Origin of the sequence: Streptomyces sp. NPDC096040 (assembly GCF_040303265.1) — a bacterium.
Classification (GTDB): Bacteria; Actinomycetota; Actinomycetes; order Streptomycetales; family Streptomycetaceae; genus Streptomyces.
The window spans coordinates 209411-265521 of the sequence record NZ_JBEOTA010000010.1 but is presented as its reverse complement, the minus strand read 5'-3'; the positions used below and the strand labels follow the sequence as shown (position 1 = coordinate 265521).

The window sequence follows — 56111 nt, the reverse complement described above, 5'->3', positions numbered from 1 at the left end:
CCCTGGCCACCGACGAGGCCAACAGCAGCTTCATGGGCGCCTACTACACCCGGCGGATCGCCGCCGACGGAACGCCGATCGCGCCGACCTGGCGGAAGTGGGACGGTCTCGGGGTGGGCCCGTACGCCACCGGGGACGGCCGCGCGGTGACCTTCACCGCCGACGCCGACCCCGTCGGCTCGTACCTCCAGTCCCTCGACAAGAACGACGATGCCGGCTTCTTCTATCTGCCCTCGGCCTCCGGAACCCTCCTCGACGTCACCGGCCGCTACGCGATCGTCAACGGTTCCTCCCCCGCCAAGCAGTACGTCGGCGACCTCGGCGTCTACACCGACGTGCAGCCCGTTCTCACCCGCTCCGTCACTGCCGCCTCCGTCTGGGGGACCAGCCTGTGGACGCCGGGTTCCGGCACCGGTGTCGTCACCGCGAAGGACCTGAAGACCGGCAAGACCACCGACACCGTCAGCACCGGCGCACCTTGCGTCCCCAAGGAACTCCAGGCGGTGGGCCGTTGGATCTACTGGTCCTGCGGCCCGACCGCGACGGCCGGCGTCTGGGACCGTACGGCGAAGAAGAACATCCCCGTCCCGTCCGGGCAGGCGCTGCTCGGCGACGGTTACCTCGTCCGGCACGACACCTCGGCCGGGGCGCTCCTCCTCACCGCCTTCGCCGACGGCACCGCGACCACCCACAAGATCGGCGACCTGGCGGCGGGCACCTCCGGTCTGCGCGGGGTGACCTGGACCGTGGACAAGTTCGGCGGTCCCGCGGCCTACGTCGACGCGGACAAGCGGATCCATCTCGTGCCCAGCGGGGTCGCCACCGGGCGGCTCGCCGTCGTCGAGTCCGAGGCGACCGACAACGCGGGGGAGAGCAGCGCGGTCGCCGGCCCCTGGTGGCAGTGGCGCGGACTGCTCTCCAAGGCCGCCGCCTCCTGGACGGCCACGCTCACCAGCAAGGCCACCGGCGCCGTGGTCCGTACGTTCTCCGGCGGAGAGGTGGACGGCACCCTGACCACACGGTGGGACACGCGCGACGCCAAGGGCGCGCTCGTCCCCAACGGTACGTACACCTTCAGGCTGACGGCCCCGCCCGCCGACGGTTCCGGACCGGCGCTGACGGTGTCCCAGACGGTGAAGGTGTCCGACGGAACCGCGGTACGCCACGACTTCACCAACAGCGGCACCTGGGCGCCGGACGGGACCGGCGACGCCCTGACCCTCAGCTCGTCCGGCGTCATCAGCTACCGGCCGGGCAACGCGACGGGCGCCTTCGGTAAGAGCATGCCGGCCTCGGGCTGGCCCTCCTCCGTGACACTGGTCCCGTTCGGCGACCTCAACGGCGACCGCCGCAACGACATCCTCGTCCGGTTCAGCAGTGGTGAACTGCGGGTGTACCGGACCATGCGCGGGCAGGCCTTCCTCACGAGCACCCCGCACACCTCGCTCGGCAAGGGCTGGAACCCGTACAACGTGCTGACCTCGCCCGGGGACGTCAGCGGCGACGGCCGCCCGGACCTCATCGCCCGCAACTCCTCCACGGGAGCCGTCTACCTCTACAAGGGGACGAGTTCCGGGAAGCTCTCGGCTCGCGTGAAGCTCTACGACAACTGGAAGACGTACAAGAAGATCGTGGGCGTCGGCGACCTCGACGGCGACGGCGTCGGGGACCTGATCGCCCAGGACAAGTCCAACAACCTGTACCGGTATTCCGGCACGGGCAAGGGCACCTTCAAGGCGCGCGTGAAGCTGTTCTCAGCCTGGGGAGGTTCCTACAACGCCATCGTCGGCGTCGGCGACATCACCGGCGACGGCAAGACGGACATCATCTCCCGCGACACCTCCGGCAACCTGTGGCGCAACAGCGGGAACGGTAAGGGGTCGTTCGGCCCCCGCACGAAGATCGCCTCGGGGTGGCAGGCGTACAAGGGCGTGTTCTGACGGCCCGGCGCAGCGCCCGCGGGCCCGGCGGATCTTCGATTCGACGCCGCCGGGCCGCTGAAGACGCGGAACTCGCGGCGTATCAGGCCCGCTGTGTGGCATCCGCCAAGCCCTCGTGCCCCCCGCGTGCCCATTGCACGCGTGCTCGGTAGTCCGGAAGCGGGTGGAGAATCCTCGCCAATGCATAAACCCCAGGCCGCTGACCTGGGGTTTCATTGTGGAGCGGGTGACGAGAATCGAACTCGCGCTCTCAGCTTGGGAAGCTGATGTTCTACCATTAAACTACACCCGCGTAAGACGCCGACCGGGTCGGTGTCCGAACGCCCGCTCACTGTACCTCATCGTGGACCGCCGGCGCTCAGACCGTGGGGTTCGCGTGCGTTTCAGGGGTGGGTCAGGGGTGGGATCCGGGTGCGGGCGGCCGGAGTTGGGGCGTACGGTGGAGACGTGGGAGAGGGGCCGGGTGAGCCGGAGTGCCGCCTGGAGAGCCGTCTCTTTGATCCCGTAATGTGGCTTTCCGTCGTCACGGCAGTAAGCCCGACGCGGCTCCTGGGGAAGGGACTTAAGGGACTTGATGGAACGCACCGTCGTCCGCTGTGCCGAAGGGCACGTGTTCAGCACCGCTTCGTTCCCGATGCAGCAGGCCGAGCGGCTCGGCCCCGGACGGCTCGTCCGGTGTCCCAAGTGCGCCCGGCTGCGCAGCGTCGTACCGGTCGCACTCGAGAAGCAGCGGCAGTAGCGGGAAGCAGTACCGGGCAGAGCAGACAGACAGCAGTACCAGGGGCGCGTGGACTGTCACGATTGTCGTGGGTCCGCGCGCCTTGCGTATCCTCGGGACGTGCTTCTCTCAGACAAGGACATCCGGGCCGAGATCGACGCCGGGCGGGTACGGATCGATCCCTACGACGAATCCATGGTGCAGCCGTCGAGCATCGATGTGCGGCTGGACCGCTTCTTCCGGGTGTTCGAGAACCACCGGTACCCGCACATCGACCCCTCCGTCGAGCAGCCGGACCTGACCCGGCTGGTGGAGCCGGAAGGCGACGAGCCGTTCATCCTCCACCCCGGGGAGTTCGTTCTCGCGTCGACGTACGAGGTCATCTCGCTGCCCGACGACCTCGCATCGCGGCTGGAGGGGAAGTCCTCGCTCGGGCGGCTCGGGCTGGTCACGCACTCCACCGCCGGGTTCATCGACCCGGGATTCAGCGGGCACGTCACCCTTGAGCTGTCCAATCTCGCGACCCTCCCCATCAAACTGTGGCCGGGCATGAAGATCGGGCAGCTGTGCATGTTCCGGCTCACCTCCCCCACCGAGCACCCCTACGGCAGTGAGCGCTACGGCTCCCGTTACCAGGGGCAACGCGGGCCCACCGCCTCCCGCTCCTACCTCAACTTCCATCGGACGCAGGTGTGAGGGACCGGCCATGAGCAGTGACGTACGGGAGAACCTCACCTACGAGCGGTTCGGCGTCGCCGTGCGCGAGCTCGCGCAGACCATCGTCGACGACGGCTTCGAACCCGACATAGTGCTGAGCATCGCCCGCGGTGGTGTGTTCGTCGCCGGCGGTCTCGCCTACGCCCTCGACTGCAAGAACCTGCATCTGGTCAACGTCGAGTTCTACACGGGCGTGGGAACCACCCTCGAGATGCCGGTCATGCTCGCGCCCGTCCCCAATGTCATCGACTTCAGCGACAAGAAGGTGCTGATCACCGACGACGTCGCGGACACCGGCAAGACGCTGAAGCTCGTCCGCGACTTCTGCCTCGACACGGTCGCCGAGGTCCGGTCCGCGGTGATCTATGAGAAGTCCCACTCCCTCGTGAAGTGCGAGTACGTGTGGAAGCGGACCGATGACTGGATCAACTTCCCGTGGAGTGTCGAACGGCCTGTGGTGAAGCGGGCCGGGCAGGTTCTCGACGCCTGACATCCCGAAGCACACGAGAAGGGCCCCCGGCTGCCGTGCCGGGGGCCCTTCTCGTACGCGCGTGGGGCTACAACGTGCCCAGCTTCACGATCGACAGCAGTGCGATCAGCTGGATCGCCGACGCGCCCAGGGCCTTCGGCCAGGGCAGGTCGTGGGACTTGCCGACCATCAGGGTGAGGAGGGCGCCGGCCGCGATCCAGGTCGCCCAGCCGAGGATCTGGACGAAGCCCGCGTCACCGCCGAAGAACATGGCGAAGAGGAGGCGGGGGGCGTCGGTGATCGACATGATCAGCATCGACAGGCCGACCGTCGGCTGCCAGGCGCCGTCGCCGCCCAGCTGGCGGGCCAGGGTGTGGGTCACCACGCCGAGCACGAAGGAGGAGAGCACCATCGCGATCGCCGTCGTCAGGACGATCGGGACGGCGTTGGTGAGGGTGGCGTTTATCGCGTCCGCGCGGGCGCCGTCGAAGCCGAAGACCGCGAGCAGGCCGTAGAGGAAGGTCACGATGAGGGCGGGGCCCCACATCGTGTAGTCCCGCATCTGGAGGAACGTCTGGTTCGGGGAGAGGACGATCCCCTTCAGCAGGTCCTTCCAGTGCAGGCGCGGGCCGATCGGGCCGGACGGCGCGGCCGAGCCGGCGTGGTAGGTCGCGCCCCGGGTGTAGCCGTCGGCCTCGTCGACCGAGAAGGCCTGGGTGTGGCCCGGGTTGTTCGCCGCGTACGGGTCGGGAGTGCCGGCGCCCTGGCCGCCGTGACCGCCGTACCCGTTGTCGTCGCCGAAGTACTCCGGGCCGTCGCCGCCGGATTGCCCCGGTCCCGGGTAGCCGCCACGGCTCTGCGGCCGGCCGCCGCCCCCGTTGTGCGGGTACGGCTGCGGGGCCGACGGGTATCCGTACGACGGCCCCGCCGGCTGCCCGCCGAAGCTCTGGGGCGGCGCCTGCTGCCCGTACGCGGGTTGTTGCGGTCGCGTTTGCGGGGCACGGGCGTCCCGGCCACCGCGTCCGATCCTGAATCCAGCCACGTCATCGAACGTACCCGGTCCGGGAGAACCGTGGGGCGGGCTCAGCCACCCGAGCCCGCCTTTGCCGCAGAGCTGTGACATCCCCTAAGGGACGCCTAAGGGACGCCCCGCACGGGTCCGGGCGTCACTGGCCCATGGTGAACCCCAGCTGCGGCGCCCCCGCCGCCGACACCCCCGCCGACGTCGGTCCGAAGCTCACCGCACCCGTCGTCGTCAGGCCCGAGACGGAGCCGCGCAGGCTCCACACCGCGCCGTCCGAGCCGTTCTCGCCGCGCGCGCCGACCGCCAGATCGGCCTTGCCGTCGCCGTTGACGTCGGCCAGCCGGACCGCGGAGCCGAAGAAGTCGTTGTTCTCGTCGGTGCCGGGGACGCCCGGTGTGTTCTCGGTGTACCGCGTGGCGCCCGCGCCCGTCAGACCGGCCGCGGAGCCGCGCAGCAGCGTGACCGTGCCGGTCCGCCGGGCCGCGCCGATCGTCTCGTAGGACGCCCCGACCGCCACATCGGCGTACCCGTCGCCGTCGACGTCATCGACGGAGAGCGAGTCGCCGAAACCGCCGTCCGAGGGACCGCTCCCCGGGACGCCGGGAGTGTTCTCGGTGATCATCGCCTGGGGTGTGCCGCTCACGCCGTCCGCGCCGCCGAGGTAGGAGCCGACCGCGAAGCCGTCGTGAATGGGGTCGGCGCCGCCGTTGAGGGACACCAGGAGGTCGTCGTATCCGTCGCCGTTCACATCGCCCACGGCCACCAGGTACCGGCTGCCGGTGTTCAGCACCCGCTGCAGCTCGGGCCCGGGGGATCCGCCCAGGTAGACGAGGTTCCCCTGAATCGTCGGCGAGTTGTCCGCCTGGTAGGTGCCGCTGATCACCAGGTCGTCGACGCCGTCGCCATTGATGTCGCCGGAGGCCATGGACTCGGCACCCTCGCCGTCAGTGGTCCTCAGGTCGGTGGCCAGCCAGGTGCGGGACGCGGCGCCGCGGGTCTTGGTGAAACCGCCCTCGAAGATCTGTATGTCCGAACCGATGCTGCCTACGGCCAGGTCGGCCCGGCCGTCGCCGGTGAAGTCGCCGACCGCCAGGGACAGGCCGAAGCTGTAGTGGTTCCCAGGGTCCGGGTCGGGGACGGTGCTGCCGCCGGCCAGACCCTTCTTGCCGCCCCAGACGATCACCGCCGCACCGCCGTGGGCGTCGTCGCCGTGGCGCTCGGCGCTGACGACCAGGTCGGCGTACCCGTCCCGGTTGAGGTCGCCGAAGGCGAGCGCCGAGCCGAACCTGCCGTCCGTCTGCGCCACGCCCGGAACGGCCGGCGAGTTCTGGGTGACGACCGTACGGCTGGACGCCTTGATGCCGGACTTGGAGCCGTAGGTGACGACCACGGCACCGGCGCGCGCCTGGCCGCCGACCGTGGCGCCCGGCGCCGCGGTGACGAGGTCGCGGTAGCCGTCGCCGTTGAAGTCGTCCGCGTACTTGGCGGGCGCGGCGGAGGCGGGGCCGGCCAGCGGGACGAGGCCCGCGGTCAGGAGGGCGGCGAGGGTCGCCGCCGTACGTATGCGCATGATCAGCCGTCCAGTATGTCGCCGAAGTGGGCCTTGCCCGACGGGCCGCCCAGGGTGGTGCCGGTGAATGTCCTGGAGCCGTCGGCCGTGATGCCGGAAGCCGTGGACCTGAAGAGCCGGACGGCACCGACGCCGCCGTCCTCGTTCCGTGCGGAGGCCGTCAGCTCCGCACGGCCGTCGCCGTGCACGTCGGTGAGGCGGACGGCCGAGCCGCGGGGGCGGGCCCCCGGTCCGTCGTATAGAGACCGGGCCCGCCCGACTGCCGTGCGGGAAGGGGGCACTTGGCGCTCAGATCGGTCAGATCCGCCAGATCAGTCAGACCGGTCAGATCGGTCAGATCAGTCGGCGAAGACGGCGCCGAGCTGCGGGGTGCCGGTCGTCGACACGCCCAGCTTGCTCGCGGCGAGGGCACGGGAACCGGTCGTGGTGATCTTCGAGCCGTTGGACGGCAGGTAGGTGACCGCGCCGTCGGCGCCGTTCTCGTACGAGCCGATGACCAGGTCCGCCCTGCCGTCGCCGGTGACGTCGTCGAGCTTGACGTCGGCGCCGAAGAGGTCGTTCTTCTCGTCGTCGCCGGGGACGCCGGCCGTGCTCTGCGCGAAGGACTGGGCGCCGGAGGTGATGTTGATCCCGGTCTTGGAGCCGTAGAAGACGGTGACCTGGCCGGTGTTGGCGTTCTTGCCGATGTCCTCGCTCGGGGTGGAGACGACCAGGTCGGCGTAGCCGTCGCCGTTGATGTCGCCGAGGTCGAGGTCCCAGCCGAAGCCGTCGCCCTTCTCGGAGGTGCCGGGGACGTTCGCGGAGTTCTGGTTGAACATGGTGGCCTTGGCCGGGCCGGAGGCGGAGCCGTAGGTGACGGCCACCCGGCCGCCGTTGGCGGAGTCCGGGACGGCGGTGCCGTCGTCGGTGGTGGTGTCCCAGGAGGCACCGCTGACGATGTCGCCGAAGCCGTCGCCGTTGATGTCGCCGACACCGGTGACGATGCCGTTCTTCAGCGCCTTGGCGCCGGTCGCGGTCAGGCCCCTGGAGGTGCCCGGCAGCCAGTAGTTGGTGTTCCAGTGCCGCGAGGTCTTCGTCTCGTAGCCGTCGACGATCAGGTCGGTGCGGCCGTCGCCGTTGACATCACCGGCGGTCAGGTTCATCGGGCCGTACGGCGAGGAGTCGCTGCCCGGCTCGACCGGCGGCTTGACGGTGTAACGGCCGCCGGGCGTGCCGTTGCTCGCGATTCCGCCCTTGAACACCCACAGGGTGGCCGCCGAGCTGCCGACGGCCAGATCGGCCTTGCCGTCCCCGTCGAAGTCACCGGCGGCGAGGTTCAGCCCCCAGTAGTCGTGGCTGCTCGGGGAGGGGTCCTTGAGGTCCACGCCCTTGCCGGTGAGACCGCTCTTGGAGCCCCACAGGAGGGTGACGGTACCGCCGTTGGTGTCGCTGCCGACCTTCTCGTACGGCGAGGAGACGGCGAGGTCGTCGTAGCCGTCGGCGTTGAAGTCGGCGTACGCCAGCTCGTAGCCGAAGGCGTCGCCGGCCTCGGCGGTGCCGGGGACGCCGGCGCTGTTCTGGCTGAGGGTGGTGCGCTTGGCGGTGGTGACGCCGGAGGCGGAGCCGTAGAGGGCGACGACCTGCCCGGCGTTCTTGTGGCCGCTGACGTAGGCGGTGGCCGCGGAGGTGGCGATGTCGCCGATACCGTCGCCGTTGAAGTCGGCGCGCGCGACCTTGAAGGAGTCCGCGGCCGTGGCCGAGGCCGCCGAGAACGTGAGCAGACCGCCCGTCAGCGCGGCAGCGGTGGCCGTCGCGAGGGCGAGTCGCGGGAACGTGTGCATGCGGGTTGTCTCCTGCGGCATGCGGGGGCCGTCCGCACCCGGCGGACGGCCGGAGTCAATGGTGTCCGGCGATCAGGAGACCCGCGTCAAGAGGTAAGGGTTGTACGTGGGTTCGATGAATTTCCTTGAGGCTGCTGTGACATGAGCGAACACCCCAGGGATGAACCCATGGGCGCAGCCAAGATCGACGTACAGGACGGGAAGGTCGTCGGCGTTCATTGTGCCGGGTTGAGCTGCTTCCAGTGCCCCTCGGAGACGACCTCCACGCCGCCGTCGGTCACCTTGACGGCGGTCTGTGCGTCGATGGCGTACGCCGGACCCTGAATCCCGGCGGCCCACCGTTCCGCCTCGGCCATGGTGTTCTCCGGACAGTCCGGGCTGTCGAGGTGCGGGAAGATGGAGAAGTCGACGACTCCCAGTGCGCTGTCGTCACCGGTGGGCGGCTTCCAGCCGACGAAATCCTCCCCGATACGCGGAGTCAGCACCATGCTCCCGGCACTGAGCCCCACGTAGACCGTGTCGCGCAGCGACGGGAAGAGGTCGGCCAGGCCGGACTCCCGCATCCAGTGGCACAGGTACAGCGCGTCACCGCCGTTCACCAGCAGGGCGTCTGCCTCTCGGACCCAGGAGACCCAGCGTTCCTTGTCGATGCTGGGCAGCGCGGTGAGCTCCAGCACGCCCACCGACTTCCACCCCAACTCGGTCATGGGGCTGGGGGACCGTCCGCTGATGAAACGCCATGGCCCGCCCGGTTCCCCGTACTTGCCCCCCGTACCCCGCGGTCGGGATGCAGAGGGCGCCGGCCTCGGCGATCGGTTTGCCCAGGAGATCGACCAGCGCCGCCAGCATGCTTGCGTTCCTGACACCGGAGTCGGTAAGGAGAAGCTTCATCACGCCCCCGCGCTGATTGCATAGTGAAATTAATTGAGCGACGCCAACACAACCGAGTTGCGAAGTAGTTTCACAGTTCGATGGCTGACGTGGGAGACCCGGTGCGCCGGTCGGCAGGCCCGATCAACCTGGCGGTCGAGGTGCTGCTGTGGCGAAAGGATGACGAGGTCACCGTCGAGGAAGCGGGCTGGCTAGTCGCTCACGCCCTCCTGATCACCCTTGCGGCAGGATGGGCTCATGAGCGTAGTCAAGATCAACGTACTGACCGTGCCGGCCGAGCAGCGGGAGACGCTGGAGAAGCGGTTCGCCTCCCGGGCCCACGCCGTGGAGAGCTCCGACGGATTCGAGTGGTTCGAACTTCTCCGTCCGGTCGAAGGGACCGACAGCTACCTCGTCTACACGCGGTGGCGCGACGAGGAGTCCTTCCAGGCTTGGATGGAGGGGCCCATGAAGGCTGCGCACCAGGGTGGCGGTGAGGAGGGCGGCGAGAAGCCGAAGCCGGCCGCTACGGGTTCGACTCTGTGGTCCTTCGAGGTCGTCCAGCAGGCTGCACCCAAGAACTCCTAAGTGATGTGAGCCCTCCGCTGGGGCGCGATGGGACACGGCAGGGTCCGCACCGGCATCCCGTCCGCGACGACCTGCATCACCGGACCGTCGAGCCGGAGCGTCACGCGTTGCCCGGCCAGCGGAACACCCCCGGTGATCTGCTGTCCGGCAAGGCCCACCACCCCGGAGCCATTCACCGTGCGGGCCACCTCGATCGGGCATCGGGCCACGCGAGCAGGTCGTACTCCGTCGGGGACAAGTAGGTGTTAGTGATCGGGCCCTGAACAGCGCCGGGACGAGAGACCGGCACTTTCTGAGTGAGTTTGCGTTCGCAGCGGCCGTCTGAGAAATCTGCGCGTCGCAGCCGCAGACGTGTTCCCACCAGATACCGGTCAGTGATCACACGGGTGACCGTTACCGTCGACAGAGTCGGCGGTCCGGCCAGCAGGAGCCGTCTCTCACGCTCAACGCGTGCGTATTTTCCCGGGCAAGGCGACTGACCTTGAACCCCACCGGCCTTGTCCATCATGAGCACAGCTTCCCAGCTGCTTCTCCCTGCGTGGCCACATCAAGATCACAGACCCCCCGCGCCATCGGGGACGAGGTCTCCTTTGATCCCGAGTACCGCTCCGGGGCCCGGTTGAGGGTCAGCCTGCCCACTCGCTGACCCGCTCGGGCTTGGCTTGTGCGGCGAGAGCCTTGCGCTCGCGTCGGTGGGCGTAGGCCATCATGCCGAGGAGAACCGCGAGGAGGACGGCGGAAGATCCCAAGGTGCCGAGGTTCAGGCCGCCCTTGGCGACGGGTTTGGTGAGGAAGTCACCCGCGGTGGCGCCGAGAGGACGGGTGAGGACGAAGCCGATCCAGAACAGCACCACGTTCGGCACTGCGGGAACCTTCATCAGCACGACGAGCACCAGGAGCAGCCCGGTCACCAGGAGCGCGGCGCCGGCGTAGCCGAGGCCGGAACTGTCGGACAGAAAGTCACCCATGGAGGTGCCGAGCGTGTTGGACACAAGGATCGCTGACCAGAACAGGACCTCGCCACGGAAGGTGACGATGTCGCGGATCTGGAACGTCATCCCGCTCAGCTTCCAGACCAGGAAGATCGACAGGAGCATCGAGATGAGGATCGCGGCCCCGGTGGGGTAGCCCATCCCGAGCCCTTGCGGTCCCCACCCCAGGGAAGTCGCGCCCGACGACAGGTACTTGGCGCTGGCGTCGCGGTTCATGAAGTCGGACATCGTGGTCCCGGCCATGCTGGTCGACAGGATCACCGTCCAGTAGAAGAACGGGTTGTAGCGATTGGACCGCAGCTGGACCACCAAGGTGACCACGAAGATCCCGAACAGGGCGATCGTGGTGAGGAAGTAGCCCAGCTTCAACGTCTGCGCGAAGAGGTCGCCTGCCGTCTCCCCGAGAGTCGTCGCGGCGATCTTCATGATCCAGAACGCCAGGGTGACCTCAGGAAGTTTCTTCACCACAGATTTCGTCGTGCTCGCCACACGCGGTGCGGCGAAGTCGGTGGTGATCTCCGGTTCACCCATCTGCACGCTCCTGTTCGTCCGACGGCAGCGCGCCCACCCCGGCTTTCGGTCGAGCACTCCGTTGAACTGAGCTGCCCCCGACACGGGCGCTAACGTGACAAACGTGGCATATCGAACCTGAATCTGCCTGAATGCCTGCTGGCCGAGTCAGGCCGTGCCGGCGACGCCCTATGCGTCGTCCTCCGTCCGGAAGAGCGGGGTCAGCCTCCTCTGAACCGGCTTGCGCCGCCCGACTGCCGGGCTGACCAACACCGCCGTGAGTGTCTGCTCTGGCAGGGTGAGCCGCGCCCATTCCGTGCGAAGGTCGACCGGCTTACCGCGCGCGGCACTCTGTGATCACGGTGAGCGCGGTGAGCGGGGCGGTGAGCGGAACCGTCGCCAAGTGCCGGGAAGAACAGCAGGAGGCGACTGTCGGTGTCGACGACGCCCGCCGATGCCGGCTGCCGGGCGGCGGACAGCAACTCCGGCCAGGCCGGGCCCGGTCCCATGAAGTGGCCGTCGACCACGGCGAGGGTCTCCGCCACCGGCCAGGCCGGGTGATGGATCAGGTAGTCCACGCCGTATCCCGGTGTCCGCGGCACGTACGGATCATGGCACGGGCCTCCGGAGCGGCCGGCGAGTCTCGGCTTCCCCGGCGCCCGGGGCGGGTCAGGCCGGGGTGGTGGTCTTCTCCGGTGTCCCGGTCGGCTTCGCGACCGCGCGGCGGGTGCGGGTCGGTAGGCCGAGTGTCGGGTTGGCCACGGCCCAGGCCGCGCCCATGCAGACCAGTTCCTTGTAGAGGGCTGCGGTGCGTCCCGTCAGGGTCGCCCCTACGGCGCGGTCGTCCGCCGTGACGTACTGGATCAGGCCTTGCCCGCGGCCCAGCGAGATGCACTGGTTGAAGTAGCGGAGCGGGACCTTCGGGAGCTTTCCGCCGGTCAGGCGGGCCGCGATGGCGTCGGCTGCCTGCCACGCCATCGGGGCGCCGGTGGCGCACGACATCCGCAGCGGCTTGTCGCCGGGGCCCGTCGCCATCGCCGCGTCGCCGACGGCGTACACGTCCGGGTGCGAGACCGACCGCATGGTCCCGTCGACCACGATCCGGCCGGAGCCGGTGACCTCCAGCGTGGTGGCCCGCGCGAGGGGGTGGACGGTGAAGCCGGTGGTCCACACCGTGACCGCCGCGGGGATCGTCCCGCCTTCGGCGGTGGTGACCCGGTCGGCCGCCACGGCGGTGACGGCGGTGTGCTCGTGCGCGGTGATGCCGAGCCCGTCGACGACCTTCCGCAGGTGCCGGCGGCCCTTGGGCGAGAGCCAGTCGCCGAGGCCGCCGCGGGCGGCGAGGGCGACGGCGAGGTCCGGGCGGGCCTCGGCGATCTCGGTGACGGACTCCAGGCCGGTGAGCCCGCCGCCGACCACGAGCACCGGCTGTCCGGCCGTCAGGGCGGCGAGGCGCTCGCGCAGCCGGAGCGCCCCGGGGCGGCTCGCGATCTCATGGGCGTGCTCGGCGGTGCCGGGGACGCCCTGGTCGTTCCAGGCGCTGCCGAGGGCGTACACGAGGGTGTCGTACTGCAGCATCTCCTCGGCGCCGCCCGCTTCGACCGTGGTGACCGTCTTCCGGTCGGCGTCCACGGCGGTGACCCTCGCGAGCCTCAACTCCACGCCCGTGCCCGCGAACATCTCGGCGAGGGGCCGGCCCCTGAGGTCCTGGCCGGTCGCGAGCTGGTGCATCCGGACGCGTTCGACGAAGTCGGGTTCGGGGTTGACGAGGGTGATGGCGGCGTCTTCGCGGTGCAGCCGCCTGGCGAGACGGCCGGCGGCGATGGCTCCGGAGTATCCGGCTCCGAGGACGACGATGCGGTGCTGCATGTCCGTGCTCCTGTCAGCGGGCTCTGTCAGCGGGTCGCCCCTTGAACCGGACGGCCCACCGTTTCCTGACAGGAACGCGGAGTGAAACAGCTCACAGCTGCTCACAGCTGCTCACAGCAGCTCACCGCAGCTCACATGGAGTCAGAAGAGCCGGAGCAAGGGTTCGCCGTGGTCGGTCGCCGCCCACCGCCTGGTCGCGCGTTCGAGCTTGTCGGGGTTGACCTGGTTGCGGAACGCGGCGATGCCCTCGGGAGTGATCTCCAGGCACACGACGCCGAAGACCCGGCCGTCGACGACCGCCACCAGGGCGGGGCCGCCGTTGGCAGTCGTGGCGTGGAGCTCGACCGGGCCGCCGGCCAGGGCGCGCTGGGCCGGGCCCGGTTTGAACAGGCCCCGCATGAACGTCGCGACCGCGAGGGCGCCCTCGAACGCCTTGGCGCGGGCGGGCACCTTCCCGCCGCCGTCGCCGACCGCGACCGCGTCCTGGGTGAGCAGCCGGACCAGCGGCTCGGTCCGGCCGCTGGTGGCGGCCACGAGGAACTCCTCGATGATCCGCCGGGCGGCGGCCTCGTCGACCTCGGCGCGCGCCTTGCCGGCCGCGACATGCTTCTTGGCCCGGTGGAAGGTCTGCTGGCTGGCGGCCTCGGTGATGTCGAGGATGCGGGCGATCTCCCGGTGCGGGTAGTCGAAGGCCTCCCGCAGCACGTACACCGCGCGCTCGCCGGGTGTGAGCCGCTCCAGCAGGGTCAGGACGGCGTACGACACGGACTCGCGCCGTTCGGCGATGTCGGCAGGGCCGAGCATCGGGTCCCCGGCGAGCAGCGGCTCGGGGAGCCACTGGCCCACGTAGGTCTCGCGACGCGCGCGGGCCGAGGTGAGCTGGTTGAGGCACAGGTTGGTGAGGACCTTCGTCAGCCATGCCTCGGGGACCTCGATACGGCCGGTGTCGGCGGCCTGCCAGCGCAGATACGTCTCCTGAACGGCGTCCTCGGCCTCGCTCGCGGAACCGAGGAGGCGGTAGGCGAGGGCCGCCAGCCGGGGCCTGGCCGCCTCGAACCGGTCCACCTCGCTCATGGTCTGCGCCATGGCCCGGATCCTAGCCCGCACGGTGCACGGCGGTCGCGGCCCCGCCCGCCTCCGGCCGACGACCCGGGCCGCTAGGGCCTGTCTGGAGGTAGGCCGGAAGGAGATAGGCCGCGAAGGAGGTATATGCGTATTGTCGCGAATGCGTGGTACACGTCACCCACCGCCGGGGACGGTACGGCGCGTGCCTCCCACGGCACAGGACCGGAGGACGACCGTCATGGGGCACCGTGCCCGGCCCAGGGGTGAGCTGCCGGTGGACGACGCCCTGGGCGTGGCGCTGGCCGGCATGATGCGCCGGACGGGGGCGGCGAGCGGCGGGGTGTATCTCATCGAGGAGCCGGCCGCGCTGCTGCGCCTGGTGGCGCTGTGCGGACTGCCCGTCGACTTCACCGCCCCGTGGCAGCGGCTGGCGCTGACCGCCCCCGTCCCGGTGGCTGACGCGATCCGCGAGGACCACCTCGTCTGGGTCGGCGGCCAGGAGGAGATGGTGCGCCGCTATCCGCGTGCGGCGGCCGTCCTGCCGTACCCCTTCGCGCTCGCCGCGGTGCCGTTGCGCGGGGTGCGCCGCTGCTGGGGCGGGGTCGTGCTGATGTGGCCCGCCGACCATCCGCCCCGGGCCACGGCCCGCGAACGGCAGCACATCACCGCGAGCGCCCGCCGGCTGACCCGGCTCCTGGACGACTCGCCGGTACCGCCCGGCCTCCCCGACGGGCCCCGGGTCGTGCCCGTGGACGCCCCGCGCCATCCCGACCAGACCGGGCTGGCCGCCGCCGACTACCTGGACCGTCTCCCGGAGGGGGCCGTGGCCCTCGACCTGGAGGGCCGTGTCACGTTCGTGTCCGCCGCGGCCGCCCGGCTGCTCGGCCGGGAGCCGGACCTGCTGCTGGGCACCCGGCCCTGGCAGTCCCTGCCGTGGCTGGACGACCTGTGCTACGAGGAGCGGTACCGCATGGCGGTCGTCAGCCGCGCGCCGGTGTCCTTCAGCGCACGCCGCCCGCCGGACCGGTGGCTGACCTTCCATCTGCACCCGGACCACAGCGGCATCAGCGTGCGTATCACCCCCGGGGCGGAGACGGCGGCCGCGCCGCCCGCCGGCACGGAGCCGGCCCTGACCACGCCCGGCCGCCTCTACCAGCTGATCCACCTGGCGGCCGCGCTCACCGAGACGGTGACCACCCAGGACCTCGTCGCTCTGATCGCGGACCAGATCCTGCCGGCGTTCGGCGCCCAGGGCCTGGTGCTCAGCATCGCCGAGGCGGGCCGGCTGCGGATCGCCGGGCAGCACGGCTACCCCGCCGACGTCGTCGAGCGCCTCGACGCCCTCCCCCTCGACACCGGCCTCACCCCGGCCGGCCGGGTCCTGGCAAGCGGCGTCCCGGCCTACTTCGGCAGCCCCGCCGAACTGGCCCGCAGCCACCCCCGCGCCCCGCAGATCAGCAGAAAGCAGGCGTGGGCCTTCCTGCCCCTGGTCATCTCGGGACGCCCGGTGGGCTGCTGCATCCTCTCCTACGACCGCCCCCACACCTTCACCGCCGACGAACGCGCCGTACTCAACCCGCTGTCCGGCCTGCTGGCCCAGGCCCTGGACCGGGCCCGCCTGTACGACACCCAGCACCACCTCGTCCACCAACTCCAGCAGGCACTGCTGCCCCGCGGCCTGCCCACCCTGCCCGGCCTCGACGTCGCCGCCCGCTATCTGCCGGCCGGGCACGGCATCGACGTCGGCGGCGACTTCTACGACCTGCTGCGCCTCGACGCCACCAACGCGGCGGCCGTCATCGGTGACGTGGAGGGCCACAGCATGGCCGCGGCCGCCCTGATGGGGCAGGTCCGCACCGCGATCCACGCCCACGCCACCGCCGGAGCCACCCCGGACCAGGTCATCGCCCGCACCAACCGGCTGCTCGCCGATCTCTCCTCCGACCTCCTCGTGACCTGCCTCTACGCCCACCTGGACCTCGTCCGCCAGGAACTGATCCTGGCCAGTGCCGGCCACGCACCGCCCCTGCTGCGCCCCGCGCCCGGCCGGGCCCACCCGCTCGACCTCGACCCCGGACCGCCCCTGGGCGTCGATCCATGCGCCCGCTACCCCGTCACCCGGGCCGCGGTCCCGGCCGGCGCCGTCCTGGCCCTCTACACCGACGGTCTGATCGAACGCCCCGGCAGCGACGTCGTGCACGCCACCGCCGACCTCGCCGCCCACCTCGCGCGCGCCGGCGTCAACGACCTGGAACACCTCATCGACAGCCTCGTCCACCACGCCTGGCCGGCCGGCGGCCACACCGACGACGTGGCCGTGCTGCTCCTGCGGACGGCGGGGACGGGCGAGGGAGTCGGGTTCAGCGGTGGCCGTACGCCGTAGTCGTGGTCCCGGCGCGGGTGGCCGTCTCGGCGGCGCGGTTCCTGGCGTGAGCGGCCTCGTCGGCATGGCCGCCACTGTCCAGGCCGCCCTGCACGCCCTGCCCCCGGCGTCGGTTGAAGGGCGCACGGTGGGGCGGGATGCTGGGAGCGGATGCGGGCACCCGGACAGCCGGGAACCCGGGCATCCGGAGGCACCATGCAGGGACGCGTACCGGAGAACCTGACGGTCGTACCGGATGACCTCGCGGTCGTCGTCGACGCCGACGGGGCGGTCCTGGTGTGGAGCGCCGGTGCCCGGCAGCTGCTCGGGTACCAACCGGCCGAGATCGTCGGCCGTCCCGTCAGGCACCTGCTCGCCGCCGACCTGCCCGCCTCCGCGCGCCGCCACATCGCCAATGGGCACCGCTGGTCCACCGAGGTGGCGCTGCGGCATCGCAACGCCGACCGGATCGTCGTACGCCTCCAGGGCATCCCCCTCGCGGACGCGGGCGCCAGGCCGCTCTGGCTGGTGACCGGTGCCGCGCGGACGGCCGTGTCCGGGCGTGACCAGCTGGGGGCGGCGGCCCTGTGGGACCTCACGCTCGCCCAGCTGCCCATGCCGGTGGCGATCTACGACCGCGAGGACCGGCTGGTCGCCGCCAACGAGGCCATGACCCGGATCATGGGCCTGCCCGTGGCGGAGATGCGGGGCCTGACCCTGCGGGAGATCGAGCCCGACTGCCCCTTCGACGAGTACGACCGCCTCCAGCGGCAGGTCCTGCGCACCGGGCGGACGGTCTTCCACGAGCAGCACGGCCAGGCGCCCGGGGAGACCCGGGAGCATTCCTGGTCGACGTACTTGTCCCCGCTGAAGGACGAGTCCGGCACGGTGCAGGGCCTGTCCGCGACCGTCTTCGACACCACGGAGCAGTACTGGGCCCGCCGCCACCTGGCCATCCTCAACGACGCCAGCGTGCGCATCGGCAGCACCCTGGACGTGACCCGGACCGCCGAGGAGCTGGCCGAGGTGGCCGTGGGCGGGTTCGCGGACTACGTCACCGTCGACCTGCTGGAGTCCGTCGCCCTGGGCGACGAGCCGGGACCGCTGCCGCCGGACGAGCCGGTCACCGTACGCCGTACCGCACAGCGCTCGGTCCTGGCGGGCTGCCCGGAGAAGGCGGCCGACCCCGGCGATGTGCTCCACTACCCGGTGGACACGCCCCCGATGAGGACCCTGCTCGCCGGCCACGGCACCCGCCACCAGCCGGGCGACCCTGGCATGCCGGAGTGGATCGGAGCCTCCAAGGCCCGCGCCGACTCCGTCGCCCGGTACCTGATCCACTCGGTGCTGATGGTCCCCCTGCGCGCCCGCGGCGTCACCCTCGGTCTCGTGCACTTCCTCAGGCACCGCACACCCGAGCCCTTCACCGAGGACGACCAGCGACTCGCGGAGGAGATCGTCGCCCGGGCCGCGGTGAGCGTGGACAACGCCCGCCGCTACACCCGGGAGCGCCGCACGGCACTCGCTCTCCAGCGCAGCCTGCTGCCCGGCCGGCCGCCGCCCGGGCTCGAGGCGGCCGAGGTGGCCTACCGCTATCTCCCCACGGGTTCCGGCGGAGACGTCGGCGGCGACTGGTTCGACGTGATCCAGCTGTCCGGCGCCCGGGTCGCCCTGGTCGTCGGCGACGTCGTCGGCCACGGCATCCGCGCCTCGGCGACGATGGGCCGCCTGCGTACGGCGGTGCGGACGCTCGCGGACGTCGACCTCGCTCCCGACGAACTGCTCACCCAGCTGGACGACCTCGTCATCAGGCTCGCCCGGGAGGAGGACCCGGAGACCACTTCCGGGGATGTCGGCGCGACCTGCCTCTACGCCGTCTACGACCCGGTGTCCCGCCGCTGCACCATGGCCCGCGCCGGCCATCCGCCGCCCGCCCTGGTCACCCCCGACGGCGACGTCCGCCTCCTGGACCTCCCGGCCGGCCCGCCGCTCGGCCTCGGCGGCCTGCCCTTCGAGTCCACCGAGGTGGAACTGGCGGAGGGCAGCCTGCTCGCCCTCTACACCGACGGCCTGGTGGAGACGGCCGACCACGACGTAGAGGTGGGCCTGGACCTCCTCCGCCGGGCCCTCGCCACCCCGGCCGCGCCCCTGGAGGAGACCTGTGACCGCGTCCTGCACACGGTCCTGACCGACCGCCCGGCCGACGACATCGTCCTCCTCCTCGCCCGCACCCACGCCCTGGACACCACCAAGGTCCGCACCTGGCAGCTCCCCCAGCACCCGGCGGCGGTCGCCGGGGCCCGCAAGATGGCGGGCGAACAACTGGAGGCCTGGGGTCTGACGGACGCGGCCTTCGCCACGGAGCTGATCGTCAGCGAGCTGGTCACCAACGCGGTCCGCTACGGCGACGGCCCGATCGCCCTCCGTCTGATCCGCGACGCGTCCCTGATCTGCGAGGTCTCCGACGGCAACAGCACGGCCCCGCATCTGCGCAGGGCCCGGGTCTACGACGAGGGCGGCCGCGGCCTGCTCCTGGTCGCCCAGCTCGCGGAACGCTGGGGCAGCCGCCAGACGCCGACCGGCAAGACGATCTGGGCGGAACAGCCGCTGTCCGCCTCAGCGCTCGTCTAGGGCCCGCGGAAGGTCCCGTCGCAGGATGTCGATCACGGCGCAGACGACCGCGGAGGCACCATGGCTTCGCCGCCGGCTGCGGAAAACTGTGCGCCGCGTTGGGGACGTTCCTCTTCCTCGTCCTACTGGCGAGCGTCGGCGAGAGCGACCGAGACCGCCCGGGCCGCCCGGACCGTCGACGCCGACCGGGAATTCCTGGGAGGGCTCGGCATGCTGCTCCACGGTCTCGAAGAGTTTGGTGGACTTGGCGGTCCTGGCGGCCTCGGCGGCCTCGGCGGTGTCAGCCGTTGATCACACGGTCCACGACGAGGCTGTCGCTCACCTGCTGGAGCTTGGCGAGCTTGCCGTCGCGGACGGTCCAGATGTGCATGAACCTGGCGTCCGCGGTGGCCCCCCGCTTGCTCACGGTGTGGTAGTGCCCGAGGACGAAGACATGGCCCTCCCCGTCCGCGAAGTACTCCTCGCCCACGGGGTGGAAGTCGTCGAAGTTCTCCAGCAGCGGGCCGAAGAAGTCCCGGCCCACGCTCTCCGGGCCGTGGTAGACCCCGCCGCCGGGGAAGCCGGGCGTGATGTCCCAGACGAGTTCCGGGTCCATGACCTCCTGGAAGACCTCCGGCGCTGCCTTGGACGCGTAGAAGTGGCGGACGAGGGCGATGTTCTCGGGTGCGTTCATGATGTGCTGCTCCTCTGGCGGAAACTGACGGGGGATCAGGGGCGGGCGTGTACATCAGACCGCGAGGACGGCATGGGCCGCGAGGAGAAACGCCGTCTGCCGGTACGGCGGGCACGACCCCGGAGTCCGGCCCGACGGCGGCCTGGGAGATCCGGACCAGGGAGCCGGCCCTGGGGGACGAGGTGCCGCGCCCCGGATCGCCGCCGTGTGACGCCGTCGCCAAGTGGGCGTGAACGTGAGTACGGTTGATCGTGAGCCTTCCGCAGGAGCCATCCATGCCCCCCGCCCCCGTGCGCCTCGTGCCCAAGCCCCGCTTCGCCGTTCTCGGTGCCGGCACCATCGGCTGTCATCTAGGCGGCCATCTCGCCGCCGCCGGGCACGACGTGACGCTCATCGGCAGGCCCGCCGCCATGGACGTGCTGCGCGAGCGGGGACTCACCCTCAGCACCTCCGTCCGGCCCCCGATCCAACTGGCGCCGAGGCAGCTGACGTTGGCCACCGGCCCGGAAGCCGCGACCGGCGCCGACTATGTGCTGGTCACCGTGAAGACCGCCGGTACCGGGGCCGCCGCCAAGGACCTCGCCGCCCATCTCGCCCCCGGCGCGGTCGTGGTGAGCTTCCAGAACGGGCTGCACAACCCGGCCACCCTGCGCGCCGCGCTCCCCGGCCACACCGTGCTGGCCGGGATGGTGCCGTACAACGTGGTGCAGTCGGAGCCGGGCACCGTGCACCAGGGCATGCCCGGCAGGCTCATGACCGAGCCGGACGGCACGCTCGTCGCCGCCTTCCGCGAGGCGCACCTGGCCATCGAGGCCCGCACCGACATGTCCGAGGTGCAGCACGCCAAGCTGCTGATGAACCTCAACAACGCGATCAACGCCCTGTCCGGGCTGCCGTTGCGCGACCAGCTCGGCGAGCGTGCCTACCGCCGTTGCCTCGCCCTGTGCCAGCGGGAGGCCCTCGCCGTCTACCGCGCCGCCGGGGTCGTCCCCGCCCGCCTCGGCCCCACCGCGCCCGCCGTCACCCCGTACGTCCTCGGGCTGCCCGACGGTCTCTTCCGGCGGCTGGCGGGGGCGGCCCTCCGGATCGACGCCCACGCCCGCTCCTCGATGTGGGAGGACCTGCAACGCGGCCGGTCCACGGAGATCGACTCCCTTCAGGGCGAGATCGTCGCCCTGGCCACCGCAAACGGACTGAAGGCACCCGCGAACGCGCGTCTGGCCGACCTGGTGCGCGAGGCGGAGACCGCGCCGCGCACCTGGCCGGGCCCGGAGCTGTACGCCGAACTGCGCGCGGCACGACGACAGGCATGGGCGACCCCCCGATGAACCTCACCGACTGGATCGCCGGCGGCTCCGAGGCCGAGCTGAACGGCCACCACGTATTCGTCCGCCAAGACGGTCAGGACGGTACGGCCAGGCCCGTGACCCTCGTCCACGGCTTCCCCACCTCCTCCCACGACTGGGCGCCGACCGTCCCGCACCTGGTCGCGGCCGGATGCCGGGTGACCACCCTCGACCTGCTCGGGTTCGGGCAGAGCGACAAGCCGCGCCGCCACCGCTACTCCGTCCACGAGCAGGCCGATCTGGTCCAGGCCCTCTGGAAGCGGCTGGGCATCGGCCGAACCGCCCTGGTCGCCCACGACTACGGCGTCTCGGTCGCCCAGGAGCTGCTGGCCCGTGACCCCGCCCGCATCATCCGCGCCGCCTTCCTGAACGGCGGGCTCTACCCCGACCTCCACCGCCCGATCCGGGTCCAACGCCTCCTGCACAGCCGTGTCGGCCCGCTGCTGGCCCAGTTCACCGACGAGAAGAGGTTCACGGCCGGCCTGCGCGGCGTACTGGCCCGACCCGTCCCGGACGAACTGCTGCACGAGATGTGGACGGCCATCGCCCGCCAGAACGGCCACCGCCTCGCCCCCCGTCTGCTCCGCTACATCGACGACCGCCGTGTCCACGGCCCACGTTGGACGGGGGCCCTCGAACAGTACGACGGGCCCCTTCTGTTCGTCTGGGGTCCCGAGGACCCCGTCAGCGGAGCCCACGTGCTGGACCGCCTCCGCGAGCGCTGCCCCCGCGCCGCGTTCACCGTCCTGGACGGGGTCGGCCACTACCCGCAGCTCGAAGCACCCGAGGAGACGGCGAGGGCCCTGGCCTCGTTCCTCGCTGACTAGGGACGGGGCCTGGCTCCGCTCCGCCACGGGGACGGATCGCCGCGCCATGCCCGAGGAGACCGAAGAGGCGGTCAGCGGCCTGGCCCCGGCCACGGACGGCCCAGGCACGCGGGTCCTGAAGCCGCGTCGGATGACCGCCGTCACCGTTGGCGCCCTCGGCAGCGAACCCGCCGCTGCACGGACCCGCCCTCGCGGCCTCGCCGGTCGCCGCCGCGCTGGTGCCGGACGCGGCCCGGACCCCGGCGGTGGACCCCGGCGGCCGTGCCCCTGATGGCCGTGGATCACCGTGACCCAGACGACGGTGACGACCTGGCCGGTACGCCGAACGGGCTGATCATGCCCGACACGCAGGCCGGCCACGCACGACGCGCGCGGGCTCAGCGGCGAACGGAAATCTGTCACGGCGGAGCCATATCTCCATGGCTGTCGGCGTTAGGGTTGCCGTGCGACGCGGATGGTGCCGAATCCTTCGGAGAGCGGTGCCAGGCCCGCCCGGGTCCCCCGCCGCGTCCCCGAAACGAAGGTGTCATGCCCGCTGAGAACGCCCCTGCTGCCGGCAACCTCGACGATGACGACTACCCCGCCTACACCATGGGACGGGCCGCCGCCGTTCTCGGCACCACTCCCGCCTTCCTCCGGTCCGTCGGCGAGACAGGGCTGATCGCTCCCCTGCGTTCGGAGGGTGGTCACCGCCGGTACTCCCGCCGTCAACTGCGCATCGTCGCGCGCGCCCGGGAGCTGGTCGACCAGGGCACCCCCGTCGAGGCCGCGTGCCGGATCATCTCCCTGGAGAACCAGCTCGAGGACGCCCTCCGGCTGAACCGGGAGACAAGCCGAAAGCCCGACGGACACGCCGCGGATATCTAGTCCCGCCAGCACAGAAATACAGAGTGCGGCGACACTAGAATTACGGTGCGATGCCAAAGACACATGGCCGCTTACAGCCCACCTGTGTTAGCGTGATAGCAGTTGCAGTTTTGGTTGCCAGAGAAATTTTTTCTTTGTAAAGCTTTCCGGATCTTTCCGGAGGGGTGATCATCGCGGCGACTCGGCTTCGTAAAGTGCGGAGTCCGGCACTGCCCCTCAAGGGAGATTCAATATGGCATCTGGCACCGTGAAGTGGTTCAACGCGGAAAAGGGCTTCGGCTTCATCGAGCAGGAGGGTGGCGGCCCCGACGTCTTCGCCCACTACTCGAACATCGCCACCCAGGGCTTCCGCGAGCTTCAGGAAGGCCAGAAGGTGACCTTCGACGTCACGCAGGGCCAGAAGGGCCCGCAGGCCGAGAACATCGTTCCCGCCTGACGCTGACGCGAACCGACGCGAGCCACGTGCTCGCTCGTCTTGAGGCTGGGGCCCGCGCTCTTGGGGTGCGGGCCCCAGCTTTGCTCTTTTTTTCTCCGGCTCATTCTTGTGATTCCTCGTGCGGTCACCCGTCCGCCGGCCGGAATTCCTCGATACGCCGCATCGCCGCATCGAGGAAGGTTCCTTCTTGAACCGCACCCGCCGCACCGGCGGCAGTTCCGGCCGCCACCGCACGGACCGCACCACCACACGCTCGGCAGGCTCCACCCCCGGCAGCCGCTTCCGTACCCAGGGATCCGGCCACCAGGGCCCCCGCCAGGGCACCGGCACCGGCCGCAAGAGCGGCCAGGCCGCACGCTCCGCCCCGGGCCGCCAGGAGTTCGCCCTGCCGGTCACCCTCACCGAACCACTGCCCGCCGTCGAGACGTTCGCCGAACTGGACATGCCCGAACGGCTGCTGGCCGCCCTCCGCACCGAAGGCGTGACCGTCCCGTTCCCCATCCAGGCGGCCACCCTGCCGAACGCGCTGGCCGGCCGGGACGTCCTGGGCCGGGGCCGCACCGGCTCGGGCAAGACGCTCGCCTTCGGCCTGCCGCTGCTGGCCCGCCTCGACGGGCAGCGCGCCCAGCCCAAGCAGCCGCTCGCCCTCATCCTCGTCCCCACCCGGGAACTGGCCCAGCAGGTCACCGACGCCCTCACCCCCTACGCCCGCGCCCTGCGGCTGCGGCTCGCCACCGTGGTGGGCGGCATGTCGATCGGCCGCCAGGTGAGTGACCTGCGCGCCGGCGCCGAAGTCGTGGTCGCGACCCCCGGCCGCCTCCGGGACCTCATCGAGCGAGGCGCCTGCCGGGTGGACCAGGTCAACATCACCGTCCTGGACGAGGCCGACCAGATGGCCGACATGGGCTTCATGCCCCAGGTGACCGCGCTGCTCGACCAAATCCCCGCCCACGGCCAGCGGTTGCTGTTCTCGGCCACCCTGGACCGGAACATCGACCTCCTGGTGCGCCGCTACCTCCACGACCCCGTCGTGCACTCGGTCGACCCGTCCGCGGGCGCGGTCACCACCATGGAGCATCACCTGCTGCATGTGCGCGACACCGAGAAGGAGACCGCCGCCACCGAGATCGCCGCCCGTGACGGACGCGTCCTGATGTTCCTGGACACCAAGCACGCGGTGGACCGGCTCGCCAAGCGCCTGCTCGCCGTCGGTGTGCGGGCCTCGGCCCTGCACGGTGGCAAGTCCCAGTCGCAGCGCACCCGGACCCTCGCCCAGTTCAAGGACGGCCACGTCACGGTCCTCGTGGCCACCAACGTCGCCGCCCGCGGCATCCACGTCGACGGCCTTGACCTCGTCGTCAACGTCGACCCGCCCGCCGACCACAAGGACTACCTGCACCGCGGCGGCCGTACCGCCCGCGCCGGCGAGACCGGCACCGTCGTCACCCTCGTCCTGCCGCACCAGCGGCGCGCCGTGGACCGCCTGATGACGGACGCCGGGGTCACCGCGCGTGCCGTCCAGGTCCGGCCCGGTGAGGCCGAGCTGCAGCGCATCACCGGCGCCCGCACCCCCTCGGGCGTACCCGTCACCATCGCCGCACCGGCCGCCGACACACCGCGCGAGGGCACGCGATCCGCCGGTCGTGGACGGGGCCGTGGTCGCGGAGGCCGGTCGTCCGCCGCGCGAACACGCCGTAGCACCTCAAGGACCGACTCGTAGCCGAAGGAGGACCGGACTCACAGCCGGAGCACGGGGATGCGCTCCCGGCGGACAGACCGAGCCCACGCCCGTCCCGTCCGCCCCGACGCCGGACCGCACCCCGGACGTGTCCCCCGTGATCGACGAACACGGACACCCCGGGCGTTCTCGCCCTCACCCTGACCGCCGTCCGACCCCCCGTCCCGCCGCGTCCCGCGGTCGCCCCCCGAGGAGGCATCCATGCGCGTTGTCATCGCCCGTTTCCCCTTCGACCTCACCAAGAGCGAGGTCGAGCAGTCAATGAGCAGCCACACGCCCGAACCCGTCACCGGCGTGGGCGTGACCATCGACGGCCGTGTCTACCCCGTGATGCAGGTCGGGGAAGTGATCACCCGGCAGAACCGCCGTGACTTCACCACGCTCGAGATGCGCCGGGCACTGACCCGGCTGGGCTTCACCTGCCATGACCCCCGCCCGGTCGCCCCGCCCCGGGAGGCGCGAGCCGACGAGGACGCCCTCGGCTGGTGACGCCTTCCGGGTGACCGCGAGTACTGGGCGCTTCGCGGGTTGGAAAGCCGGAGATGTGGCACCCGGCTCTTGAGCGGGCCGGACACGCATACCGCGTCCGGTAGGCCAACGGTTCAGCAACGAGCCGCACACCGCACGGGCCGGCACGGCCCGCTCAGCCGGTTGTCGCCGCGGGGCTGCCCGGCGACAACCGGTACGACACGCGCGCCGAACGGCCGGCGAAGCGGGCCCGGGGGACGGTCGGCGGATTCAAGCCGGGGAACAGCCGGTGCAACAGGCCCGGGGAACAGCCGGCGGAACAAGCCCGGCGAACGGTCGGTGCAACAGGCCCGGCGAACGGCTGACGAAGCGGGCCGTGCGAACGGCCGGTGGAGCAGGCCCGGCGAACGGCCGGTGCGCAGGCCCGGCGAACGGCTGACGGAGCAACCCCGGCGGCGCCGACGGCACCCGCGGCGCCTGGCCTTGCGTCTCCTCTCCTCCCCTCCTGTCCTCCCGTCCGTGGCGACGCAGGCCCGGGCCGGCATCCCGGGCTCCCCCGATATTCCCCGGCCAACTCCGTCAAGGAGTAAGGCTGTTCCCAGCAGCCTTGGAGGGGAGATCACCATGCCCGAGCAGTTCCCGCCCATCGAGCCGTACGCACATGGGCTTCTCGATGTCGGTGACGGCCAGCGGATCTACTGGGAGGTCAGCGGCAACCCGGAGGGAAAGCCCGCCCTGTGCGTGCACGGCGGTCCCGGCAGCGGCGGGCGCCGCCGCAGCCGCAGGCTGTTCGACCCCGAGGTCCACCGGATCGTCCTGTTCGATCAGCGCGGCTGCGGTGAGAGCCGGCCGCACGCCTCCGACCCCGCCGTCAGCCTCGCCCACAACACCACCGAACACCTCATCGCCGACATGGAGCGGCTGCGCGAACACCTCGGCGTCGAACGCTGGCTCCTCTACGGCGGCTCCTGGGGCTCGACGCTCATTCTCGCCTACGCCGAACGCCACCCGGAGCGGGTCTCCGAGATCGTCATCGCCGGTGTCACCATGACCCGCCCGGAGGAGATCGACTGGCTCTACCACGGCGTCGGCCGTCTGGTGCCCGGCCCCTGGGAGGCCTTCCGCGACGCCCTGCCCGCCGCCGACCGCGCCGGCAATCTCGTGGCCGCCTACAACAGGCTGCTGAACAGTTCCGACGACGCGATCCGGGTCAAGGCGGCCCGTGACTGGTGCACCTGGGAGGACGCCGTCATCGCCCATGAGGTACTGGGCAGCCCCGGCGCCTACAGCGACCGGCCCGACGACTCCCTGATGGCGTTCGTCCGCATCTGCGCCCACTACTTCGCCCATGACGCCTGGCTGGAGGACGGCCAACTGCTGCGGGACGCCGATCGGTTGGCCGGGATCCCTGGGGTGCTGATCCACGGCCGGCTCGACCTGGGCAGCCCGCTCAAGACCGCATGGGAACTGGCCAGGGCGTGGCCGGACGCCGAACTGAAAGTGATTGACGACTCGGGCCACACCGGCAGCCCCGCGATGCACGAGGCGGTCCTGACGGCGATCGCACGGTTCGGTGAGAGGGACCGGAGGGGCGAGAGGTGAGGGTGACCCGGCGACCGGTAACCGGAGCTGGGCCGCCTTGCCCGTGGGTGGTCAGGCCTCCTTGCTGATGATGCCTGAAGGCGGGGATTCCCTCCGAAGAAGAGGGATGGGAGCGGTCGTGATCCCGAAACGAGGTGGGGCCGTGGTCGTGGATGCCATGGAGTGGCCTCTCTGCCGCGGTTCAGCGGCGGCGCAGTGCCGGGTCGAGCAGGGCGGGCGTGGTGTCGAGCTTCTCGTGGGCGGCCAGGTCGGTGCCGGGGGCGACGATCGCGTCGATCGCGTCGAGGACATCGGCGGAGAGCATGGTGTCGGCGGCGGCGAGCTGGGAGTTCAGGTGGTCCTGGGTGCGGGGGCCGATGAGGGCGCTGGTGACGGCGGGGTGCGCGGTGACGAAGCCGAGGGCGAGCTGGATCAGGGTCAGCCCGGCTTCCTCGGCGACGGCGGCCAGCCGTTCCACGGCGTCGAGCCGGGCCTGGTTGGCGGGCAGGGTGAGGTCGAAGCGGTCGGGAAGGAGCTTGGACCGGCTGGTGGTGATGGACCGGCCCTTGCGCACGGCGCCCGAGAGCCAGCCCGAGGCCAGCGGGCTCCACACCAGCACGCCCATCCCGTACTCCTCCGTCACCGGCAGCACATGGGACTCGATACCGCGCTGGAGGAGGGAGTAGCTGGGCTGTTCGGTGACGTAACGGCTCAAGTGGTGCTCGCGCGCCGCCCACTGGCCCTGCACGATCCGGTACGCCGGGAAGGTCGAGGAGCCGAAGTAGCGGATCTTCCCCGCGCGTTGGAGATCTGTCAGCGCCGACAGGGTCTCCTCGTCGCTCGTGGTCGGGTCCCAGCGGTGTATCTGGTAGAGGTCCACATGGTCGACGCCGAGCCGGCGCAGGCTGTTCTCCAGCTCGGTGACCAGCCACCGCCGTGAACCGCCGCGGTGATTGCGCTCGTCGCCCATCGGCAGGCCCGCCTTCGTGGCCAGCACGATGCCGTCACGGCGGCCGGCGATCGCCTTGCCGACCATCTCCTCCGACTCGCCCTCGCCGTACATGTCGGCGGTGTCGATCAGGTTGATCCCGGCGTCCAGGGCGGCGTCGACGATCGCGGTCGCCTCCTCCTGCGTGGTCCGCCCGATCGCGCCGAAGTTCATCGCGCCGAGCGCGAGCGCGCTGACCTGCACACCGGTACGGCCCAAGGTGCGGTACTGCATGACCGAGTCTCCTCACATGACGTACATGACGTAAGTGGCATACATGGCATATATGACGCACAGGTAAGCGGGACGTCGTCCCGTTTCATGTCTCCGACGATACGGAACGAGGTCCCGTTTAGCAACGCCCCGATAGGGTGAGAGCGGAGGAAGCACACGATGAGGGACGCACGATGAAGGACGAGGAGCAGGCGGTCCGGCCCCGCCGGGCCGACGCCCGGCGCAACGAGATGACCCTGCTGGAAGCGGCCGCGGCGGCGTTCGTCGCGTCGGGCGTGGAGGCACCGGTACGCGACATCGCGGCCCGGGCGGGCGTCGGCACGGCGACGATCTACCGGCACTTCCCGACCCGCGCGGATCTGATCATCGCCGTCTACCGGCACCAGGTGGAGGCCTGCGTCGAGGCAGGCCCGGCCCTGCTGGCCACCGCCCCGAGCCCGTACGACGCGCTGCGCCGGTGGATCGACCTCTTCGTGGACTTCCTGGTCACCAAGCACGGGCTCGCCGCGGCCCTGCGCTCCGACCAGGCGGGCTTCGACACCCTCCACGCCTACTTCCTGGACCGCCTGGTCCCGGTCTGCGCCCGGCTCCTCGATGCGGCGAACGAGTCCGGCGAGATCCACACCGACCTGGCCGCCCTCGATCTGATGCACGGCGTGGGCAACCTCTGCATCGGCGCGGACCACGACCCCGGCTACGACGCCCGCCGACTGGTCGGCCTTCTCGTCACGGGGCTGGGCCGGGCATAAGGTGCCTGGCATGAGGGGCAGTTGCGAGGTCGGGCGGGCCGGATCGACGTCTCTTTCAACCTCGTACCGCGGGGGGACCTCCAGGGCGTCCCGCTGACCGAGATGTCGGTCGAGGACTACACCAGGCCGGTGGTGCGAGGCATCGCCTGCCAGTTCATCACCGCCCGGGCGGCCGCCCGCCGGATGGCCGCGCAGGGTTCGGGCGTGATCCTCGCCCTGAACAGCGGTTCCCACAACGGCACCCCGATGCTCGGCGGTACCGGCGCCGCCGACGGCGCGATCGACGCGCTGATCCGCCAACTCGCCCAGGAGCTCGGCCCGTCCGGCGTCCGGGTCTGCGGGATCTGGACCGCCGGGGTCACCGACACCCTCACCCCGGAGAAGCTGAGTGCGGCGGGCGCCCCGGCGATGGACGAGGCGGCGGTGGCCGGTATCCGCGCCCACCTGGACTCGCTCCGGATGACAAAACGCTCCCCGCGTATCGCGGACATCGCGGCACTGGCGGCATTCCTCGCCTCGGACGCCGGAGTCGCCCTCACAGGCACCTGGATCAACGCGACCGCCGGGATGTTCCCGAGCTGACACCGACGGCCCCGGCCCTCCGTCGGGTGGCCGGGGCCGCCGGCCGGATCAGCGGCCCAGGCTGCCAGGTCTGGACGCGAGAGCGAGTGCACGCCATCGTCGCCGCAGCCCGGGCGTGGCTCGCCGCCATGCCGAGTGCCACCCGGGCCGGGCGCACGACGGCTGCATCGGCCTCATCGAGGACGTCGAGGCGGTCGTTCAGCGCCAGGTAGGGCGGCCGTACGAACTCCTGTGTCCGTTCGTGGAGGGGTTCGCCCGGTCGGCGCGGCGGCTCTCCCTGGTGGGGGGGCCGGTGGGCTCGCCGTGTTCGGCCTTGGTTCCACCGTCGCCGCCACCGGGCGCAAGGACTGACACCCCGGCCACTGATGGCCTCGCGTAGGCGGATATTCCCTGGCATCGACGCCCGGCCCGGGCGGAGACTCGTGCCATGGCGGACATGGGGGCGTTCCGGGAGGCGGTCGCCGGGTGGGCGGGTGGTGGGCCCGAGGGTCCTGCTCGTGAGCTGGTCGATCGGCTGGGGGTGCGGGTCGCCGTGCTGCTCGAAGGGCCGAGCGATGTCGCCGCCGTCGATGCGCTGGCTGCGCGGCGTGGGCGGGAGTTGGCGGCCGAGGGGGTGTGCCTGCTGTCGATGAGCGGTGCGATGAACGTCGGGCGCTACGCCCGCCTGCTCGGACCACCCGGCCTGGGCCTGCGACTGACCGGGCTGTGCGACGAGCGGGAGCGGCCCTACTACGCCCGCGGCCTGGAGCGGGCCGGTGCCGCACCACACGGGTTCTTCGTCTGCGCCGCCGATCTGGAGGACGAGCTCGTCCGCGCCCTCGGGCCGTCCCGGGTCGCCGAACTCGTCCGCGCCGAGGACGACCAGCGCCCCCTGCAGACCTTCCTCAACCAGCCCGCCCAGCGGGGCCTCCCCGCACAGCGGCAGATGCGCCGCTTCCTCGGCACGAAATCGGGGCGGAAGATCCATTACGGCCGGGTCCTCGTCGAGGCCCTGGAACCCGACCGCGTGCCCGCGCCGCTGGACGGGCTGCTCGCCGGTCTTTTGACGGAGCGGCGCGCGACCCCCTGGTGGCCCTGAGCCGTTGATCGTCGGCAGTCCGCGGCGAGGGTGCCGAGGATCCGGCGACGGCGGACTACCCGGCACGCTCGTGATCGATGAACGCGGTCAACGCGGCCACAATTGCGTGGGGTTGCTCGTCGGGAATGAAGTGCCCGGCCTGCGGGACGACGACGCCGGTCGCGTTCTCTGCCCAGGGGCTGATGGAGGCGGCCATGTCGGGGATCGAGCCGTGGGAGCCGGAGATTCCCAGGACCGGGACGGTCAAGTGCCCCAGTCCGAGAGCGTCGTGATTCTTACGCGCTGACTCCGCGGCGTCGCGGTAGTAGGCGAGAGACGCTCGGAGGCCGCCCTCAGCCGCGATGGCGGCGGCGTAATGGTCGATCTCGGCGCCGTCGAACGTGTTCGGGGACAGTGCTTTGGTCTTCAAGAACCAGTCGACGTAGTCACGCTCGCGGCCGGTGAGCAGCGTCTCGGGCAGTTCGGGCACCAGGTGGAACGCGAAGTGCCAGGTCTTCCAGGCCCGCTCGGGATCCGTCGGGACGGACTCCGGGAGGGTGATTCCGGGAATGCCGGCGTCGAGCAGAGCGACGCCATGCAGGCGCTCTTCGTACTTCAGGGCCAGCGAGAAGGCGACCCAGGCCCCGACGTCGTGGGCGACGAGCCAGTACTTCGGCACGTTGAGCGCAGTCAGCGCAGCCTGGACACGCGAAGCGACGGTGTGCGTGTCGTAGCGCCCTTGAGGGCGGTCGGAGTGGCCCTGTCCCGGCAGGTCGATCGCTATCACGTGGAACCGCTCGGCAAGACCTGGCATCGCCTTTCGCCAAGCCCACCAGGTCTGCGGGAATCCGGCGAGCAGGACGACGGTGGGACCCGCCGACCGGCCGCCTTCCACGGCATGAAGCCGGATTCCTTCCGCGTCGACCCAGCGGTGGGTGAAGCCCGCAAGGTCGTGCAGCGGCAACCCGGGGACCGGATTCTGGTCGCGGGAGCGGTTCGGGGCGATGGCGGCGTCGGTCATGCCCGGACCCTATCTTATCTTGAACTATCCAGTTCAAGATAAGATGGGCAAGGCCACAACGGCCTGGTCCAAGAACGAGGTGCATGCGTGATGGCCGGGAAGAAGCAGTTCGACGTGGGTCTCGCGCTCGACGCGGCGATGGTCCAGTTCTGGCGGGCCGGATACGCCGACACGTCCCTCGACGACCTCTCCCGGGTGACCGGGCTGAACCGCAGTTCCATCTACTCCTCGTTCGGCGACAAGGACTCGCTCTACCTGCGGTGCCTGGACCGCTATGCCTCTCGGTACGGAGACAGGTACGACCAGGCGCTTTCCCATGCGTCCGAGGAACCGCTGCGGGCGGTACGGGCGTTCTTCGAGGTCACCCTGCAGCGCATCGCCGACCCCGACGTGCCCGAGGGATGCCTGGTCGCCCAGACCGCGATGGCGACACCGGTACTCAGCCCCGCCATCGCCGCGCGCGCGATCGAAGCTCTGGGCTTTCAGCGTGCCCGGCTGCGGACCGCCTTGAACGCCGCGGAGTTGACCGAGGGCGATGCCGACGCCTTCGCCGTTCACTTCGCGGCGGTCAACCAGTCACTGGCCGTGATGAGCAGGGCCGGGGCGACCCAGAAGCAGCTCCGCACGGTCGTCGACATCAGCATGAGCGCGCTCTCGCAGGCCTTGCACGGGCGTGAGTCGCTCCGGTACAGGAGTTCAGGATGAGAAGGATCATGGTCTGGCGCCGGGGATCTCGGTGTCCGGGAGGACAGCCCTGCCCCTCAACGGCAACCGGCCCACGACCCCTCGGCTCCGCGATGCCGTACCTACCCGAGACCCCCCTGAACACAGTCGCTTCCAAGACGTGCCGGTGCGGCCGGACTGGATCGTGCAGGGCGTGACGCACCTGCAGTTCGTGGTGGCGGCGGGGTGTGCCGGCTGTCTTGCGCGAACGGATCGACACTCTGCGCGGTGAGCGGCGTGTCGATGAGCCCGTCGAGCCGCGCCGCGAGGCAACCCGCGCGTCACTTGGCCACCATGACGCGGACGACCCTGAACGGCGCAGAACCGTGGTGTTTCCCCCGCCCTCGGCGCACGCCAGGACGGTCCGCGAGCGCAGCGCCAACGCCCGAGCGGTGGTACGCCGCCGCGACCAACCCCCAAGCGTCGCACGCTCCGACTCGGTCAGCCCGCCAGCCCCAGCGCCTCCGCCAGCGCCCGGTACCCCGGCAACGGGTCGGTGTCCTCGGGGTGCAGTAGCTGGAGCGCCACATGGTCGGCGCCCGCCTCCTGGTGGGCGCGGACGCCCTTCGCCACCCGGGACGTCTCGCCGTGCAGGATCAGCGCGTCGAAGAGGCGGTCGCTGCCGCCGTCCGCGAAGTCGGTGTCGTCGAAGCCCAGCCGGCGGAGGTTGCTGAGGTAGTTGGTCCGGTTCAGGTAGAAGCCCAGGGTGGCGTCGCCGATGGCGCGGGCCCGGGAGCGGTCCGTCTCCAGGACCACCTTCTGCTCGGGGGCCAGGATCGGTCCGGTGCCGAGGATCTCGCGTGCCTGGCGGGTGTGGTCCGGGGTGACGAGGTAGGGGTGCGCGGCGGCCGCACGATCGCGGGCCAGGCGCAGTACCCGGGGGCCGAGGGCTGCCAGGGCGCGGCGCGCCACCGGGACGCCGGCCTCGTCGAGGACGTCCAGGTAGTCGTTCAGGGCCTGGTACGGCCGTACGAACTCCTTGTTCGCCTCCGGGTGACCCGCGCCGATGCCCAGCAGGAAGCGGTCCGCGTGGCGCTCGGCGATACGGCGGTACGAACGCGCGACTCCGTCGGCCGGGTTGGCCCAGATGTTCACGATGCCGGTGGCGACGACCAGGGTCTCGGTGGCGTCGAGCAGCCGCTCGACCACGGTCAGGTCGGGGTCGGTCACGTTGCCGAGCCACAGCGTGCCGTAGCCCAGGCGTTCCAGCTCGACGGCGAGTTCGGGCTCGGTGTTCGCCAGGCGCCACACGCCGAAGGCACCCAGGTCGATCTTGTCCGTCTTGTCCATGGTCTCGTTCATATCAGGCCCAACCGGGGGTCAGCGACAGCCATTCCGATCGCCATCGAAATAAGCGCCTTCACCACCGGAGATCACATGTCTGAACGGAATTTACATACAGGACCCTTGACGCGTTCGCGACATCATCTCTAGCTTCGCAGAGAAAGCGCTTTCCGTCTCTATCTCTCCCGCACGTCCGGTCACACCCCTGAACCCGAACGGAGACGAACGATGCATGTGAGACCAGTCATCGCGTCCGTCGGCCTCCTCGCCGGCACGCTCGTCGCACTGTCCGGCACCCCCGCGCAGGCCGCGTCCACCGTGCTGTACGTGTCGCCGAGCGGCACCGACAGCGCGGCCGGCACCCAGTCGGCGCCGACCACGCTCACCTCGGCGATCGGCCGTATCGCCTCCGGCGGCACGATCTACCTGCGCGGCGGGACGTACAACTACTCCTCGACCGTGACCATCCCGGCCGGCTCCAACGGCACCTCCGGCGCCCTCACCACCCTCTCCGCCTACCCGGGCGAGAAGCCCGTGCTCAACTTCTCGGCGCAGAGCGAGAGTTCCGCCAACCGGGGCATCCAGCTGTACGCCAACTACTGGCACCTGTACGGCCTCACCGTCGAGCATGCCGGCGACAACGGCATCTACGTCGGCGGCAGCGACAACGTCATCGAGCGTGCCGTCACCGCGTACAACCACGACACCGGGCTGCAACTCGGACGGATCTCCTCCAGCACGCCCAGCAGCCAGTGGCCCGCCAACAACCTCGTCGTCAGCTCCGAGTCGCACGACAACGCCGACAGCGACGGTGAGGACGCGGACGGGTTCGCCAGCAAGCTGACCACCGGGACCGGGAACGTCTTCCGGTACGACGTCTCGCACCACAACATCGACGACGGCTGGGATCTCTACACCAAGACCGACACCGGGGCGATCGGGCCGGTCACCATCGAGTACTCGCTCTCCTACGGCAACGGGACGCTCAGCGACGGCAGCCAGAGCGGGGACGGCGACCGCAACGGCTACAAGCTCGGCGGCGACGACATCGCCGTCAACCACGTGGTGCGGCACGACATCGCCTACGGCAACGGGCACCACGGGTTCACCTACAACAGCAACCCCGGCACGATGACCGTCTCGAACAACGTCGGCATCGACAACGCCGAACGCAACTTCTCCTTCGACGCGGGCACTTCGGTGTTCCGGACCAACACCTCGTGCCGCTTCGCCGTCGACGGCTCGAACGACAAGACCGTCGGCAACACCGACAGCTCCAACCAGTTCTGGACCGGCACGAACGGCTCCCGGTGCTCCTCCTACTCCGGCGCCCTCGGCTGGTCCTTCGCGTCCGACGGCAAGCTCGCCGTCACCTTCGGCGGAAAGGTCGTATCACCCTGAGAGCGGTCGCCGTCCGGGCGTCCACAACCTGTGGACGCCCGGGTGGCGTTCAGGTCCTGACCGTCAGATACAGCCGGCCGCCCCATGTGCTCGCGTTGCTCGTGTCCGTCTTGCTCTGGACGTACTCCGAGCGCACCCCGGAACTTCTGGCCCACCGCGTGGGTGGCGCCGCTGTAGTGCTCCTGGACCTGGAACCTCTCATGGGAGTTCGGTGAACTCCGAGGTGGCTGCGGCCTTACGGGCGGCGACCCGCGAAGTGGGCGAAGGTGTGGCTGAAGTACCAGGTGTCCTGGGCGATCCCGGAGCAGGAGTTGGAGCCGCCGGTGCCGACGCAGCCGCCGTTGTCGCGCTGGAGGGCCCAGAAGGAGAGGGTGTCGATGCCCCGGGCGGCAGCCCAGTGCTCGACCTCTACGGCGTTCTGGGTGGTGAAGGTCTCCTCGGGGCCGTAGTCGTCGATGCCGGGCATCTCGGTGACGCCGACCATGCCCCACAGCTCCTTGGAGCTCTTGTGCGGGTAGAGCGCGGCGAGTTGGGCGTGCAGGCCGTCGGCCGCGGTCGTGGTGTCGGCGGCCATGTCGTGGGTGGCGCCGTCGTAGTAGTCGAAGGTCATGATGTTGACGACGTCCACGCGCGCGTGGTGGGCGACGGCGTTCTGGAGGACGGCCAGGCCGTTGGCCTCCAGGCCCTTGGTCGTGGTCGGCAGGGTGTAGGAGAACTGGAGCGGGTGGCCGGTGCGGTCGGCCCAGTGCTCCGCCTTGGCGATCGCCTGGTTGCGGCGGTCGATTCCCGCGGTGTCGGCGAGGGAGTCGGCCTCGATGTCGAGGTCGATGCGGGAGATGCCGTACGTCGTGACGAGCTTCTCGTACACCCCGGCGATGGCGTCCACGTCGGTGCAGCTGTCGGCGAGTTCGGTGCCGGTGGTGTCGGCGCTGTAGCCGCCGAAGGAGGGGATGGCGTTGCCGCCGCGGGACTGGAGGGTGGCGATGTCGGCACCGAAGGTCGCCCCGGAGATGGGCTGGGTGGTGTCGCCGTTCCAGTCGGCGGTGCAGGAACCCGCGTTGGGCGTCTGGAGGAAGGCCAGGGTGAGGTACTTGTTGCCGGACTCGGCGGCGAGCGCGGCGGGGCTCTGGCCGGTCCAGGCCTCGACGTAGGGTGCCGCGACCCGCGCGGGCATGGGCTTCACGGCGGGGTGCGGGGAGGCGTGCGCGGCGCCTGACCCGAGCGCAACGAGCGCGGTGGACAGGGCGGTCGCGGTCAGGGCGGCGTGCAGGGCACGAGTGCGTCTCATGGACGCCCATATTTGGACTAGACCAATTTACTGTCAAGGTTCCTTACTGTCACCGGCGCAGGACCCCCAACCCGATCGGTGGAGAACGCCAGTTGGCAGCCGGTGGCCGGATTTCTTCCATGCGGAGATTTGATCTGAACATAAGAGAGTCATTACTGTCTGGGATCCGTACTGAAAGTTGATCCGTCGCTCGACTCTTCGCTCGGAAGGAGCTCGCCTCCGTGGCGTTCCACCGTCGTCCCAAGCAGCCGAGCCGTGCTCGCGTCACCGTGCTCACCACCGCCGCCGCTGCCGCCATGGCCCTCTCCTCGCAGGCGGCCGACGCCGCACCCGGCGAGAAGCCGGGCAAGGACGAGGTGAAGTCCCGGGTGGACAAGCTGTACGAGGAGGCCGAGCAGGCCACCGAGAAGTTCAACGGGGCCAAGGAGAAGCAGGAGAAGCTCCAGAAGCAGATATCCGCGCTGCAGGACTCGGTCGCGCGCGGTCAGGACGAGCTCAACGAACTGCGGGACGGCATAGGCGGCATGGCCACCGCCCAGTACCGCAGCGGCGGCCTGGACCCGTCCCTCCAGCTGTTCCTCTCCGCCGACCCGGACGACTATCTGGACAAGGCGGTCACGCTGGACCAGCTGAGCGGCCGGCAGGTCGAGTCGCTGAAGAAGATTCAGGCCAAGCAGCGTGAGCTGGCGCAGGAACGGGCGGAGGCCACCGGCAAGCTCGAGGACCTGGCCGCCACCCGCACCGAACTCGGGGCGAAGAAGAGGGAGGTTCAGGCCAAGCTGGCCGAGGCGCAGAAGCTGCTCAACAGCCTCACCGCCGCCGAGAAGGCAGCGCTCGCCGCGGAGCAGGACCGCGCCAGCCGTTCGTCCAGCGCGCGGGTGGACCTGGGCGACGACACCTCCGCCACCGGCCGGGCCGCGGCCGCCTTCGCCGCCGCCAAGACCAGACTGGGCACGCCGTACGTCTACGGCGCCACCGGCCCGTCCTCCTTCGACTGCTCGGGCCTGACCTCCTGGGCCTACGCGCAGGCCGGGGTCTCCATCCCGCGTACCTCCGAGTCGCAGACGACGATCGGCACCAGGATCTACTCGACGTCCGACCTCCAGGTCGGCGACCTGGTCTTCTTCTTCAACGACCTGCACCACGTCGGCCTGTACGCGGGCAACGGGCAGATCCTGCACGCCCCGCGCACCGGCACGGTCGTCCGTTACGAGTCGATGAGCACCATCGGCGGGCCGTTCATGTTCGGCGTCCGGGTGTGACGGACGTCAGCGGGACCTGATCCTGGCGTCCTCCAGGTAGTGCAGGACACGGGCCGCGTTGCGCACGACGTCAGGTTCCATGCCGCCGGGGCCGCCCGCTTCGCACAAAGTTCGAAGATGTCCGCACGGCGCACACCGCCGCCCCGGAACGGCGAGACTGCACCCCATGGCTCGTCTGAGGTTCGCCCTCGTCCTCGCGATGGTCACCCTCCTCCTGCTCCCCGTCTCCCGGCCGGAGACCCCCCGGCCCTCCGCCGCGCCCGGCCCCTTCGGGGCCTACGTCGGTTACGACGCCGAAGGGGTACGGCGGGTGAGCGCACTGGGCGCCTGGCTCGGACACGACGAACCCCGGGTCGGACACACCTATCTGCCCGGTGACGTGTGGCGGAACATCGAGGGCGCCCCGGACTTCGTGCGGCTGTGGGCACGGTGGCGGCGGGCCGAGCCGGACCGGCTGCTCGTGCTCAACGTGCCGATGCTGGAACGGACCGAGGACCATCTGCCCGACGCCGAGGTGCGACGCCGACTGCGCCTCGGGGCAGGCGGCTCGTACGACGGCCACTTCCGGGCGCTGGCCCGGCGGCTGGTGGCGGTCGGCGCCCCGGACACCGTCGTCGTGCTCGGCTGGGAGATGAACGGGGTGACGTACACCCACCGCTGCGGGCCGGACCCGGCCGCCTGGAAGGCGTACTGGGTGCGGATCGTCACGGCGATGCGTTCGGTGCCGGGCCAGCGGTTCCGATTCGACTTCGCGCCCAACCGGGGGCGGGACGCGCTCCCCTGGACCCGGTGCTATCCGGGGGACCGGTTCGTGGACGTCATCGGCATGGACGCCTACGACTCCCCGCGCGGGATGTCCTTCGCGGAGCAGGTCGCGGAGCCGTACGGGCTGCGGGCGCAGGTGGAGTTCGCCCGCGCCCACGGGAAACCGGTCTCCTATCCCGAGTGGGGGCTGTACGAGAACGGCGACGACCCGGCGTATCTGCGAGGCATGCTGGAGTGGTTCGCGAGCAACAGGCCCGTCTACCAGACGATCACCGACTACTGCCCGCACGGAGTGTGGCGCTGCCGCGACAACCCCTGGTCCACGGCGGTCTACCGGTCCCTGATGAGGAAGTAGTGATCTTCAGCCCTGCGCGCTGGGCCCGCGCTTCCTCGATCTGAGGCGGGCGAAGAGCCAGAGGAACAAGCAGGAGAACAACAGGCCCCCCACAAGGTCGATCACGGCGTCCAGCAGCTTCCCGGCGGAGAATCCGGACCCCGAGGCGAGGGCGAAGGCGAGGAGGAGCAGGGCGCCGAAGAACTTGAGCAGCGTGTTGCCGACCATCAAGAAGGCCACGGGTGTCAGCGGTACGTCGCGCCAGCTCTTGCGCGCGGTGCGTCTCCTCCCTGCGTCGTCCCTGTCCATGGCCGGATTCTTGCATCACCGTGAACCCGGTGAGCTCTCGGTTGCCCTGCGTCATCCCTTCAGGAGGAGTTCGCGCTCGACGGGCCGAAGAACTCGATCTCGGCGATGGCCACTTGGGTGCGGCTCGATTCCTGGTACGCCGACTCGATCGTGAAGCGGACGGAGATGACGTTCTTCGCGCGGAAGTCGCGGGTCTGGCCGCCGGCCGTCTGGTCGAGGGTGATCTCCCGGGTCTCCGTCTTGCCGTCGGACGTCTTGATGGTCGCCTTCATTCGGTGCGGCAGGGCCGACTTCTTCAGCTGGTCGAAGTGGGTCGACTCACCGGAGGTGATGACGACGTTCAGCAGGGGGGTCGGTTCGTTGAAGCGGGCCTCGATCCACTCGCCCTCGCCGCCCTGGACGACGCCGGGGCCCCACCAGGTGTTGTTCAGCTTGTCGAAGACGAGGTCCGGCTTGTGACCGGCGTACGAGCGGGACGCGCTGACCTTGTCCGGGGAGACCTGGGCGCGCTTGGCGAAGTGGTCGCGGGTGGCGCTCACCGCGTTCGGGATGTTGATCACCAGGACCGTGACGAGGGCGATGACGACGGCCGCGACGATCCAGCTCAGCACGCGGTCGAAGGTGCGGCGGAGACGGGGGCGGTCGCCGGCCCAGGGGGTCTCGCGGTTGCGGAAGTCGAAGATGCGGCGCCACCAGGGGCGGCGGGCCGCAGGGTCGGTGTGGCCGTTGCCGGCCATGGGCATGGCGCAGCGGGTGCAGAAGTGGCGGTCGGGGCGGTTGGGGGTGGCGCACCAGGGGCAGGGGGTGCCGCCGTGGGCGCCGAGGTCTTCGCCGGGGGCGCGGACGGCCTGCGGGCGCTGGGGGGTGGGGCGGCCGGGGAGTACGGGGGTGATGGAAGGGGGCGCCGGGGCGGGGGGGTTCGGGTCCGCTACAGGGATGAGCAGGCGGCGAGCTCGGTCGTGGTCGCCTTCGGCGGGTGCGAGTCCCTGCGGGGGCTGGGGGGTGTCGGGGGCTTGGGGAGCGGGGGTGGGTGCGGAGGTGGACGTGGATGCGGGGATGGGGGTGGTTTCGGCCGTGGGTGTGGTGGCGGATGGTGGGGGCTGGTCGCGCAGTTCCTCGCGCCCCTGAAGGGGCGCTGTCGCTGCCGTTCCTCGTAGGTCCCGCTGGGGGGAGGCCAAGCCCGTGACGCCGTCTCTGCGAGTGAAGGCGTCCCAGCCCGGGGCGGCCGAACCAGGTGCGGGCGCCGAACCCGGGGCCGGAGTCGGTGCCGAAGCGGGGGTCGGGGCCGGGGTCGGTTCAGGGGTGGCGGGCTGTTGGGGCTCGCCCCCCGTCGCCACCCAGCTCAGTACCGAGCCGCACGCGTCGCAGAAGGACCGGCCCGGTTCCGCGACCGTGCCGCACTCCGTGCAGTTCCGGTTGGTCGTCATCGCTGCGGGGTCCTTTCGGCGGACGCGGTCACCTGGACCGTGTAGGGCATATGAGCGGGGCGGGCGGCGGCCACGAGGTGTTCCAGGCGGACCTCGTCGGCCGGGGTGGGGGAGGGGAGCGTGAGGTGGACGTGCAGGCGGGGGCGGGGTTCGCCTGGGACGGGGCCGAGCGGGCGGGCGCTCCAGTCGGCGCCGCCGCTCTCCGTGATCTCCGGTGTCACGCCGAAGGCCAGCCGGACCGTTTCGGAGAGACCTCGGCGGGTGCCCCGGATGCGGTGCAGATGGGCGGCTGCCGCCACGGCCGCGCGGAGCAGGGGTGCCGGTTCCGTGCCGTCCGTCTCCGCGCCGACCCAGGTGCCGAGCCATTCCGCGAAGTCCAGCGGGGCCAGGGCCGGGTCGAAGTAGCTGGGCAGGCAGTCGAGGGCGTTCGGGATCGGCGCGATCACGTCGTCCAGGCCGGCTACGAAGCGCAGCGCGAGGTCGTCGTCGGCGAAGACCGCCGGGAGCATCGCGCCGATGGGGACGGAGGAGCCGAGGCCGTCGATGGAGCCTCTCACCGGACGTCTCCTGTCGATTCGTTGACGGTCATTCGCCGATCACCCGGACCCGGTGGTCGTAGGAGAAGACCAGGGACGGGGCGTCCAGGTCGATACGGTCGGTGGGGTCGCCGCGCTTGCCGTCGAGCGGGTCGGCGGGGTGCAGCACGACCTCGTCGACGAGCTCGATGCCGGGGACGCGTTGCAGCACTGCGAAGACCTCGCCCGACTGCACCGGGCGCCCGAACGGCCAGCCCTTGCCGTCCGCGCCGCCGGTCAGCGGGTCGAGGTGGCGGTAGAGAGCGTCGTGGGCCTGACGGCGGACCCGGTCGACGTCCACGCCACGGAAGGCATGGACGGTGGCGACGACGGTGACGCCCTGGTAGAAGGGCGGCCCGACGGCCAACCGGGTGCCGATCAGCCGGCGTTCGTCCAGGTGGCGGGTGATGCGGTCCAACAGGGCGTCGCCGGGGACGAGTTGCTCGAAGCGGAGACGGCCGCCGGGGTCCGGAACCGCCTGGGGCACCACCAGCACCCGTACCGCGTACGCTCCGTGCTCGCCCTCCTCGCCCTCGAGGCAGGTGATCCGGGCCGTCTCGGGAGCGGCGCGGCGGGCCAGCTCCTCGTAGTCGCGCAGGGTCACCGCCCGCTCCTGGGCGCGCAGGGTGATCGGGGCGCGGACCTTCGCCTCGGCGACCGTCTCGCCGTCCACTCCCCCGCGCGCGGCCTCCCGGCTGACGACCTCCGAGACATACGGAATGGAGGAGCGCAGGATCTGTACGGCCCCTCGGGCCACGTTGCCGTCCCGGCCGCCGCCCGTGCGGTAGCGGCGGGCCCGGATGACCGCCCCCTTCGGGGCGACCGCGCCGTACTGGCGCAGTGAGCCGTCCGGTTCGCGGACCGCGGGGCCGAAGGCGATCTCGCCGGTGGTCGCGTCGAGGGTGAGGTGCCGGTCGTACGGGCCCGAGGCCGCGAAGTGCGGGACGACCTGCCAGTCCACCCAGCCGCCCTCGCCGTCGTGCTCGGCGGTCTGGAGGAGGAGCGGCGGGGTGTCCCCGACGACGGGCGCGTGGGCGAGCCGCAGCCGCTGGCCGGGCAGGCCCGTCGACTCGCCGAGCGCCTCGTCCTCCACCGTCTCCGCGTGTACGGCCGCGGTCGTGCCGCCCACGGTGCAGGCCTCGACGAACCGGACCGTCGGGGAAGTCGTGTAGAAGGGCTGGTCGGAACGCGGCTCGGTGACCCGGCAGCGCAGCCAGCTCGCCTCCAGGCCGCCGTTGCGGGACAGGACATGACCGCCGGGGACGTGCAGCACGACCTCGCCTGGGCGGTTGAGGCCACCCGTGCCGTCCCGGTCGACCTCGCACTCCCGCCAGCCGTCCTCCGTCCACGCCTCCCACACCAGCGGAGGCTGCCGCGGGTCCACGCCGACACCGTCGACCCGGCTGTCCAGATCGAGGGCGACCGCGCAGTGCGGGACGGCGGCGGAGAGGCCGAGCAGCATGCAGTCACCGGGGTTCGGGGACTCGGCGAAGCACAACAGGTCCTTGCCCTCGGCGAGTTCGTGGGTGAGGTCGACGACGGCCGAGCCGTGCTGCTGCCGCAAGAGGTGCCGCAACTCGCTCGGCACGATGGTCAGTTCGCGTTCGGTCGCGAACACCACCGCCTCCTGTGTCTCGGTACGGCGGGTCGCCACCTCGGTGCCGACCGGCACCGGAACCGGATCCTCCTGGGCCGCCGACAGCCAGAACGTCACGTCCGTACGGGCCGCCGACGGCGGGAACAGAGTGATGCCGACCAGGTCCAGGAAGGCGAGATGGTTCTTCTCCGGGACCCGGTTGAGGCGGTACACGATCTGGTCGGCCATGTGCGCGACCGTCTCCACCAGCGTGATGCCGGGGTCGGAGACGTTGTGGTCGGTCCACTCCGGGGCGCGCTGCTGGATGTAACGCTTGGCGTCGTCGACGAACTGCTGGAAGCGCCGGTCGTCGAGGTTCGGGGAGGGCAGGGCCATCGGGATCAGCGGTCGCTTTCCGAGGAGTCCGAGGAGCCGGGAGGCAGGTCCGGCTCGTCGTGGGAGGGGATGACGTAGAAGGGGAAGACCAGGCTGCGCGGATTGTTGGTGCCGCGGATCGAGTAGCGGACGTCGATCATCAGCACGCTCGGGTCGGCGCCGGTGGTGACCTCGACGTCCTCGACCTCGATCCTGGGCTCCCAGCGGTCGAGGCTGACGTACACCTCGTGCTGGATACGGCCCGCGGTCTGCTCGTTGACGGGGGCGAAGACGAGGTCGTGGATGGCGCAGCCGAACTCCGGCCGCATCGGGCGTTCGCCGGGGGCCGTGGAAAGGATGAGGCGGATGGCCTCTTCCACCTCCTTCTCGCCGCTGACCAGGGCGATGCCACCGGTGGGGCCGATACGCAACGGGAACGACCAGCCGGAGCCGACGAACTGCTCTGCCATCAGCCCCGCACCCACCTCTCCTGGAAGACCCGGCGCCCGCTCATGCCGGGATCACCATCACGGTCAGCCCGCCCATCATCAGGTTGCCCAGGACCGGCACCTCCGGGGCCTGGATCGCCACGGTGGCCAGGGAGCTGATCGCGACGGCGGCGTTGCCGCGCAGCGACAGGGCGGCGTTGGCCATCACGTTCACGGCGGCGGCGTTCACGGAGACCGCGCCCGCGGGCGCCTTGATGTCGACGAGTTCCGCGCTCTGGATGGACAGCGGTCCCCCGCTCCTGAGGCTGAGCGCGCCCCCCGCCTTCAGGGACAGGTTGGCGCCCGCCTCCACCGAGACCGACCTGCTGCCCTTGATGGAGACGCTGCCCTTGCTGTCCACGGTGATCTCGGTCTGTTGCCGGTCCAGGAAGACGGTCAGTTTGTCGTCGCCGCTGGCCAGCCGGACGCCCTGTTTGCGGCCCCGCTGGTCGAGCAGGTCCATGCGGTTGCCGACCCGGTCGGAGACGGTGTGCCGGGTGGCCCGGCCGCGCATGCCGTCGTGGAGCGGCACGTCCTTGACCTTGGTCGGCTTGTCCTTGCCGTTGTAGAGACCGCCGATGACATAGGCGTGGTCCAGGGCGCCCCGGTCGAAGGCGACGAGCACCTCGTCCCCGACGTCCATCGGGAAGACCCCGCCGCCGCGCACCCCGCCCCACTGCACGGTCCGGGTCCAGTCGCTGACGTAGGTGTCGTCCAGCCAGGGGAACTTGATCTTCACCCGTCCCTGCTGGAGCGGGTCCTGTACGTCGGTGACGAGGGCCTGCGCCACACTGAGCTGCCGGTCGGACCCGGCGTCCCCGGCACCGCCCGAGGCGACGCCGTAGAGGGACCGCCACTGGCGGCCGCTGACCGTCACCCAGGTCTCGTAGTGCTTGGCGTCGCCGAAGACATGCCGTACCGAGGTGACCGTGTACTTCCCCTCGAAGGGGTCGCCGACGTCCGCGAGCGCCACCGGAACCCCCGGCCGCAGCTTCGGATTGCCCCGGACGACCACCTCCACCTCGGCGAACGTCGACGTGACGTCGTCGGAGAGGGCGTCGGCCGCGAACTTCACCTCGGCCTGCTTGTCGTACGGCGTACGCGTCTCGACGAGCTTCGACGTCTTGAACTCGCCGGCCGCGGCACCCGGGGTGGTGCCGATGCTGTAGCCGGTGTTGGCGGCGGGTGTCACGGTCGCCGTGAGCGTCTTCTTCGTCCGTACGTCCCAGCCGCGCGACTCGACCTTGTTCACCTGGTCGGAGGCGGTGACCGCGGTGCGCAGCCGCAGGATGTCGTGCCCGGCCTCCAGTACGAACGGGCTCTTGTCGCCGTCGGTCTGCGGCGACGGCGCCCCCGAGGCGCTCTTCTGCTTCACGAACTGGAACTTGCCGTCCGCGTCCACCGACATGACCATCTCGTTCTCATCGGCGAGCCGGGCCAGGAAGTCCCAGTCGGAGACGTTCGACTGGCTGATGAACTCGTAGACGGTCCTGGTGGCCTGGATCTGCCCGATCGGCACCCCGTCCTGCGCGGCCAGCTTGCGGGCGATGTCGGAGGCGGTCTGGTTGCGGTAGGCGACGACACGGCGCTGCCGCATCAGCCGGAACCCGTAGTCGTAACCCCTTACCACCGCGTAACTTCCGGTGCCGTCGTACTCGGCCTCCATCCCCGTGACCTCACCGGTGAGCAGCGGGTCGCCGGTGCCCTGCCCGTCGGAGACCGGCGTGATCACCACCGGGGTGCCGAACTGGATGCCCAGCTTGCCGAGCAGCTTGCGGGACGGGTCGCGGAAGGTCAGCTGGAAGGCGGCCGGTACCCCGACGCCCTGGTCCACATGGGCGTCGACGAGATACCGCCCGTACTCCGAGGTGGCGGTCAGCTCCTTGCCGCCGATGACGACCTTGACGACGTTCGAGAAAGCGTGCTTCACCATCAGGACCGCACCTCCTCGGCGGCGGGCAACACCAGTTCCGTCCCCGCGGGCAGCCACCCCGGGTCGTCGATCCCGTTGGCGTCCGCGATCGCCCGCCAGGCGGCCGCGTCGCCGTACTCCCGCCAGGCCAGCGACTGCAGCGAGTCCCCGGCGACGACCCGGTGCACGCGCTGCGCGGTGAGCGCGCCGGACGTCGGGTTCTGTCCCGCGGTCTTGCTCGGGATCTCGTGCAGCTGAAGCCGGCAGCTGGCCCGGATCGGCATTCCGCTCGTCCCGAACAGGGAGTAGGAGACATCGACGGAGGCGACGTACGCCGTGAAGTGGGCCGTCGAGAACGAGCCCCACTGGAACACCACCCAGGGCGGCGACGGCTGCTTGGCCGCGATGCTCTTGCTGGTGACCTCGCAGCAGGCCAGCAACGACTCCACCTTCTTCATCACGTCGTTGCTGTCCGGGTCGTCGGACCGGTCCAGGAAGATCTCCACGCTCATCTCACGCGGGTGGGTGCCGAGGAACTCCGGCAGCGCGCCGTCCCGTTCGATCGGCGCCGCCGACGACTTCCAGTCCGCCCGGCGGGCGATCGACAGCTCCGCCGGGTTGAACTCGAAGCCGAACGTCTTGATGATGCCGCCCGGGCTGGTACCGGTGCCCACGGGCGGTTCGTGAATCGCGAGGGTGGCCCGCACGAGGCTCTTGCCGGCGCCCCGGCTGCTCCTGGCCATGATCTGATCTGCCTCTCAGTCCGCTCTGCTCGCTCTGTCAGCTCAGTCGGCTCAGTCGGTGAAGCCGTGGTGGGCGATCTCCAGGACCTCCGTGGCCACGGACGGATTGCCCGCGTCCAGGGACGGCCCCTGCCAGCTCACCGGCAGCACGTCGAGCAGCCCCCACCGGGCCACCTCCGAACCGTCCGCGCGCAGCGCCGTGATCTGCCCGGTGGGCCGCTCGATCCCCGTCTGCACGGACGAGATCCACTTCGCGACCTTCGAGGTGTCCGGGGTGAGCGGGCGGGTCAGCCGGATGTGGGAGAAGGTGACACGGGTCGGCAGCTGCCACACGAACCCGTTGTTCCCGCCCTCCTGCCGCTGCTCGATCTCCACCTGCGACGACAGTCCCTCGCACCCGTTGAAGTAACCGAGGTCCTCACCGTCGATGGAGAGGCTGAACCAGACTGTGGTTCCCGGGTCCTGGCGATCCATCGGGGGGCCTTTCTGTGGGTGGTGCGCGGTCGTCGTGGTCAGGGCCGGAAGTCGCGGAGCTTTCCTACGCGTTCGCGGTCGCGGCGGAGTTCGGTACGGACGTGCCGGGTGACCCGGTCGATGATCCGGTGGACGAGGGCGTCCACCTGGAACTCGGTGAGCGCACGAGGGTCGAATCCGCCCGCCTCGACCGCCGTGTATCCGGGCGGAGGCTCGTCGGAGGACGAGCCGGAACCGGAGCCGGAGGACGAGGATGGCGGTTCGTAAGGAGGTGGCGGCTGTCTCCCGGCCTGGGCGGGGGGAGCCTCGGGGCGGCTGGCGGTGGTTGTCGTGCTGGTGACCGGCGCCTTATTCAGGGTGCTCGTGGGGAGGTCGACGGGCAGGGCGGTGGGCAGAGCGTCGCGCTGGACGGTGGTGGGGCGGTTGAGGGGGGCGACGGGGAGGGGAGCGGTGGCGGAGATCGGGGTGGTGGGGCGCAGGGGGACGGGGTGAGCGGGTGTGGGGGCGGTGGTCGGCTTGACCGGCAGGTGAGCGTTGGCGGCGGGAGTCGCGGCTCGCTGCACGAAGGGGGGCAGGGGCGCCGACGTCGGTCCGGTGAGGGGCGCGGCACCGGCGCCCGGCTGAACTGACGAGGAGGCGCCGGCCGCAGTTGCGGCTCGCTGCACGAAGAGGGGCAAAGGCGCCGACGTCGGTCCGATGAGAGGCGCGGCACCGGCGCCCGGCTGGACCGACGTGGAGGCGCCGGCCGCAGTTGCGGCTCGCTGCACGAAGAGGGGCAAAGGCGCCGACGCCGGTCCGATGAGGGGCGCGGCACCGGCGCCCGGCTGGACCGATGTGGAGGCGGCGGCCGCAGTTGCGGCTCGCTGCACGAAGAGGGGCAAAGGCGCCGACGTCGGTCCGGTGAGGGGCGCGGCACCGGCGCCCGGCTGGACTGACGTGGAGGCGCCGGGAGTTGTCGACCGCTGCACGAAAGAGGGCAAGGGCGCCGACGTCGGTCCGGTGGGGGACGGGGTGGTCGCGGGGGAGGGCGTCTGCGGCCGGTGCTGGACAGATGCCTGGCGGCCTCCGAGGCCGACGGCGGGAGGCGTGTTCGCCGGGGTCGCGGGCGGGGTGCCGGGGCCGGGAGCGGCGGGAGAAGCCGGGGCGGCAGCGCGCTGGACGAAGGGCGGAAGCGGCGAAGCCGTCGCCGCGGAGGCCGGCGTGGCCGGGGCGGGAAGGGAAGGTGAAGGCGTCGTCGCGGGGGCGGTGGGAGCTGTGGTGGGAGCGGCGGCGCGCTGCACGAAGGGGGGAAGCGGCGAAGCCGTCGCCGCGGAGGCCGGCGTGGCCGGGGCGGGAAGAGAGGGTGGAGGCGGCGTCACGGGGCCGGCGGGGGCGGGCCGGGTGCGCTCGGCCGTCGTCGGCGGCAGGTCTGATGCGGCAGCCGGCGGTCCCTGGCGGGGCGCTTCGGGCACCGGGTGGGAGACGGCGGCCGTCCGGTCGGCGGAGGACCCGCTCGACGCCTGCTGCCGCTGCACGGACGGCGCAGCCGCCTGCCGGCCGGGCCGCCACGCGGGTGGGCTGACGGCCGGGCCGGTAATGGGAGCCCCGAGACCGAGTCGGGGTGCGCGGGGGGTGGTCGCCGCGGCACGCTGCACGGAAGCGGGAGCGGGAGTCGACGCCGGAGCGGGCCGAGCCGTCGTAGCCGGACCGGTGGCCGGGGCGTCTCCCCCCTCCCGCGGACGCGACGGTGTCCGCGCACCGGATTCGGGTACGGCTCCTCGCGTGGCGTCGGAGGAGGCCGGGGGCCTCTCCATCGTCCGCCGCTGCACAGCCGCCGCCGGGGGCACCGGAGAAGCTGCGGCCGTACCGGAAAGGGGGGCGCCGAGCCCCCGGCGGGGGGCGTCGGGAGTCGTCGCGGCAGGCTGCGCAGAAGCGGGAGCCGACCTTGAGGGCCGGTCTGCCGTCGAAGTGCCGCTCGCGACGCCCCGGTTGGGCTCACGCGTCGGCGTCGGCACCGCAGCCGGTACGGCATCGGTGGCGGACGCGCTCTCCGTCGCCCGTCGCTGCACAGACGCCTCGCGGCCACCGCTCGCGGCCGGGGACGCCGACGGTCGCGCGCCCTGCGGCACGGCCGAGGCGCCTGGTGCGGCAGGGGGTGCGGTTCCGGTGGTGGGCGAAGGGGCGGCGGCGGCTTCGTTGTTGCCGGCGGCCGCCGCTCCGCTCGTGGGCGGCGATGCCGAACCCGCCACCGTACGACCGCTCTGCGGGGTGGCCGAGCCGGTGACCGTACTGCGCTGCACAGGGGCCTGCGTCCCGGCGCCGGACATGCCGGAAGGCCCGCCGCGGTCCGGGGGAGCGGCGGGCGCCGTGGGCGTTGTGGGCACCGAGGGCCTGGCAGAGGTAGGAGGAGGAGTCGTCGTAGGAGACGCTGGTGCCGTACGAGCCGTAGCCGTACCACCGCCACCGCCACCGGACGTGGACCGCTGTACGACGGCAGGTGCCGGCGCCGGTCCGGCGGCAGTTCCCCTGGGAGCACGCGAGGCGCTGTCGGAAGAGGTACGGCCACCACCGCGCGGGCGCGACCAGCCGCCGCTCACCCGCACCGGATCCCCGGCCTCGACCGCTCGCTGTACGACCCCGTCGTCCGCCGCCGTTTCGGCCCCGGCTCGGTCACCCTCACCCGACGCCGCCACCGTCCCCTCGCTCGCCAACGCCTTCGGCGCCGACGGCAACGTCCGCCGCTGCACAGCCGTAACCGCCGTACTCACCGGCGCATGTGTCAGCGCGCTGCGGCGAGGCGGGCCGGGAGGTGCCGCCGTGACACGTGGGCCGGTGGCCGGAGCCGGAGCGACCGGAGCCGACTGCGGCGCCCACGCCACCGGCACCGACGCCGGCACCGCTGCCGGAGCGACGGCCGCCGACGTGACCGACCGCTGGACAGCAGGTGCGGCCGACGGAGCCGCCGGCATCGGCGCACTCCCCCCGCTACGTACCGCTCCCGCTCCCGCTTCCGTCGTCCGCGCGGCCGCACCACCAGCGCGCCGCCCCGCCGACGGCACCCGCTGCACCGCCGGCGCCGCCGAACCCGTGGACCCAGCCGAAGCCGCCCCACTCCCGGCCGCCCGCAACGGCACCACCGGAACCGCCGACCCGCGACCGCCGGCCGAACCCGTCAGCCCCGCTGCTCCCGTCGGCCCCGCCAACGGCAGTGCCTGCGCGGGGCGTTCCAGGCCGGACACGGCCCCCACGCCCGTCATCCCCGTGAGGCCGCCGCCGGTCAGGCCCGCGCTGGACGCGCCGTCCAGGACGGTGTGTGAGCGCATGCCCATGAACGACGGGTTCTGCCAGGTCGGCAGCCGGCCGCCGAACCGCGAGTCCGCGACCGACCCGCCCGCCGCGTCCAGCGCACGCTGAATCGGCGGCAGCCCGGACCAGGCCGCCGCCACCACGGGACGCGGCGCCTCCACGACAACCTCAGCCTCGGTACCGACTGCCCCGGCCCCGGCCCCGGCAGCGGCTTCCGCAGCCCCGCGTCCCCGTATCCGATCCCACAACCCCACCGCTCAGCCCTCCGCCCCTGCGGAGGTCGCCCGGGTCACCAGGGACGCGATCTCCGCCGTGTAACGGCGGCGGTCGGCGTGCTCCAGGTCCAGGATGTCCTCCAGGCTCCAGTGGAAGTGGTAGGCGACGTACGCGATCTCCTCGTGCAGCCGGTCGGTCGCGTACGTCACGATTCCCCCAGGCGGCTCCCGCCGAGTTCCACCTCGAAGGGCTCCGAGCAGTGCGGGCAGTTGACCGCGGCCCGGGTGTGGCCCTCCGCGTTGATCTGGCGGTAGAAGTCCTGCAGGAACGCCAGGTCGGAGGCGAACATGTTCTCCACGATCCCGTCGTGGACGAAGGAGAGCGTGCCGAGCCGAGTGATCACCCGGCCCAGCAGCACCACCGACAGGAACGCGGGGTTCTCCTGGACGCGCACGTCCCGCAGCGGGATCAGCTCGTCCCGCGCCGTCGACAGGCGCATCACGCCGTCGCGGTGGACGGTGCCCTGCTCGTCGACGTACCCGCGGGGCAGCTGGAACGGGAACTCCGTGCGCAGCACCTCGACGGGCGCCTCCGGTTGCTGAGGCACCTGTTGCTGAGGGGTCTGGGGCGCCGACTCCTCCGGTGCGAGCGGCGCGCCCACCCCCCCGGCCCTGACAGCCGAACGCCTCATTACTCGATGACCAGTTCTTCGAACGTGATGGTCACCGTCTCGGTCAGCGCGGCCGCCTCGCCCGCCTTGACCGTGCTGGTGTCGATCTTGCTGCACCAGGCGTTGCGCAGGTTGTAGCGCTTCACCGGGTTGTTCTCGAAGTCCATCATGATGATGGAGGCGTTCTTGCGGGCCGTGGTCATCTGGCCGTTGATCGACTCGTTGATCCACTGGGTGAACGACGAGGACTGGGTCATACCGCGGACGACCGTGCAGGTGCCGTTCTTCTTCACGCCCGGCAGGTTGCGGACGTGGTTCTTCCCGTCCGGCGTGTTCTGCTGGTAGGTGATGACGTCCTGTTCCATCGTCATGCCGCTGACCTCGGCGAGGTACTCGACCATCACGCCGTCGATCTGGAGGCCGAAATTGTGTGATGTGAGGGCGTCACCCGGCTGGAGACTCATGCGTTACTGCCCGTTCTTCTCAAGGGTGCCTGGGAAACAAGGGGGTTGGGAGCCTGGCGCGGCCCGCTACTCCTGCAGCTCGCCGCTGCCGCTGCTGAACTGGGCCAGCCGGAAGATCACGAACTCGGCGGGCTTGACCGGGGCGATGCCGATCTCGCAGATCACGCGGCCGACGTCGACCGACTCCGGCGGGTTGGTCTCCTCGTCGCACTTGACGTAGTACGCCTCCTCGGGCCGCTGCCCGAACAGGGCGCCGCTGCGCCACTCGTTGACCAGGAACGCGGAGATGTTGCGCCGGATACGGGCCCAGAGGTTGTGGTCGTTGGGCTCGAACACCACCCACTGGGTGCCGATCAGGATCGACTCCTCCAGGTAGTTGAAGTACCGGCGGATGTTCAGGTAGCGCCAGGCCGGGTCGGAGGACAGCGTGCGCGCGCCCCAGATCCTGATCCCGCGGCCCGGGAACGCCCGGATGCAGTTCACGCCGATGGGGTTCAGCAGGTCCTGCTCGCCGCGGGTGATCTGGAGTTCCAGGTCCACGGCGCCCCGGATGACCTCGTTCGCGGGGGCCTTGTGGACACCGCGCTCGGCGTCGTTGCGGGCCCAGACGCCGGCCACGTGGCCGGACGGCGGGATCAGCCGGGACTGGCCGGACGACGGGTCGAAGGTCTTGATCCAGGGGTAGTACAGGGCCGCGTACTTGGAGTCGTAGCCGGCCGTCTCCTGGCGCCAGACCCGGATCTGGCGGGCGTTGAGGCTCGGCGGCGGGTCGATGACCGCGACCCGGTCGCCCATCAGCTCGCAGTGCGCGATCAGGCCGAGCTGGACGGCCTTGACGGCCTCCAGGTCGATCGCGCCGCGCTGGTAGGCGGCCATCAGGTCGGGCACGGCCACCATGGAGACCTCGTCGACGGCCTCCAGGCCACCGAAGCCGGTGCGGTCGGCCGAGTCGCCGAGGTACTCGGCGGGGCCGGGGTGGGAGCCGGCGTCCGCGACGGGGGACGCGGACGCCGGGGCGGTGGTCGGGGCAACGAGGGCCACCGTCTGGTTCTCCGGACGGGCCAGCTGCGCGGCGGGCGCGGCCTCGGTCACGGTGATGAGCTTGGAGCGCTCCTTGACCTGCGTGACGACGTAGTTGCGGCCGCCCTTCTTCGCGGTCACGTCGAAGGTCTCGACGGTCTTGCCGCCGTCCTTGACGAGCAGCCTGAAGCGTTCGGCGGGGCCCTCGCCCTCCGGGTCGGCGACCTCGACGCTCAGGTCACCGGAGGCCATCGCGCTCACGGTGAAGGTGCCGAGCTGCTTGGCCTCGCCGGGCGGCAGCGCGGCCGGCGCGGCCGAACTGCCCACGGCGGCAGGCGCGTTGCCGTCGGCGGCATCGGCGCCTTCGCGGGAACCGCCGACCCGGACGACGTACGCGGCCGTGCCGCCGTTGTTGAAGAAGCCGTAGACGGAGTGGGCGAGGTAGTACCCGTCGGTGAACTCACCGAAGGACGCGACGTACTGCGTCCAGTTGGTCACCAGCGTCGGCTCGTTCAGCGGACCGGTCGGGGCCAGGCCCACGAAGGCCGCCACCGACGTGCCCACCCCCTCGATGGGGCGCGAGCCGCTGGCCACCTCCTCGACGTAGACGCCGGGCGACAGGTAGGACGGCATGCTCTGCTCTCCTCGGGGTACGAGACAGGAACATTCCCCACCCTCACGCGCGAACCGCGCAGGGGAAACGTCCTTCGGTGCCGCGGTGGGGGCAATGTCCCTGCCCCCAGGGGCAGTACGCGCCGTACCGGCAAGCCGTTCTGCCCGCGCGGCTGCCCTGACGGGCCTTCCGCGGCCGGGCCGCGGACGATAGGAAGCGCTCATGCGCGCAGCCGAGCAGCAGCATTCGTCCTCCAGCTCCCACCCGTCGAAGGCCGTGCCGCTTCCGGCTCCGGCCCCCGCCGCGACACCACCCCTGCTGGCCCTTCAGCGCACGGCCGGGAACGCGGCCGTCACCCGGGCGATTCAGCTCGCGCGTCACGAGCACGGCCCGGACTGCGGTCACGAGACCGTCCAGCGGCGGGAGGAACAGCAGCCGTCGGTGCAGCGCCGCTCATCGGTGTTCGATGCCGTCACCTCACCCGGGACACCGCTGGCGCCGCGCCTCCAGCAGAAGGCCGAGCAGGCGTACGGGGTGAGCTTCGCGCACGTCCGGGTGCACGACGGTCCGGTGGCCCAGCGGTCGGCCGAGGAGTTCGGCGCCCGCGCCTACACCTCCGGTGCCGACATCGTGGTGGGCTCGCGGGGCGCGGACGACGAGACGATGTTCCACGAGATCGACCACGTCCACCAGCAGTCGCTGGGTCCCGTCGCCGGCACCGACAACGGGACAGGGACGAAGGTCTCCTCCCCGGGCGACGCGTTCGAGCGCGCCTCAGCCGACAACGGCCGCCGGATGGCCCAGGGCATGGCACCAAACCTGAGCGTGCCGGGGGTATCCGGAGGCTCCGGTGCCACGGCGTAGCGGGCGGTCGTACACGTCCGGACACCCCGCCGGCCTGGGCCGGGTGGAAGCCGACGGGGAACGGGCCGGCCTCCCGACGGCGCGTGTGCTGCCCGGCCCCGGTGTCCGGCTCAGCGACGCCCGTTGCCCTGGGAGCGCTGCCCGCCCGGCCCGCCCGCGTTCCCGGAATCCGGGTTCGCCTGCTGCAGGGCGCCAACGAGGTATTCGGTGAGTTCGGCACGGCTCACACCGGCACTCCGCCTGGCGGTCGGCCCGGGGCCGCCCATCGCGTCGTCCGGTCGGTGCCTCATCGTCGGCCCGGGGCCGCCCATACCGTCGTCCTGTCCGTGGACGATCGCCGGTCCGGGGCCGCCCATCGCGTCGTCCTGTCCGTGGACGATCGCCGGTCCGGGCCCTCCCGCCTCGTCGAACGCCCAGTCGTCACTCGCCTGCCGGTGGGCGGGCGCGGGTTCGTAGTAGACCTGACCGGGCGTCTGCATCGAGGAGAACGTCGGTATGACGATCGTGCTCTGTGTCTGGGCCGCAGCCGGGGGCCCGTCGTTCTCGTACCAGGGGCGTTCGTACTGGGGCGCGGTGGCCACCAGATCGTCGCTGGTCAGGTCCAGGCCCTGACCGCGTTCCAGGGCGTCGGCGATCTGGTCCAGCGACCGTCCTCCCTGGAAGAGCTGGTCCATGTCCTTGAAGACCACCGGCTGGAACCCCGCTGCCAGGAGCAGCCGCGGCAGCAGTACGTGCACGTTCAGCCGCCGGTTGGTGTCCTCGTAGGGGTGAACGATGTGGATGCTCCGTACAGCCCGCCCGATGGCCCGGAAGCGGTCACGATCGGTCTCCGCCTTGTCGAGTTCGGCATAGAGGCGGTCGAGGATCTCCGTGACCAGTTTCTCGACCTCGTCGTGTTTGTAGAGGGTCTCGATGAGGACGTTCGGAGCCCCGTGCATGCGGCCGTACCAGGTGAGGGCATCCGGCTTGATGCCCCTGCGCCTGAACTCGTCCGCCTTGGTCGTCAGATGTCTGCCGCCGATCTCCTCTTCGAGCACGGACGGAGTAGGCGAGTTGGCGCGCAGGGGGAAACTGGTGGCGTAGCCGCCCTTGCCGGACGGGTCGAACTCCTTGTCCAGCCCGGACACCACGGCGTTGTGCATCCCCTGGTACATGGGGAAGTCGACCCGCTCGCCGATGTCACCGCTGTTGAGGTACTGGTCGTACGCGGCCGTCATGCTGGACTGGTAACCGGGCGACTGCTGGTGGTCGTACAGTTCGCCGGGGTTGCCGGGGTGTTTCTGCCGCGCCTCTTCGTGATGCGCCGGGTCGAGATAGGCACGCCACCAATCGCTTCGGGGGAGCACCCCCTCCAGCCGCTGCGGCGGACGCGTCCCCGTGGCCTGAGCGTCACCGGCCCGCTGGACCGAAGCACCTCGCATGGCCCGCGCCACTGCGGCGTTGCCCGCGGTGCCCTGCAGCGCCAGGATGTCGGGCAGGGCGGACGCCGACGCGTCCAGCGGCCGGGCCTGGGCCCGCGGAGCACCAGGACGCGCCGTCGCTTCGTCCTGGTCGGCTGAACGCCGCCTGTACATGCCGCCCCCTCCGATCCCCCTCGATTTCACCTGACGCACGTCTCATGGTGCCGTTCCGGACCACCGCAGGGCAGAGCCGGACAGGAAGACAGACGTGCCCCAAAGGGCAGACGCACCTACTCCGCCGTCCTGTCCTCCTGTGCGGGAGCCGGCGTCGTGGGCGTCCGGGCACCGGGGGGCCGCGTGCCCTCGGACTCCCGCGGAACCGTGCGCAGCAACTGACGCATGGCCCGCTTCGACGGACTGGCCGACACAGCTCCGCACGAAGCCCGGACCCTCACCCCTCACCTCCGCATTTCAGCGAACGTGACACGGTCAGTCCGCGGGCACGACGTCGTGCGAAGAGACACGAAGAAGGCCGAAGACCTCCTTCGCTCCGAAAAGAACCCCCGGGGGGCAGCGGCCCCGCGCCTTCGGGCAATCGGGCCTGCCCGCATTCCTGCGACAGGGACCGGCCGCCTCCGTAGCGTGGCTGTGTGAGTCTGTGGACCTCTCTCGAACCCGCCTCCGCGACCGTGGACCCCGGGGCCTCCACCCGCGTACGGCTGCGGCTGCGCAACACCGGTGACGTCGTCGACGAGTACCGTTTCGAACCGGTGGGCCAGATCGCCCCCTGGACGACGGTCGAGCCGCAGACGCTCCGCCTCTACCCGGGCACGACCGGCACGGTGGAGCTGACCTTCGCCCCGCCCCGCACCCCCGACGCGACGGCCGGACCCAACCCGTACGCCGTCCGCATCACCCCCACCGAACACCC

52 protein-coding genes, 1 tRNA gene and 2 pseudogenes (1 of these 55 cut by a window edge) are annotated in these 56111 nt (G+C 71.1%); 25 read left to right on the top strand and 30 right to left on the bottom strand.

Annotation, left to right across the window (positions count from 1 at the left end):
• Positions 1–1940: the 3' portion of an FG-GAP-like repeat-containing protein gene (locus ABTY98_RS16305; protein WP_352221560.1), read on the top strand. The gene continues 1147 nt to the left of window position 1, outside the view; 1940 of the gene's 3087 nt are visible here — the last part of the coding sequence; its start codon lies beyond the left edge, outside the window; its stop codon occupies positions 1938–1940.
• 218 nt (positions 1941–2158) lie between these two features.
• Here the strand turns inward: ABTY98_RS16305 and ABTY98_RS16300 are convergent.
• Positions 2159–2232, bottom strand: a tRNA-Gly gene (locus tag ABTY98_RS16300).
• A 282-nt stretch (positions 2233–2514) separates the two neighbouring features.
• On the opposite strand from ABTY98_RS16300, the gene ABTY98_RS16295 reads away from it, so the two are divergent.
• From ABTY98_RS16295 to ABTY98_RS16285, 3 genes are all read left to right on the top strand, one after another.
• Entirely contained in the window at positions 2515–2679 is a 165-nt protein-coding gene (locus tag ABTY98_RS16295; RefSeq protein WP_352221559.1) for a hypothetical protein, read from the top strand.
• A gap of 99 nt (positions 2680–2778) precedes the next feature.
• On the top strand, positions 2779–3354 hold the full coding sequence (gene dcd, locus ABTY98_RS16290; RefSeq protein ID WP_352221558.1) for a dCTP deaminase: 576 nt from the start codon (positions 2779–2781) through the stop codon (positions 3352–3354).
• Positions 3355–3364: 10 nt separating this feature from the next.
• Positions 3365–3865, top strand: coding sequence for a phosphoribosyltransferase (locus ABTY98_RS16285; protein WP_352221557.1), 501 nt, complete (start codon positions 3365–3367; stop codon positions 3863–3865).
• Between the two features lie 67 nt (positions 3866–3932).
• On the opposite strand, the gene ABTY98_RS16280 is transcribed toward ABTY98_RS16285, so the two are convergent.
• The 5 genes from ABTY98_RS16280 to ABTY98_RS16260 all read right to left on the bottom strand — a co-directional run bounded on the left by ABTY98_RS16280 (position 3933) and on the right by ABTY98_RS16260 (position 8965).
• Positions 3933–4967 carry a Yip1 family protein gene (locus ABTY98_RS16280; RefSeq protein ID WP_502994237.1) on the bottom strand — a complete coding sequence of 345 codons (1035 nt, stop codon included), beginning with the start codon at positions 4965–4967 and terminating at the stop codon, positions 3933–3935.
• A 43-nt stretch (positions 4968–5010) separates the two neighbouring features.
• On the bottom strand, positions 5011–6438 hold the full coding sequence (locus tag ABTY98_RS16275; protein ID WP_352221555.1) for an FG-GAP-like repeat-containing protein: 1428 nt from the start codon (positions 6436–6438) through the stop codon (positions 5011–5013).
• Between the two features lie 2 nt (positions 6439–6440).
• Positions 6441–6719: a hypothetical protein gene (locus ABTY98_RS16270; protein ID WP_352221554.1), complete on the bottom strand. Its 279-nt coding sequence runs from the start codon at positions 6717–6719 to the stop codon at positions 6441–6443.
• 57 nt (positions 6720–6776) lie between these two features.
• Complete coding sequence (locus ABTY98_RS16265) at positions 6777–8258, bottom strand: FG-GAP and VCBS repeat-containing protein (protein ID WP_352221553.1); 1482 nt, start codon at positions 8256–8258, stop codon at positions 6777–6779.
• Positions 8259–8473: 215 nt separating this feature from the next.
• Positions 8474–8965 (bottom strand): Type 1 glutamine amidotransferase-like domain-containing protein, encoded by a 492-nt coding sequence (locus tag ABTY98_RS16260; protein WP_352221552.1) that lies wholly within the window; start codon positions 8963–8965, stop codon positions 8474–8476.
• Between the two features lie 421 nt (positions 8966–9386).
• Here ABTY98_RS16260 and ABTY98_RS16255 point away from each other — a divergent pair, with 421 nt between their 5' ends.
• Complete coding sequence (locus ABTY98_RS16255; RefSeq protein ID WP_352221551.1) at positions 9387–9716, top strand: antibiotic biosynthesis monooxygenase family protein; 330 nt, start codon at positions 9387–9389, stop codon at positions 9714–9716.
• Positions 9717–10342: 626 nt separating this feature from the next.
• Here ABTY98_RS16255 and ABTY98_RS16250 read toward each other — a convergent pair.
• Positions 10343–11239, bottom strand: coding sequence for a COG4705 family protein (locus ABTY98_RS16250; RefSeq protein ID WP_352221550.1), 897 nt, complete (start codon positions 11237–11239; stop codon positions 10343–10345).
• Between the two features lie 414 nt (positions 11240–11653).
• Between ABTY98_RS16250 and ABTY98_RS16245 the strand changes: the two genes are divergently transcribed.
• Positions 11654–11779: a hypothetical protein gene (locus ABTY98_RS16245; RefSeq protein WP_352221549.1), complete on the top strand. Its 126-nt coding sequence runs from the start codon at positions 11654–11656 to the stop codon at positions 11777–11779.
• Positions 11780–11887: 108 nt separating this feature from the next.
• Here the strand turns inward: ABTY98_RS16245 and ABTY98_RS16240 are convergent, their stop codons facing one another.
• Together ABTY98_RS16240 and sigJ are read right to left on the bottom strand one after the other, a co-directional pair.
• Positions 11888–13087 (bottom strand): NAD(P)/FAD-dependent oxidoreductase, encoded by a 1200-nt coding sequence (locus tag ABTY98_RS16240; protein ID WP_352221548.1) that lies wholly within the window; start codon positions 13085–13087, stop codon positions 11888–11890.
• A gap of 141 nt (positions 13088–13228) precedes the next feature.
• Positions 13229–14173 carry an RNA polymerase sigma factor SigJ gene (gene sigJ / locus ABTY98_RS16235; RefSeq protein ID WP_352221547.1) on the bottom strand — a complete coding sequence of 315 codons (945 nt, stop codon included), beginning with the start codon at positions 14171–14173 and terminating at the stop codon, positions 13229–13231.
• A gap of 217 nt (positions 14174–14390) precedes the next feature.
• Between sigJ and ABTY98_RS16230 the strand changes: the two genes are divergently transcribed.
• Positions 14391–16535, top strand: coding sequence for a SpoIIE family protein phosphatase (locus tag ABTY98_RS16230; RefSeq protein WP_352221546.1), 2145 nt, complete (start codon positions 14391–14393; stop codon positions 16533–16535).
• On the opposite strand, the gene ABTY98_RS16225 is transcribed toward ABTY98_RS16230, so the two are convergent.
• The gene (locus ABTY98_RS16225; RefSeq protein WP_352221545.1) at positions 16513–16719 is read right to left on the bottom strand and encodes a hypothetical protein; all 207 of its coding nucleotides are present in this window, start codon (positions 16717–16719) and stop codon (positions 16513–16515) included. The two genes, ABTY98_RS16230 and ABTY98_RS16225, sit on opposite strands and share 23 nt — an antisense overlap.
• 11 nt (positions 16720–16730) lie before the next feature.
• Here ABTY98_RS16225 and ABTY98_RS16220 point away from each other — a divergent pair, with 11 nt between their 5' ends.
• Positions 16731–19145: a SpoIIE family protein phosphatase gene (locus ABTY98_RS16220; RefSeq protein ID WP_352221544.1), complete on the top strand. Its 2415-nt coding sequence runs from the start codon at positions 16731–16733 to the stop codon at positions 19143–19145.
• 280 nt (positions 19146–19425) lie between these two features.
• Here the strand turns inward: ABTY98_RS16220 and ABTY98_RS16215 are convergent, their stop codons facing one another.
• Positions 19426–19818, bottom strand: a complete 393-nt coding sequence (locus ABTY98_RS16215; protein ID WP_352221543.1) for a nuclear transport factor 2 family protein — start codon at positions 19816–19818, stop codon at positions 19426–19428.
• 275 nt (positions 19819–20093) lie between these two features.
• Here ABTY98_RS16215 and ABTY98_RS16210 point away from each other — a divergent pair, with 275 nt between their 5' ends.
• The 7 genes from ABTY98_RS16210 to pip all read left to right on the top strand — a co-directional run bounded on the left by ABTY98_RS16210 (position 20094) and on the right by pip (position 27102).
• Entirely contained in the window at positions 20094–21146 is a 1053-nt protein-coding gene (locus tag ABTY98_RS16210; RefSeq protein WP_352221542.1) for a 2-dehydropantoate 2-reductase, read from the top strand.
• Positions 21128–21991 (top strand): alpha/beta fold hydrolase, encoded by an 864-nt coding sequence (locus tag ABTY98_RS16205; protein ID WP_352221541.1) that lies wholly within the window; start codon positions 21128–21130, stop codon positions 21989–21991. The genes ABTY98_RS16210 and ABTY98_RS16205 overlap by 19 nt, the downstream gene beginning before the upstream one ends.
• Before the next feature lie 528 nt (positions 21992–22519).
• Positions 22520–22858, top strand: a complete 339-nt coding sequence (locus ABTY98_RS16200) for a helix-turn-helix domain-containing protein (RefSeq protein WP_352221540.1) — start codon at positions 22520–22522, stop codon at positions 22856–22858.
• A 232-nt stretch (positions 22859–23090) separates the two neighbouring features.
• Complete coding sequence (locus ABTY98_RS16195; protein ID WP_031482971.1) at positions 23091–23294, top strand: cold-shock protein; 204 nt, start codon at positions 23091–23093, stop codon at positions 23292–23294.
• A gap of 187 nt (positions 23295–23481) precedes the next feature.
• Entirely contained in the window at positions 23482–25014 is a 1533-nt protein-coding gene (locus ABTY98_RS16190) for a DEAD/DEAH box helicase (protein WP_352221539.1), read from the top strand.
• A 219-nt stretch (positions 25015–25233) separates the two neighbouring features.
• Positions 25234–25521 carry an SCO5918 family protein gene (locus ABTY98_RS16185; protein ID WP_352221538.1) on the top strand — a complete coding sequence of 96 codons (288 nt, stop codon included), beginning with the start codon at positions 25234–25236 and terminating at the stop codon, positions 25519–25521.
• A gap of 603 nt (positions 25522–26124) precedes the next feature.
• Entirely contained in the window at positions 26125–27102 is a 978-nt protein-coding gene (gene pip / locus ABTY98_RS16180) for a prolyl aminopeptidase (protein WP_352221537.1), read from the top strand.
• Positions 27103–27283: 181 nt separating this feature from the next.
• On the opposite strand, the gene ABTY98_RS16175 is transcribed toward pip, so the two are convergent.
• Positions 27284–28303 (bottom strand): aldo/keto reductase, encoded by a 1020-nt coding sequence (locus tag ABTY98_RS16175; RefSeq protein ID WP_352221536.1) that lies wholly within the window; start codon positions 28301–28303, stop codon positions 27284–27286.
• A 173-nt stretch (positions 28304–28476) separates the two neighbouring features.
• Between ABTY98_RS16175 and ABTY98_RS16170 the strand changes: the two genes are divergently transcribed.
• The 3 genes from ABTY98_RS16170 (at position 28477) to ABTY98_RS16160 (ending at position 30712) form a co-directional block, all read left to right on the top strand.
• Positions 28477–29052, top strand: coding sequence for a TetR/AcrR family transcriptional regulator (locus ABTY98_RS16170; RefSeq protein WP_352221535.1), 576 nt, complete (start codon positions 28477–28479; stop codon positions 29050–29052).
• A gap of 21 nt (positions 29053–29073) precedes the next feature.
• Positions 29074–29634 (top strand): SDR family oxidoreductase, encoded by a 561-nt coding sequence (locus ABTY98_RS16165; RefSeq protein ID WP_352221534.1) that lies wholly within the window; start codon positions 29074–29076, stop codon positions 29632–29634.
• Between the two features lie 427 nt (positions 29635–30061).
• Positions 30062–30712, top strand: a complete 651-nt coding sequence (locus ABTY98_RS16160) for a TOPRIM nucleotidyl transferase/hydrolase domain-containing protein (RefSeq protein ID WP_352221533.1) — start codon at positions 30062–30064, stop codon at positions 30710–30712.
• A 55-nt stretch (positions 30713–30767) separates the two neighbouring features.
• Here the strand turns inward: ABTY98_RS16160 and ABTY98_RS16155 are convergent, their stop codons facing one another.
• Entirely contained in the window at positions 30768–31712 is a 945-nt protein-coding gene (locus ABTY98_RS16155; protein ID WP_352221532.1) for an alpha/beta fold hydrolase, read from the bottom strand.
• Between the two features lie 90 nt (positions 31713–31802).
• Here ABTY98_RS16155 and ABTY98_RS16150 point away from each other — a divergent pair, with 90 nt between their 5' ends.
• Positions 31803–32417, top strand: a complete 615-nt coding sequence (locus tag ABTY98_RS16150; protein WP_352221531.1) for a TetR/AcrR family transcriptional regulator — start codon at positions 31803–31805, stop codon at positions 32415–32417.
• A gap of 345 nt (positions 32418–32762) precedes the next feature.
• Here the strand turns inward: ABTY98_RS16150 and ABTY98_RS42300 are convergent.
• Together ABTY98_RS42300 and ABTY98_RS16145 are read right to left on the bottom strand one after the other, a co-directional pair.
• Positions 32763–32880: pseudogene (locus ABTY98_RS42300) on the bottom strand (IS630 family transposase); the annotation flags it as partial.
• A complete protein-coding gene (locus ABTY98_RS16145; RefSeq protein WP_352221530.1) occupies positions 32877–33725 on the bottom strand; it encodes an LLM class F420-dependent oxidoreductase in 849 nt (282 codons plus the stop codon). The pseudogene ABTY98_RS42300 and the gene ABTY98_RS16145, both read right to left, overlap by 4 nt.
• Positions 33726–33947: 222 nt before the next feature.
• Between ABTY98_RS16145 and ABTY98_RS16140 the strand changes: the two genes are divergently transcribed.
• The gene (locus ABTY98_RS16140; protein ID WP_352221529.1) at positions 33948–35120 is read left to right on the top strand and encodes a right-handed parallel beta-helix repeat-containing protein; all 1173 of its coding nucleotides are present in this window, start codon (positions 33948–33950) and stop codon (positions 35118–35120) included.
• A gap of 235 nt (positions 35121–35355) precedes the next feature.
• Here ABTY98_RS16140 and ABTY98_RS16135 read toward each other — a convergent pair whose 3' ends face one another.
• A complete protein-coding gene (locus ABTY98_RS16135; RefSeq protein ID WP_352221528.1) occupies positions 35356–36408 on the bottom strand; it encodes a chitinase in 1053 nt (350 codons plus the stop codon).
• Between the two features lie 221 nt (positions 36409–36629).
• Between ABTY98_RS16135 and ABTY98_RS16130 the strand changes: the two genes are divergently transcribed.
• Both ABTY98_RS16130 and ABTY98_RS16125 read left to right on the top strand, forming a co-directional pair.
• Positions 36630–37670, top strand: a complete 1041-nt coding sequence (locus tag ABTY98_RS16130) for a C40 family peptidase (protein ID WP_352221527.1) — start codon at positions 36630–36632, stop codon at positions 37668–37670.
• Between the two features lie 166 nt (positions 37671–37836).
• Complete coding sequence (locus ABTY98_RS16125; protein ID WP_502994236.1) at positions 37837–38790, top strand: glycoside hydrolase family 26 protein; 954 nt, start codon at positions 37837–37839, stop codon at positions 38788–38790.
• A gap of 6 nt (positions 38791–38796) precedes the next feature.
• Here ABTY98_RS16125 and ABTY98_RS16120 read toward each other — a convergent pair whose 3' ends face one another.
• Genes ABTY98_RS16120 through ABTY98_RS16080 form a run of 9 tightly spaced genes read right to left on the bottom strand, consistent with a single transcriptional unit; the run spans position 38797 to position 47313 of the window.
• Positions 38797–39078, bottom strand: coding sequence for a hypothetical protein (locus ABTY98_RS16120; RefSeq protein ID WP_352221526.1), 282 nt, complete (start codon positions 39076–39078; stop codon positions 38797–38799).
• Positions 39079–39137: 59 nt separating this feature from the next.
• Positions 39138–40505 (bottom strand): NADase-type glycan-binding domain-containing protein, encoded by a 1368-nt coding sequence (locus ABTY98_RS16115; RefSeq protein WP_352221525.1) that lies wholly within the window; start codon positions 40503–40505, stop codon positions 39138–39140.
• A complete protein-coding gene (locus tag ABTY98_RS16110) occupies positions 40502–41062 on the bottom strand; it encodes a phage tail protein (RefSeq protein ID WP_352221524.1) in 561 nt (186 codons plus the stop codon). The genes ABTY98_RS16115 and ABTY98_RS16110 overlap by 4 nt, the downstream gene beginning before the upstream one ends.
• A 28-nt stretch (positions 41063–41090) precedes the next feature.
• Entirely contained in the window at positions 41091–43052 is a 1962-nt protein-coding gene (locus ABTY98_RS16105) for a putative baseplate assembly protein (protein ID WP_352221523.1), read from the bottom strand.
• 5 nt (positions 43053–43057) lie between these two features.
• A complete protein-coding gene (locus tag ABTY98_RS16100) occupies positions 43058–43501 on the bottom strand; it encodes a GPW/gp25 family protein (protein ID WP_352221522.1) in 444 nt (147 codons plus the stop codon).
• Between the two features lie 40 nt (positions 43502–43541).
• Positions 43542–45452 carry a VgrG-related protein gene (locus ABTY98_RS16095; protein WP_352221521.1) on the bottom strand — a complete coding sequence of 637 codons (1911 nt, stop codon included), beginning with the start codon at positions 45450–45452 and terminating at the stop codon, positions 43542–43544.
• The gene (locus ABTY98_RS16090) at positions 45452–46174 is read right to left on the bottom strand and encodes a CIS tube protein (protein ID WP_352221520.1); all 723 of its coding nucleotides are present in this window, start codon (positions 46172–46174) and stop codon (positions 45452–45454) included. The genes ABTY98_RS16095 and ABTY98_RS16090 overlap by 1 nt, the downstream gene beginning before the upstream one ends.
• Before the next feature lie 51 nt (positions 46175–46225).
• Positions 46226–46648 carry a phage tail protein gene (locus ABTY98_RS16085; RefSeq protein WP_093500599.1) on the bottom strand — a complete coding sequence of 141 codons (423 nt, stop codon included), beginning with the start codon at positions 46646–46648 and terminating at the stop codon, positions 46226–46228.
• 38 nt (positions 46649–46686) lie between these two features.
• Entirely contained in the window at positions 46687–47313 is a 627-nt protein-coding gene (locus ABTY98_RS16080) for a hypothetical protein (RefSeq protein WP_352221519.1), read from the bottom strand.
• Positions 47314–49444: 2131 nt separating this feature from the next.
• Here ABTY98_RS16080 and ABTY98_RS16075 point away from each other — a divergent pair.
• A complete protein-coding gene (locus tag ABTY98_RS16075; RefSeq protein ID WP_352221518.1) occupies positions 49445–50041 on the top strand; it encodes a hypothetical protein in 597 nt (198 codons plus the stop codon).
• Between the two features lie 149 nt (positions 50042–50190).
• Here ABTY98_RS16075 and ABTY98_RS16070 read toward each other — a convergent pair whose 3' ends face one another.
• The 4 genes from ABTY98_RS16070 to ABTY98_RS16055 form a co-directional block, all read right to left on the bottom strand.
• On the bottom strand, positions 50191–50358 hold the full coding sequence (locus ABTY98_RS16070; protein ID WP_352221517.1) for a DUF6760 family protein: 168 nt from the start codon (positions 50356–50358) through the stop codon (positions 50191–50193).
• Positions 50355–50840: a hypothetical protein gene (locus ABTY98_RS16065; RefSeq protein WP_352221516.1), complete on the bottom strand. Its 486-nt coding sequence runs from the start codon at positions 50838–50840 to the stop codon at positions 50355–50357. The genes ABTY98_RS16070 and ABTY98_RS16065 overlap by 4 nt, the downstream gene beginning before the upstream one ends.
• Entirely contained in the window at positions 50840–51283 is a 444-nt protein-coding gene (locus tag ABTY98_RS16060; RefSeq protein WP_234543885.1) for a phage tail protein, read from the bottom strand. The genes ABTY98_RS16065 and ABTY98_RS16060 overlap by 1 nt, the downstream gene beginning before the upstream one ends.
• A 66-nt stretch (positions 51284–51349) precedes the next feature.
• Entirely contained in the window at positions 51350–52936 is a 1587-nt protein-coding gene (locus ABTY98_RS16055; protein WP_352221515.1) for a phage tail sheath subtilisin-like domain-containing protein, read from the bottom strand.
• Positions 52937–53138: 202 nt separating this feature from the next.
• Between ABTY98_RS16055 and ABTY98_RS16050 the strand changes: the two genes are divergently transcribed.
• A complete protein-coding gene (locus ABTY98_RS16050; protein WP_352221514.1) occupies positions 53139–53780 on the top strand; it encodes an eCIS core domain-containing protein in 642 nt (213 codons plus the stop codon).
• Between the two features lie 110 nt (positions 53781–53890).
• On the opposite strand, the gene ABTY98_RS16045 is transcribed toward ABTY98_RS16050, so the two are convergent.
• On the bottom strand, positions 53891–55354 hold the full coding sequence (locus ABTY98_RS16045; RefSeq protein ID WP_352221513.1) for a hypothetical protein: 1464 nt from the start codon (positions 55352–55354) through the stop codon (positions 53891–53893).
• 476 nt (positions 55355–55830) lie between these two features.
• Here ABTY98_RS16045 and ABTY98_RS16040 point away from each other — a divergent pair.
• A pseudogene (locus ABTY98_RS16040) lies at positions 55831–56111 on the top strand (peptidoglycan-binding domain-containing protein); the annotation flags it as partial.

Coding starts and splice junctions, on each gene's coding strand:
- sigJ (WP_352221547.1), bottom strand. CDS start 14,173: ATGGCGCAGACCATGAGCGAGGTGGACCGGTTCGAGGCGGCCAGGCCC.
- ABTY98_RS16115 (WP_352221525.1), bottom strand. CDS start 40,505: ATGACGACCAACCGGAACTGCACGGAGTGCGGCACGGTCGCGGAACCG.
- ABTY98_RS16230 (WP_352221546.1), top strand. CDS start 14,391: ATGGGGCACCGTGCCCGGCCCAGGGGTGAGCTGCCGGTGGACGACGCC.
- ABTY98_RS16205 (WP_352221541.1), top strand. CDS start 21,128: ATGGGCGACCCCCCGATGAACCTCACCGACTGGATCGCCGGCGGCTCC.
- ABTY98_RS16055 (WP_352221515.1), bottom strand. CDS start 52,936: ATGCCGTCCTACCTGTCGCCCGGCGTCTACGTCGAGGAGGTGGCCAGC.
- ABTY98_RS16140 (WP_352221529.1), top strand. CDS start 33,948: ATGCATGTGAGACCAGTCATCGCGTCCGTCGGCCTCCTCGCCGGCACG.
- ABTY98_RS16150 (WP_352221531.1), top strand. CDS start 31,803: ATGGCCGGGAAGAAGCAGTTCGACGTGGGTCTCGCGCTCGACGCGGCG.
- ABTY98_RS16175 (WP_352221536.1), bottom strand. CDS start 28,303: ATGCAGTACCGCACCTTGGGCCGTACCGGTGTGCAGGTCAGCGCGCTC.
- ABTY98_RS16125 (WP_502994236.1), top strand. CDS start 37,837: ATGGCTCGTCTGAGGTTCGCCCTCGTCCTCGCGATGGTCACCCTCCTC.
- ABTY98_RS16275 (WP_352221555.1), bottom strand. CDS start 6,438: ATGCGCATACGTACGGCGGCGACCCTCGCCGCCCTCCTGACCGCGGGC.
- ABTY98_RS16240 (WP_352221548.1), bottom strand. CDS start 13,087: ATGCAGCACCGCATCGTCGTCCTCGGAGCCGGATACTCCGGAGCCATC.
- ABTY98_RS16220 (WP_352221544.1), top strand. CDS start 16,731: ATGCAGGGACGCGTACCGGAGAACCTGACGGTCGTACCGGATGACCTC.
- ABTY98_RS16295 (WP_352221559.1), top strand. CDS start 2,515: ATGGAACGCACCGTCGTCCGCTGTGCCGAAGGGCACGTGTTCAGCACC.
- ABTY98_RS16045 (WP_352221513.1), bottom strand. CDS start 55,354: ATGTACAGGCGGCGTTCAGCCGACCAGGACGAAGCGACGGCGCGTCCT.
- ABTY98_RS16285 (WP_352221557.1), top strand. CDS start 3,365: ATGAGCAGTGACGTACGGGAGAACCTCACCTACGAGCGGTTCGGCGTC.
- ABTY98_RS16155 (WP_352221532.1), bottom strand. CDS start 31,712: ATGACCGACGCCGCCATCGCCCCGAACCGCTCCCGCGACCAGAATCCG.
- ABTY98_RS16260 (WP_352221552.1), bottom strand. CDS start 8,965: ATGACCGAGTTGGGGTGGAAGTCGGTGGGCGTGCTGGAGCTCACCGCG.
- ABTY98_RS16050 (WP_352221514.1), top strand. CDS start 53,139: ATGCGCGCAGCCGAGCAGCAGCATTCGTCCTCCAGCTCCCACCCGTCG.
- ABTY98_RS16210 (WP_352221542.1), top strand. CDS start 20,094: ATGCCCCCCGCCCCCGTGCGCCTCGTGCCCAAGCCCCGCTTCGCCGTT.
- ABTY98_RS16170 (WP_352221535.1), top strand. CDS start 28,477: ATGAAGGACGAGGAGCAGGCGGTCCGGCCCCGCCGGGCCGACGCCCGG.
- pip (WP_352221537.1), top strand. CDS start 26,125: ATGCCCGAGCAGTTCCCGCCCATCGAGCCGTACGCACATGGGCTTCTC.
- ABTY98_RS16160 (WP_352221533.1), top strand. CDS start 30,062: ATGGCGGACATGGGGGCGTTCCGGGAGGCGGTCGCCGGGTGGGCGGGT.
- ABTY98_RS16280 (WP_502994237.1), bottom strand. CDS start 4,967: ATGTCACAGCTCTGCGGCAAAGGCGGGCTCGGGTGGCTGAGCCCGCCC.
- ABTY98_RS16095 (WP_352221521.1), bottom strand. CDS start 45,452: ATGGTGAAGCACGCTTTCTCGAACGTCGTCAAGGTCGTCATCGGCGGC.
- ABTY98_RS16085 (WP_093500599.1), bottom strand. CDS start 46,648: ATGGATCGCCAGGACCCGGGAACCACAGTCTGGTTCAGCCTCTCCATC.
- ABTY98_RS16060 (WP_234543885.1), bottom strand. CDS start 51,283: ATGAGTCTCCAGCCGGGTGACGCCCTCACATCACACAATTTCGGCCTC.
- ABTY98_RS16195 (WP_031482971.1), top strand. CDS start 23,091: ATGGCATCTGGCACCGTGAAGTGGTTCAACGCGGAAAAGGGCTTCGGC.
- ABTY98_RS16065 (WP_352221516.1), bottom strand. CDS start 50,840: ATGAGGCGTTCGGCTGTCAGGGCCGGGGGGGTGGGCGCGCCGCTCGCA.
- ABTY98_RS16255 (WP_352221551.1), top strand. CDS start 9,387: ATGAGCGTAGTCAAGATCAACGTACTGACCGTGCCGGCCGAGCAGCGG.
- ABTY98_RS16200 (WP_352221540.1), top strand. CDS start 22,520: ATGCCCGCTGAGAACGCCCCTGCTGCCGGCAACCTCGACGATGACGAC.
- ABTY98_RS16185 (WP_352221538.1), top strand. CDS start 25,234: ATGCGCGTTGTCATCGCCCGTTTCCCCTTCGACCTCACCAAGAGCGAG.
- ABTY98_RS16135 (WP_352221528.1), bottom strand. CDS start 36,408: ATGAGACGCACTCGTGCCCTGCACGCCGCCCTGACCGCGACCGCCCTG.
- ABTY98_RS16250 (WP_352221550.1), bottom strand. CDS start 11,239: ATGGGTGAACCGGAGATCACCACCGACTTCGCCGCACCGCGTGTGGCG.
- ABTY98_RS16120 (WP_352221526.1), bottom strand. CDS start 39,078: ATGGACAGGGACGACGCAGGGAGGAGACGCACCGCGCGCAAGAGCTGG.
- ABTY98_RS16145 (WP_352221530.1), bottom strand. CDS start 33,725: ATGGACAAGACGGACAAGATCGACCTGGGTGCCTTCGGCGTGTGGCGC.
- ABTY98_RS16090 (WP_352221520.1), bottom strand. CDS start 46,174: ATGGCCAGGAGCAGCCGGGGCGCCGGCAAGAGCCTCGTGCGGGCCACC.
- ABTY98_RS16105 (WP_352221523.1), bottom strand. CDS start 43,052: ATGGCCCTGCCCTCCCCGAACCTCGACGACCGGCGCTTCCAGCAGTTC.
- ABTY98_RS16265 (WP_352221553.1), bottom strand. CDS start 8,258: ATGCACACGTTCCCGCGACTCGCCCTCGCGACGGCCACCGCTGCCGCG.
- ABTY98_RS16215 (WP_352221543.1), bottom strand. CDS start 19,818: ATGAACGCACCCGAGAACATCGCCCTCGTCCGCCACTTCTACGCGTCC.
- ABTY98_RS16100 (WP_352221522.1), bottom strand. CDS start 43,501: ATGGCAGAGCAGTTCGTCGGCTCCGGCTGGTCGTTCCCGTTGCGTATC.
- ABTY98_RS16225 (WP_352221545.1), bottom strand. CDS start 16,719: ATGCCCGGGTTCCCGGCTGTCCGGGTGCCCGCATCCGCTCCCAGCATC.